The sequence below is a fragment of the Aquimarina mycalae genome, from assembly GCF_029906345.1.
Taxonomy (GTDB): Bacteria; Bacteroidota; Bacteroidia; order Flavobacteriales; family Flavobacteriaceae; genus Aquimarina.
The window spans coordinates 115344-173014 of record NZ_JARYGY010000009.1; the positions used below are offsets into that span (position 1 = coordinate 115344).

A 57671-nucleotide genomic window follows, 5' to 3' on the forward strand; every position below is an offset into this window, starting at 1 on the left:
TCCCATTCGCGTTAAATTCTTTCCATCTACCGCATATGCTCCTTTATCGTGTCCAACATAAATCTTGTCTTCTACCTTTTCGATATTCCATACTTGACCGTTAATTAGCAGTTCGAATTCTTTAGTAGTATCGGATGTAGTATTATCTGTAATATACAACCCTTGATTGGTTCCTAAATATGATACATCCTGCTCTTTTACTACAGCATACGTAGTTCCTAATTCTCCATAATAATCATAGAAATATTTTAGCGGAGAATTCAATTTCACATGATCAACTCCATAATCTAACGCAAGCCAAAGATTATCTTCGTCATCCTGATATATTGAAAGAATTGTATTATTCTGAAGGCCATTTTGCTTATTAATATTCTCGATATCACCTGTAGCAAGATTAAGAATATAAAGTCCATTAGATACAGTACCTAATGCGATTCTATTATCCTTAAGTTTTACAAAGGAAAATATCTGAGCTTTTTTCAATTCGTCTAATACTGGAAATGTAATTGGTATGAGTTGATTATCAATAAACTTATATAATCCTTTTGTATCTGTGATGATGATTAGATCTTCCTGAATCTTAGTAACTCCAATAATATTCTCATTAAGTTTTGGATCACTTATAATTGGGATTAAATTAGTTTCGCTTAACTTAAAAACACCATACTTAAGGTCGTTTACATAAATATGCTCATCGATTTTATAACTCCATTTAAATCGATAAGGTGCTGGTATTTTAGTAATTATATTGTCTTGATTAACATATAGATTCCTGAAGGTTTGAAAAATAATTTCATCATTCACATAATGGGTTCTCCAATACTCTTCTATATCAGCTGCAACGTCTTTTTTATTATTACGCAGTGGTAAGACATTATAGTCTCCATAACCGTTTTTAATTAATAATCCATGATGACCATCCGCGCCAAAATATATAGAATCCTTATTCTTAACAAAAAGACTTCTATTTACCATCTCTGGATTAGTAATCACTGATTCCCATCCAGTTCCATCAAAAGTTAAGACATGACGCCCATTAGCAATATAAATTAAGCCATTTCCGTCTTGTTTGATGTCCCATGATTGTGCATTAAAACCCATATTTTTGGTATCATAATGGGTTATTTTAGGCAATGCCTTATTTTTTATAGACTGCGAAGAAACCGAAAAACACAAAAAATAAATTACGAAAAAAAAACGATACATTGGATGAGTTTTAGCATAAGTAAGCTTATCAAATATACCATTAAAATCTTTACATACTTATCACATCTATAGCTTTAAAAGTATTAATACTTAATTAATATTTTTAAGAGCATTTGTACATATTGAATATTAGTAAATTATTTAAGCTTTATTTTTTTCTTTAGACCACCGACATTAATTTCAAAATCACCAGGTTCGGCTGTAGTCTTTAAATTTTCATTTACAAAAGACAATTCATCTTTAGTAATAGTAAAGTGTACAATCTCAGATTCGGCAGCATCTAATTCTATCTTTTCATACCCCTTTAATGCTCGAACTTCTGGTGTAATACTTGCATACAAATCACTAATAAATAGTAGTACTGACTCTTTACCTTTTCTATTTCCAGTATTGGTAATCTTTACTGAAACTTCTATTGATTCGTCTTCACTCATTTCTATAGCATTTAAAGACAAATCGGAATACTCAAAAGTAGTATATGATAATCCATCGCCAAACTCATATTGTTGATCATAGTCAGATTCATAATAATTCGGAACAACAATATTATCAGAATGTTTATGGTTATAATTTACAAAAGCATGAGGGTGTTTTGGGTAATTTATTGGCAATCGCCCTGATGGATTTTCAACTCCATATACTAAATCTGCTAATGCATCTGCTCCATAGTTTCCAGGTAAATACCCCATAAAAACTGCATCTACCAATGGTTCTATCTCATTAAAAATTATAGGTCTCCCTTCTAGTAAGACCAGTATGATTTTCTTTCCTGTTTCTGACAATGCCTTGGCTAATTCTATCTGATTATCTGGCATTATAATCGAATTGGTATTCCCTGGTGTTTCTGTATAAGAATTTTCTCCCAGACACAATAAAACAACATCGCTTTTTGCAGCTGCCTTTACAGCTGCTTCAATTGTATTACCACCTTCAAAAGTAACACCTTGCACAAAAGTTGTATTTACTTTTTTACTAAAGGCATCGGCAATAGTGTTTTTATCGTCTGCATAATTATCTGCTTCACTACCCTGCCAATTGTAAGACCAACCACCATTAAGAGGTCTCATAGAATTAGCGGTAGGTCCCGTAACTAATATCTTAATACCTTCTGAAAGAGGTAATATGTTATTTTTATTTTTCAATAATGTAAAAGACTCTATTGCTGCTTTTTTACTTAAAGCTGCAAACTTGTCTGATCCGAAATCAGGGTAATTTTTTGGGTCGGTAACAGGGTTTTCAAATAATCCTAATTGCATTTTTACCTTAAGTATTCTAGACACTGCACTATCAATTCTTTCATTAGAAACACTTCCTTCTTTTACAAGTTCTACCAATAATTCAGCGAATTCAAAATCATGAGGTACCATACTCATATCAATCCCAGCATTAACAGACATCTTAATTGCATCTTTAATAGTTTCTGCTACTTTGTGTCTTGTATGTAAATAATTAATATCAGCCCAATCAGTAACTGCAATTCCTTCAAAACCTAGTTCTCCTCTTAGAACATCTGTCAACAAAAACGAACTTGCGTGCACAGGAACTCCATTAATTTCTCCAGAATTGATCATTAATGTAATGGATCCAGCATCCACTGCTTCTTTAAAGGCTGGTAAAAAATATTGTCTTAGTTCTCTTTCTGGAATCCAAGCAGGCGTACGATCTTTACCTGAAAGAGGCACACTATATCCTAGATAATGTTTCATACAAGAAGCAACTGTATTTGGGTCCCCTAATGTTCCTTGATATCCTTCTACCATTGCTACACCCATTGTTTTTCCTAAATACACATCTTCTCCAAAGGTCTCCCACAATCTTGGCCATAAAGGGTTTCTTCCGAGTCCTAAAACTGGAGAAAAATTCCAAGGGATAGATGATGCTCTGGTTTCATATGCAGAAACCTTTGCCACTTCTTTTACAAGGCTTTTATTGAAAGTTGCTGCTAGCCCAATTTGTTGAGGGAATAAGGTAGCTCCAATTGTATAATTGACTCCATGAATTGCATCAATTCCGTAAATAATTGGTATTTGTCTTGGAGTTTTTGCAGCCTCATCCTGAAATATTTTTATCGTTTTATACCAGTCTTCTTTGGATAACGGAACTCCTGGTGTATTTAGAATAGAGCCTACTTTATAAGAATGAATTGCTTTATGAACCAATGCTGAATCTAGACTATACGGTTGTGATGAGCTATACTGGTTGTCACCTTTAGTAACAACATCTAGCGTAATCTGAGTCATTTGCCCAACTTTTTCTTCTAATGTCATTTCAGAAAGTAAGGTTGCTACTTTTTGATCTATTTCTGAATTCATTGTCGATTCTTTTGTTGTTGGACTTTGCTCATTTTTATTAGGTTCTGAGTTACAACTTACAACAATTAGACTCAATAGTATTATATGTAATATACGCATCATTTAATTTTTAAAAGTAAAATCAGTTTGAAGATTAGTAACAGAACTTCCTCCAACAAAGGCTTTAAAATCTCCTGATTCTGCTTCCCATTTTTTATTGGCTGTATAAAATTGAATTGTTTCTTCAGTAATGGTAAAAGTAATTGTCTTACTTTCCTTTGGTTCGAGTTCAACTAACTCAAATCCTTTCAATTCTTTTACTGGGCGTGTTAAGCTTCCTATTAAATCTCTAATATATAATTGAACCACTTCTTTTCCTTTTACTTGACCAGTATTTGTAATTGTTACAGACACGGTTATCGATTCACCAGAAGTAAAAGAAGAAGTATTCGTTTTCAAATCCTTATACTCAAAACTAGTATAACTTAATCCATGTCCAAAAGGATACAATGCATCATTACTTTCGTCTGTATAATGAGACCAAAAGACCATGCCATCTGGATTAGAGGGTCTTCCTGTATTCTTTACATTATAATACAATGGTAATTGTCCCACATGTTTAGGAAAAGAAACAGGTAACTTTCCTGAAGGATTATAATCTCCAAATATAACATCTGCAATTGCATTTCCAGACTGTGAACCTAAATGCCAAGCCTCTATGATAGCTGGAGCTTTTTCTGCAATATTCTTAATTGCCATAGGACGACCATTCATTAAAACCACTACAATATTCTTATTAACCGCATATATTTCTTCAAAAAGTTTTTGTTGTGGTTTGGTAAGATCAATACTTACCTGGCTTCTCGCTTCTCCTGATTGAAATGCTTCTTCTCCTATAGTTAATACTACTACTTCTGCTCCTTTTGCGACATTAACCGCTTCTTGAATACCTGTAAAACTTTCTCTGTTTACTTTTAAATCTCGAACAAAATTTCGCTCTCCTATACCGAGCTCTACTCCTTTAGCATAGGATATTTTTACATCCTTGTCTACTACCATCTTAATTCCTTCTAAAAGTGAAACAGCAGAATTGGGAGTTGCTTTCCCTCTCCAACTTCCAATTGGAGTATCCTTATCATCAGCCAGAGGACCAATTACCGCTATGCTACTGATTTTCTTTTTAAGAGGTAAAATATTTTTTTCATTTTTCAATAAAACAATAGACTTTCTAGCTACATCTCTAGAAGCGTTAAGATGCTCTTTAGTATATACATCTTTTTTCTCTCTTTCTTCATCGCAATATTTAAACGGATCATCAAATAACCCTAATTTAAACTTTACCCGAAGTACTCGTTTCACTGCCTGCTCAATTAATTTTTCATCTACTTTTCCTGCTTTTACTAATTCTTCCAAGCCTGTCTCATAGGCTCTCCCCTCCATATCCATATCATTACCAGCAATAATAGCAAGCTCTGCCGCATGCTTCTTATCTTTTGCATATCCATGAAATATCATTTCTGCAATGGAAGCCCAATCTGAAACTATAAAACCATCCCAATTCCATTTCTTTTTTAATACTTCTCGCTGTAACTCCTTATGAGCTGTAGCAGGAATCCCGTCAATCTCGTTAAAAGAACTCATCATAGAAGCAACCCCAGCATCCACAGCTGCTTTAAATGGTGGCAATACAGTATTATGTAGTTCGAATTCTCCAATACTAACGGTATTATAATCTCTACCACCTTCTGCAAAACCATAGGCTGCAAAGTGTTTAGCACAAGCTGCTAAGGTTGTGTTTTTAGACAAATCATCTCCTTGAAAGCCTTCAATTCTGGCTACAGCTATTTTTGAGGCTAAAAACGGATCCTCTCCAGCACCTTCCATAATTCTACCCCAACGTGCATCTCTAGAAATATCCACCATAGGTCCAAAAGCCCAATTCACTCCAGAAGCTGTTGCTTCTTTAGCCGCAATAGCCGATGATTCTCTAATTGCTTTTAAATCCCAACTGGCACTTTCAGCAAGTGGAATTGGAAAAATTGTTTTAAAACCATGAATTACATCATACCCAAAAAGCAAGGGTATTTTTAATCTTGAATTCTCGATCACTGTTCGTTGTAATTCCTTAGTACCTGCCACAGTAGTTGCATTAAGCATAGCACCTACTTCTCCATTTTTTAGCTTCGTATATTTCTCTTTATTACCAACATCAGAAGGTGGTCCTGTTACATCCCAACTACCATTATACAACACCAATTGTCCTACCTTTTCTTTTAAAGTCATTAAAGAAAGTATAGAATCAATTCTTTTTTCAATATTTGATGCGGGTTTTTTTTCTTCTAGGTTTTGAGAAAAACTAAACGAAGGCATCATTAAAAAAACACCCAGAACTGTTATCAAAACAGTCCTTTCAATAGTAAATTTTTTATTTCTTTTCACAGAGCCTTTTTTTAATATGTTCGTAATAAATTAGTTATATAAAATTAATGATCCAGTTTTAAATTTTATTAACTTCAGTATTATATATATAGTTAATAAATATTTCTACAACCTTAACACTTATACTGATAAAATTACAACATTACAGTCTCAAATCTACTAACACGTTAATCTTAACATTGTATTTACAAATATTACAAAAAGAGTTATAATTAAAATAAATATCATTATAAACAACTGATAACAAGTCTTTTAAAAAAAATGTAGAATTGTATTTTATATCGGAACGGCCAAGTGATGTTTCAATTAGTATAGATTAAATAAATATACACCTGTGTGAAGTTTTCTTCCTTAGCATATAAAAGTTAAGCAGCTATTAGGTTTAGCAAAAAGGTATTATCTCTTAACATTAGCATAAAAGCTTAACAATAGTTTCACTCCAACAATCTATATCATCAAAATACAAGTAATGTGGGTTTAAAAACAATTTGAGGTGAAAATCACTTAATTATTTAACATTCCCTTTTATTTTACGGTCATAATTCTGACTTTAGTCCTTAATAAATAAAAATAAATTTGTTGTAAGTTTTTATCTTTATGAAACGACTAACAATAAATGCTTGTAATTAAAACCCGATACAGCATGTCTAAAACATATTATGATCCAGCGGATCTTAGAAAATTTGGAAAAATTACCGAATGGAGTGAAGAACTCGGCACTAAATTCTTTGATTACTACGGAAAAGTTTTTGAAGAAGGTGCATTAAGTGCTCGCGAGAAATCTTTAATTGCGCTCGCTGTTTCTCATGTAGTAAAATGTCCTTATTGCATTGATGCTTATACTAAGGATGGCCTTCAAAAAGGGATTACAAAAGAAGAGATGATGGAAGCTGTTCACGCTGGAGCGGCTATAGAAAGTGGTGCAACATTAGTGCACGGAGTACAGATGATGAATAAATATGAAAAACTCTCTATGTGATTAGATCATTTGTTTTGATTATGTAGTACTATTCAAAAAAAACAGAAAAATAATTTATGGCTACCAAGTCACTAAAAAATAGAAATAACGAATTAGCTGATTCTCATAGACAATTAGAAATCCTTAATAACGGGATTTTTGCAAATGGTGAGTTGCCAAAATTCGCAGATAAAATTGCTGAAATAGGTCATCATCCCCTGCGTCCTAACAAATTGGAAATATTACAAATCAATGTTGGGTATATGTGCAATCAGGTATGTGAACATTGTCATGTAGATGCAGGTCCTGATCGCAAGGAGATTATGACAAAAGAGACTATGCAACAATGTCTAGAAGTGATTAAGAAAACTGGAGCTCATACATTAGATCTTACTGGTGGTGCACCAGAAATGAATCCTAATTTTAGATGGTTTGTAGAAGAAGCTAGTAAAGCAGGAATCAAAGATTTTATTGTACGAAGCAATCTTACGATCATTAGAGCCAATAAAAAGTATTACGATCTTCCTGACTTTTTTAAAGAACATAATGTTCATGTAGTTTCTTCAATGCCACATTGGACTAGAGGTAAAACTGATAAACAACGTGGTGATGGGGTTTTTGATAAATCTATAAAAGCACTACAAGAATTAAATGAAAGAGGATATGGGATGCCAGACAGTGGTCTTAGATTAGATCTGGTTTACAATCCATCTGGAGCGTTTTTACCAGGAGATCAGGCATCCATGGAAAAAGATTTTAAAAAAGCTTTATTAGAAGATTTTGGAATTAATTTTCATAATTTGTTTGCAATTACTAATTTACCAATCAGTAGATTCCTGGATTACCTGATTGCTTCAGAGAATTATGAAGATTATATGTATGCATTGGTAGAAGCTTATAATCCATCTGCGGTAGCCAATGTAATGTGTACTAACACAATTTCAATAAGCTGGGATGGCTGGTTATACGATTGCGATTTTAATCAAATGCTAGATCTTAAAGTTGCGAGTAAAGTAAAGCATATTAGTGAATATAACGAAGAACTATTACAAAACAGAAATATTATTATATCTCAGCATTGTTATGGTTGTACAGCTGGTGCAGGAAGTAGTTGTCAAGGTACAACAGCATAAAATATAAGTATATGAATTTAAAAACCGCCATTTTAGTTTTTGCTAACTCTGCCCAAGAAGAGTTACAGCATAAACCTATTTTAGGTGGTGAAAAGCTGTTCGATGAACTTAACAAAAGAACACTTGCAATTGTAGAAAGTTCTAAACTTCCGTTCTATATATTCACAGAGAAAAATCAATTTGGAACTACTTTTGGAGAACGTTTTGTAAACGCAATACAAACCATATACGACCTTGGTTTTGATAATGTAATTACAATTGGAAATGATACTCCACATTTAAAAAAACATCATTTACTCGAAAGTGCAAGACAATTACAGAATAAAAAATTTGTCTTAGGTCCATCTACAGATGGAGGGTTTTATTTGATGGGATTACATAAATCTCAGTTTAATCCAAGTATATTTCTAAAACTTCCTTGGCAATCAGGACATATTGCTAAACGCATTTCTCTATTAATAAAAACTGCTAAAATTGAGGTAACAAAACTTCAGGTTTTGTTCGATATTGACACCTTCGAAGATCTTAAAACTGTATCACGGTTTGGTTTTAATCTTTCAGGTGTTCTTCAAAAAATTATTTATAAAATAATACAATATCCTGTCACTATATGGCAACATATTGTAATTATTAAAAACAACACCCTTCTTCGATCTTTATACAATAAAGGATCCCCTGTTTCACTCTCCTTTTAATAGCAAAATAACATTCAGGATTCTATAGATTTCAATAGAATGATCCTTAGATATCATATGATTGTACTATTCATACTATAGATCAATGATACTGTAATGAATAAAATATGCTACATAACGACTAATGGTACGTCATACAAATGAAGAAAACAACCTTTATATTAAGCTTTTTTTTATTGCCTTTTTTGATGATTGCTCAAGATTCATTAAATGAATTACTTGATCAATATAACAATGAAAGCATTCCATACATCTCTGTAACAGAATTAAGTGTTATTCAGGATAAAGTAATATTATTAGACGCACGAGAAATACAAGAGTATCAGGTGAGTCACCTAAAAGGTGCTATCTATGTTGGATATGAACATTTTGATATCAATATTCCTTCAATCAAAAACTTAAATAAAGAGGCTAAAATTGTAGTGTATTGCAGTTTAGGTGTTAGATCAGAAGATATTTCAGAAAAGCTCAAAAAAGCAGGTTATAAAGATGTTCATAACCTTTACGGAGGGATTTTTGAATGGAAAAACAAAAATTATCAGGTAATCAATACAAAAGGAGAATCTACCGATAATGTACATGCCTTCTCTCCTCAGTGGAGCAAGTGGCTGCTTAATGGAACAAAAGTATATACACAGTGAAAGAAAAAAACCTATTAATAATTTTTACTCGAAACCCAGAACTGGGTAAATGCAAAACTCGTTTGGCAGCAACCATTGGAGATCAGGCTGCTCTAGAAGTTTATGAACTATTGTTACAACACACAGCATCTATTACAGAACATCTTGCCGTTACGAAAGAAGTACATTATTCTACAAGTATTGGAGAAAATGATGTATGGGACTCCTCCAAGTATTATAAAAAACAGCAACAAGGAGAAGATCTTGGAGATCGCATGTATAAAGCATTTGCCAATGGTTTTGAGGCTGGTTATACTAATATTATTATCATTGGAAGTGACATGTATGATCTCAATCAGGAAGATTTAGAACATGCTTTTAGTGCTTTAGCAACGTACGATTATGTTATTGGGCCAGCAGAAGATGGAGGGTATTATTTATTAGGAATGAAAAACTTAAATAAACAAGTTTTTAAAAATAAATCTTGGGGAACAGCCACAGTACTTGAGCATACCTTAAAAGATTTACAACAAACGAATATCAAATTATTAGAAGAACGTAATGATGTAGACTATTATGAAGACATAAAAGACATCTCAGTTTTTCAACATTTATTAAGCTATCAGAATGACTAAACAAATTGAAGAAACAACAGAATATCTAAAAGAAAAAGGATTTCACAATCCTGAAATAGGTATTATTCTAGGAACGGGATTAGGCCAATTATTAGATGAAATAGAAATTATTAAAGAGGTAAGTTATAATCACATCCCTAATTTCCCTACAGCAACGGTAGAATTTCATAAAGGAAAATTGATCTACGGAATATTAGAAGGAAAAAAAGTAGTTGTAATGCAAGGGCGCTTTCATTTGTATGAAGGATACACATTACAGGATGTAACATATCCAGTAAGGATTATGCATCAATTAGGAATCAAAACACTATTGGTTTCTAATGCTTCTGGAGCAATCAATTTAGGCTTTAAAAAAGGAGAATTAATGCTTATTGATGATCACATAAATCTACAAGGAGGTTCTCCTCTGGCGTTTAAGGGAGTCGAAAAACTTGGGACTCGTTTTACAGATATGAGTGCTCCATATGATGCTAAAATTAATGCCAAATTAGAATCTATAGCCAAAGCAAACGATATTAATCTACATAAAGGTGTGTATGCATCCGTAGTTGGTCCACAACTAGAAACTCGTGCTGAATATAAATACCTAAAAATAATTGGAGCCGATGCCGTTGGAATGAGTACCGTTCCTGAAATTATTGTAGCTAATCATCTTGATCTACCTGTTGCAGCCGTATCTGTTCTAACCGATGAATGTGACCCAGAGGATCTAAAACCAGTTGATATCGATGAAATTATTGCAATGGCTGGAAAAGCTGAACCAGAAATGATCCTTTTATTTAAAGAATTAATAAAATCCCTCTAGATATAATAAATTAAGTATTCACAACTTCATAAAAGAATGTAGCATATTATACTGTTATTTCTACATTGAAGAAAACAAAAAAAGATATGAGTTATTTAGAAACCACTCACGACGTATATAAAGAAGCTGCATTAACCCCAGACATTGGTTTATGCTGTACAACAAATCCTATTTGGGAGTTACCTGGATTAAAAATCCCGAAAATAATGCAGGAAATGAATTATGGTTGCGGTAGTACTGTAAATGCACGTGACCTTACTAACAATCCAAAAACTTTATATGTAGGAGTTGGAGGAGGAATGGAATTATTACAATTCTCGTATTTCTCCCGTCAAAAAAATGGAGTAATCGGTATTGATGTAGTACAAGAAATGTTAGATGCTTCTAGGAAAAATTTTAAAGAAGCTGAAGCTCAAAATGATTGGTTTAAAAGCGAGTTTGTAGATCTAAGATATGGAGACGCACTCAATCTTCCTGTAGAAGACAATAGTATTGATGTAGCGGCTCAGAATTGTTTATTCAATATTTTTAAAGCTGACGATTTAAAGAAGGCAATTGAGGAAATGTATCGTGTACTAAAACCGCATGGGAGATTGGTAATGAGTGATCCAACTTGTGAGCAACCCATGAACGATACATTAAGAAATGACGAGCGATTAAGAGCCTTATGTTTAAGCGGTAGTTTACCTATTGCTGCATATGTAAAAGCATTAACTGATGTAGGTTTTGGGACAATAGAAATTAGAGCACGTAAGCCATATCGTATTCTAGATCCTAAAAATTATGATACAGATGAGTTAATATATATCGAATCTATAGAAGTTGCAGCTATTAAAGATCCAATGCCCGAAGATGGACCTTGTATCTTTACAGGTAAGGCGGCTATTTATTATGGTGATGAAGATTACTTTGATGATAAAAAAGGCCACATATTACTACAAAATCAGCCTATCGCCGTTTGTGACAAGACCGCTGGTGATCTTGCTAATCTAGGAAGAGATGACATTTTCATTAGTGAATCTACGTATCACTATGATGGTGGTGGTTGCTGCTAGACAGAATAAATTATTAAAAAAGGATTAGGAGCGTGTGAAAATACGCCCCTAATCCAAACTAGTACGTAAGGTTAAATCTTATTACCCCTATTAATAATAGAAACAACCTCTACTTGTACATCTTCCTGCATAACATTGATTCCCTCCTCCTTGACAACATAGGCCTTGGATTTGAGTACAAGGTTTCCAACCTAAACCTCCCTGAAGCGATTTTTGTTCGGCTTTGTCCAATTCCTGAACCCCTTCGATTTTTAAAATGTTCTTTAACATAATTGTGAGAATTAAAAAGTTAAATAAAATGTGTGCTTGAACATTTATAGACACTCAAGCATTGTGTCTGAGCTTACAAGAATATTTTCCAATCAAAACACTGATTGATTCCGTTTGACTGATTTTTCGAGGTTAGTTATTTCGTTCTAAAAGAAAAAAACCAATACGTTTTAACCGATTAGAAATAGACATCATCAAACGCCTATGCACTATCATTAATTAAAGTAATTGGAATTTTTCTACTATGAATTGAAGATCAAATTGGCTTTCTTTAATATGAAAGATTATAGAATCAATCAATAATGGTTTTATTAGATTGTACATTTTAAAGGATTAGGTTTTAAAAGATTTAAAAAGAGTTTATTAAAAAAACTAAAAGGGGATAATCTTATAAATCGCACATAAGGAATAACCCCTTTTTAGTAAATACATAAACTCATAACTTATGCCATATCTAATTCAAAAATCTAATAATCAGATAAATGCCGAATAGTTACAGGACAAATTTTAGAACAATAAAATTGCATTTCAACTGCGAGTTTATATTTGGTCTTTTACAATTCATAATTAGCAGTTTATTAAAGAAATCAGGAAAAAAATGGTAGGTTTAGATGCAGAAAACCTGTAAGTTATTAGAATAAATTAATTAGTATTGTAGGAACTAAACCTAAATAAAATGTTAAAAGCCATCATAATTGACGACGAACAATTAGCAATTAACACCTTAAAATGGGAAATAGAAACTAATTGTAAAGAGGTAGATGTGGTATTTTCTTCTAATAACCCAGTAGAGGCAATACAAGCAATAAATGAGGTCAAACCAGATGTGTTATTTTTAGATATAGAAATGCCAGAACTTGATGGTTTTCAGCTTTTAAACCAATTAGAATTCAAGAGTTTTGATCTTATATTTACTACAGCATACGACAACTACGCGATCAAAGCTTTTAAACTGAACGCTATTGATTATTTGTTAAAACCTATAGAGAAACAAGAATTGGTGCAGGCAGTTAATAAAGTGGTCGTAAATAAACAAAACGAAACACTTGGAGATAACCTAAAGTCATATATAAAACACAACTTAGAATTACTAGACACAAATAATGCTAAAATTGCATTACCAATGGAAAAGAAAATAGTTCTGGTTGATCAAAAAGAAATTTTGTATTGTGAATCTGATGGCAGTTATACCCAAGTATTTCTTGACAGCGGAATTAAGCATGTAATCTCTAAAAACTTAAAACAATTATCCCATCAATTAGACGATAATTACTTTATAAGGATCCATCAATCCTTTATCGTAAATATAAATTCGATTAAAGAATACTACAGAGGTGATGGAGGTGAAGTTATTCTTCTGAATGGTAAAAATATACCAGTGTCTAGAAGTAAGAAAAATGAATTACTTAAACATATTCTTAAATAAATTATTTTTTGAAAGACTACGCATACTTATCACAGATTCTATTTTTTGGATGGACATTAGGAGCAATCTTTTTACTCTCCACTATTAATTTTCTTATATACTTAAAAGTAAAGGAAAAAAGTTTTCTGTATTATTCGTTATATGCAATATTTTTAAATATCTATATAGCTTTTCAGGCTATGCCTCTAATTCATGAGTCTCGTATTATTTATGGAATACCGCTTACCACGCTTATTAATTGGCCTGTGCAATTTGTTTATTATTTACTTTATACGCAGTTCATTAGAACATTCTTCAATTTTAAAAAGAACAACCCTAAACTGGATAAAATAATACTACGGTTTATCTGGTCAATGGGTATCATTTGTTTAGGATACACTCTTCTTAATTATTTCGTATTGCATACTCCAACAAGAAGTATCTCGTACAATTTTGAAAAATTTATACTCTTTTTCTATATCCCTGTTTTTGTTCCTTTTGCTGCATATGTACTATATAAAATATTTAAATCCAATGATCCAGCCAAGCATTTTATTATCATTGGATCGACTATTTATATCTTATCTGCCTTGATATCTATGTATTTTTCGGTCACTAAAAAAGTAGATTTTCCTCTAGTATTTTTTATGATCGGTGTTCTCATCGAGTTTATCTTTTTTGCAGTTGCATTAGGAATCAAAGTATATCAGATATTTGAACAAAAAAACGAATATCAAATAAAACTTATTGATCAATTAGAAACCAATAAAAAGTTGGTAGAATATAACAATCGTATTCTTAAAGATAAAGTTGAAGATTTTACTAAAAAAGAAATAGAATTAGAGTTCAAAAATAGTATTAACAGTCTAAAATCTAAAGTATTTAGAAGTCAAGTAAATTCTCATTTTATCTTTAACATATTAAACTCTATAAAAGCGAGTATCATTAGTAATAATAAAGAAAATTCTATAGATTACTTAAACAAGTTCTCTAAACTGATACGAAATATCCTTAATCATTCTTTAGAAGAATATGTGTCACTTGAAAAAGAAATAGAAATCACTAAACTATACGTACTCTTAGAGAATCTTAGATTCGAAAATCAGATTGATTTTACCATGAAAATCGATGCCAACATTGTATCTACTAATAATATCAAAATTCCTCCTTTTATATTACAACCTTTTGTAGAAAATTCAATTTGGCATGGGTTAGCCAATAAGAAAGGAAAAAAAACAATTAAAATCCATATTGCTAAGTATCAACAAAAACTTAAAATAACTATTCAGGATAATGGAATCGGAATGCTTAAGTCGCTGGAAATACAAAAAAACAAAAGTATTAAACATAAATCCTTAGGAATTGATATTACCAAAGAACGTTTAATTCTTTTTGCTCAGAACAGCATTGAGGATTATAATTTGGTTTTTGAAAATGTTGGTCCTGAAAATAACTCTAAAGGAACCAAAGTTATTATTGAATTACCGCTTAAAAATACAGCGCCTCTTAAAAACCATTCTTAGGATAATTTCTTAGCCATTGCTTTTCTAAATTCATAAAGCACCAAAAACATAGAACACCACAAAGGATTCATGTTGGTTTTTAACCCTTTTCCTTTAGAAAAACGTATCAACTGTCTAGCATAGAAGCCACCTTCTGCAGCATCTTCAAATTGTTTTAATCCTGTACGCAAAACAAGATTATTTAAATGTGATAATTCTCCTTTTAAAAACGAAGAAATATCTTCTCTATTGGTAATAAACGGGCGTGCCATACCGATAAGATCAACCTCTCCGTTTGATAATACTTCATTACAAAAATCATATGACCTAAAACCACCAGTAATCATCAAGGGCAATTTACTTACTGCTCTTATTTTCTTTGCAAAATCAATAAAATATGCCTCCCTTTGTTTAGTACTTTCTTTAAGTTCAGAGCCTTCCTCATTCATCAAGAAGAAAGCTAACTTTTCATAAGTTCCTCCCGATATTTCTAATAAATCAATTTTTTCTTGATCTAACATTTTTACAACTTCAAGCGAGTCTTCTTCAGAAAATCCACCTCTCTGAAAATCCGCAGAATTTAGTTTTACCGAAATAGGAAAATCTGCAACAACAATTTTTCTTACTTCTCTAATAATAGTAATTAATAGGCGACTACGATTTTCGAGACTTCCTCCCCAATGATCAGTTCTAAAATTAGTATTAGGTGATAAAAACTGACTTAATAGATATCCATGTGCAGCGTGAATTTGTACTCCAGTAAACCCTGCTTCTTTTGCTAATTTTGCTGCTTTGGTAAAACCTTTAATCACATTCTGAATATCTTGCTCAGTCATTGCTTTGGGTTTACCGAAGAGTCCCAATTTTTTCAATTGCACTTCTGAAGGAGCTAAAGGTCTAGCAGTGCCAAATCTATTTGTTTGCCTTCCTGAGTGCGAAATCTGAACCCAAATATGATTGCCTAACTTTTTGCCCGATGCCGCCCAACTTTTTAATTTAGGTAACATCTTATCATCATCAAAACACACATTTCCTGCAGATTCAAGATGCGTACGATCTATTACAACATTGCCAGTAATTAAGAGACCTGCTCCAGTAAGAGCCCAATCTTCATATAACTGTTGGTGGCCTTTAGTAGGTTCATATTTCCTATTACTAATGCGTTCTGTCATAGCCGATTTCACCAGCCTATTATTCAAGGTTACTCCACAGGGAAGTGTTAAAACTGTACTAATCATATAAAAATAGTTCGATTACAATGATACGGAATAGGATGCTAATTCACAATACTTGAAAAATAAAACCTTACCAAAATTAGAACCTAATCACAAAACTTATGTAAGGTATGGCACAAACTTTGGACTAAAGCCAGGTGTTTATGAATATTTATTAAAAGATTCCGTTATAAAGGAAGATAAAAAATTAAATTGAAATTTAACAACCTTATAAATTAACCAAAAGATTAGATGAACCTGGAGATATCTCCAAAAAAAATTAAAAATGAAGACCCCTAAAATAATTATATCCTTAGTACTACTTTTAATTTCATTTCAAATAAAAGCGCAGGAAAATTTAGATCATGCTGTGTGGGACCAAATTTTATTAATTAATGTTTCTGAAGATGGTAAAGTTGACTATAAAGGATTCATGAGAGACAGTGCAAAACTTTATGAATATTTTACATACCTTTCTGATAATCCACCTGCAACCAGTTGGAGTAAAGAAGAAACATTAGCTTATTGGATTAACGCATATAATGCCTATACTATCAAACTAATAATAGACAATTACCCTTTAAAAAGTATCAAAGAGATTAAAAACCCTTGGGATAGAAAGTTTTTTAAAATCAATGGAGTATTACATAGTTTAAATGAACTAGAACATAAAATTCTCAGAAAATTAGGTGACCCAAGAATTCATTTTGCTATTAATTGTGCTTCCTTTTCTTGTCCTATTGTATGGAACAGAGCCTTTACTGCAAGAAACGTAGATAATGCGCTTGATACCCTTACAGGAAACTTTATCAACGACCCTCTAAGAAACACTATTACAGAAGACGTTGTAGAAGTGTCTAAAATTTTTAGTTGGTTTAAAAAAGATTTTAAGGTAGATGGAGAAGATGCTAAGGCATTTATTAATAAGTATTCTAAGGTAAAAATAGATAAGCAACCTAAGAAAGGGTATAAAAAGTATAATTGGAGTCTAAATGAGTAGTGTTATATTCGCATAAAACCCTAGCTTTTGAAAATATCAATAATCATCCCTATATTAAACGAGGCAGCTACTATTAGTAAGCTGCTTTCGCATTTGATACATGCTGCTAGTTCAAAAGACACTATTAAAGAAATTATTGTCGTAGATGGTGGAAGTACAGATGAGTCCAAAGAAGTCATTCAGGGATTTGCTAAAGAACAAGAAACAACAATTAAATTGGTTTTTTCTGAAAAAGGTCGTGCTAAACAAATGAACAAAGGATCAGCAGAAGCATCTGCAGACATTCTATACTTCTTACATGCCGACTCTTTTCCTCCTAAAAACTATGATCAACATATTATACAAGAAATCAATAAGGGCAATGAAGCGGGATGTTTTAGAATGAAATTTGACTCCAATCATTGGTGGCTCCGTTTTCTTGGATGGCTTACACAGTTCGAAAGTAAAAGATGTAGAGGAGGAGATCAAAGTCAGTTTATTACAACATCTCTATTCGAAGAAATTAATGGCTATGACGAGTCTTATGTTGTCTACGAAGATAATGATCTGGTAGATCGACTTTTTGCTATTGATAAATTCGTTATTATACCTGAGTATGTTATTACTTCTGCCAGACGTTACAGAGAAATTGGGGTATGGCGATTACAGTACCATTTTCTAAATATACATATGAGAAGATGGTTAGGAGCTTCATCAGAAGATTTATATCGTTATTATAAGGAAAAAGTTGTTTCTTAAATCTTCTTCTTTATCTTTAAGGAAGTGGAAACTATAGAAATACTCTTAATTATATTACTTTGTATTGGTGCCATTCAAGGAATTATCTTTGGTGTTATTTTATGGCAAAAACAAGGTGTCCATTATATCGCCAATAGATTTCTTGCTTCTATATTATTCTTTTTCTCTTATCGCCTTATCGTAGAAACCTTAAATATTTTTGGACTAGGTCGATATGATTTATGGTATCATATATTATTAGAATACAATTGGATTTATGGTACACTAATCTATTTTTTTGTAAAAAGCTATGTGAACCCCGCATTTAAACTTTTAAGAAAAGATTGGATTCATTTCCTTCCTGTACTTATAGAATTTGTCTGGAGCTTTTTTATAAAAACACAAAATTTTTATTGGGATGGTACCCGAGAAAGTCTTTCGTGGCTAGGATATTGGGGCTATGTTGTTTGGATGCATTATCCTACAATGTTTATCGTTTCTGGAGCATTAATCATCTTTTATAGTATTAAAGCCGAAAAAATACTTGTTAATATTTCTGAGGTAGAAGGATTTAAAATTATTAAAGAGAAGCTTAACTGGATAAAGAGAGTCATCTTAGTAATGAAAATATTCTCCATCATATATGTGTTCGGAATATTAATTGACTTTTTCTTCTTTAATTTTGCCAGTAATTTTTTCTATGGACATCCTGTATTCATAGGAATGGCAATTATCACCTATTGGTTAGGTCTGGAAGGTTTTGCCAGAAGAAAAGAAAGTGCATTCAAACAAGTTCCTACAATCACTGCTAAAGAGAAAAAACAGCTAAAAGATATAGGTAAAACCTTAGAGATTAAAATGAAGAAAGAACAACTCTATAAGGATCCTGAGCTTACACTGGCTTCTCTCTCGAAACAACTCGCTGTAAAACCTTATTTGGTAACTAAATGTTTAAATACTATTTATCAGAAAAAGTTTAATGATTATATAAATGAACTTCGTTTTGAAGAAGTAAAAAAATTACTTAGTAATCCCAAAAATGATAATTTTACCCTTCTTGCATTAGCCTATGAAGCAGGTTTTAATTCTAAAGCTTCTTTTAACAGAACTGTAAAGAAAATTACTGGAAATCCCCCAAGCTATCTAAAATCTCAAACGTAAAGGTTTCAATTAAAAAATTGAAACCCTGACTTCACCCAAAATTAGTCTCATTTAGCAAATTGAAACGATTTTTTTCTGTTTTTGATCAATATTTGTTTCATACAAATTCTAAAATCAAAAAAAATGAAACAGACTACGTCTTTAAAACAATTCTCTTTTATCATTCTTTTTCTTTTTTCATTCTCAAACATTGCTCAAGAAAATGATAAGGATATACAGCTATTAATTGGTGAATGGCAATTAGATATGAGTCCTCAAGATAAAACAGACACCAATTATGCTATGATGCGTATAAATAAAGTGAATTCTAATTCAGTTCATGGAACATTTTATAGAGAAGGAGTTAAAATAAAAGAAGGAAAGATTAATACACAATCAGATGTTATTTATGTTGCTTTAATCTCTGGAGACAATAGTGGTACCTATAATACAAGTTTTTACTATAAAGATGGTAAACTATATGGTTCTACGCATGCTGTGGATAGAGGCTTTTTGGCAGTTTGGATTGCAGAAAAAATAAAGTAATTATGAAAAAAGCAATTCTATTTTTAGCGATTTTTTGTTCCCTATCCATGTATGCACAAAGGAATTATGGAACACCAATACAAGACGAATTACCTGAGAAATTAAAAATATTACGTAAAGCAATTGAGGTAAACAACTTTCCTAAAACCATTGATCCAATTAAGATTGACAATCAATATTATTGGAAGCACAATACAGCTATTTTATGTAAAGAAAGTGAGATAACAATTATCGAATTTGGTGCATATCTATTTTATAACAATACGTGGAATTTAAGAAAATCATACCCGTTGAAGGAGTTAAACAAAAACTTCGGTACTAAAAAAGAAGTAATGAAACAATCCCAACCATACACTTGGGCGAATAATTGGCGTATTGATCGTTCAGTTTTTGGAGGATGGGCAATGTGGTATTTCATAGGTGTTACCAAAAAAGGTGAAAAAGTCTGTGGGTATGAAAAAATCGAAACAACAAATTCACTCTTAAACTAAAAACATCTAAAATGAAAACATTGAAGACAATCATTATCGCCATTTGCTTCACTATTGGAATACAAAAAATCCATAGCCAAAATTATAAATTAGATAAAAAAAACTCTACACTATTCTGGACAGGAAAAGCAGCATTTAGTTCCTACTCTTTAAAAGGATCAATAACACTTCAACAAGGAACTATTTCTATTACAAAAAGTACAATCTCATCTTTACATTTGATCATCGATATGAAAAGTATAGATCATGAAAATAATGATCTAAAAAATCATCTGAAGAATGAGGATTTTTTTGAAGTAGAGACCTATCCTGAAGCAGCGTTTTCTACAAAAAATGCTACACAAATAAACAATACCAATGCTATTCTTAATGGAGTGCTTACCATTAAAGGAAAAACGAACTCAGAAAACATTCCTGTAACCCTTGAACAAACTGAATCTGGGCTTATTCTAAAATTCAATTATACCATTAACAGAACTAAATACAGTGTTAACCATAATTCACCAAGTATTTTTAAGCGTATGAAAGAAAATGCCATTGCAGATGAGTTTATACTGCAAGGGACAATTGTATTTACACAATAGATTTTTGACCGAAAACTAGCAGATCAAATTTCTAAAACTAAACAATTCATCAGATAAAAATTTATAAGTAAGGATAGGAAAGTCTCCATTTGAGGTTTAAAAATGCTTTTCCAATACACTTTATTTTTTGTTACGCATTATTTATTTTTCAAGTTTCGACCAAATGATTAAAGTCGTTCCAATAATATATACAATTATCGAGGCATATCTTGAGAGTTTTGCTCTCTTCTTCAATTTAGAGAGCTTTTTTGAAGCTTCATTGTTCCTAATATTGGATAATTCAATAATCTTCGGGTAAAACTCAGGAACCTGTGGAAGAATATCCCTTTTATATGTTGCGATATAATCTGGAATTGCTTTGAAGTCACTTAGGGTCGTGAAATCATTGGAAACATTCAATTCTCTTTCGGCTGCTCTTTCAAGTTTTCGATAACGTTCGACTAAATCTCCAACACCTCTCATTGTATATTGAATTTCCTTATGTGTATCGTTTTCATCATCTAAGGCTATTGATAAAGCGTTTACCTCAGCCGTAAAATCCATTAGTTCATTGACCTGCTGAGCGTTCAGCCGTGTCATTGAAAAATCGTTTCTGATAAGTTCAATATCCTTATTAGCATGTTTCCCCGCTCTAAATTGAGAAGCATCCTTATCATTTGGATTTCTTTGTATTACTTCTGCTGCTACAGAGTTTACCATCGACCTTACTTCGTGTAACGTATTATACAGCCTAAACGTACCATTTGCAGAATTTAAAGATTGTTTTAAATCCTTAAAGTTTTGATGAATGGTATTTGTCAATACCCAACTTAAAAAAATTATAATTCCACCTATTGCTTCCATAATTTAATGATGTCTAACAATTGAAATAGTTACCCTGTTAACTATATTTCTATTTTATGGTTATTAATAACCATTTACAAACGTATAATAAACGTTTATTTCTGCGGTTATTTTGGGTTTTGATTCTAAAAATAGCGTAAAATCCCCCAAATAAAAAACTCGCAAGGGCTATTTGTTAGTACTATGAATTTGAAATATAGAAAACACTCAATCCGATAAATTTGACCGAAAATCACTACTTTTAACAAATACCGTGATTTGGGTTTCCAGATTCTTTAGATTTTTGTGTGTTATGAAAGTAGTACCTCAAGCATTTTATCAGCATCCTAAAATTGAAAAAGTATTGATGGATGGTCTGTCTTGCGTAATTTTAAAGAATGTACAACAAGTTGACCTACAGAATCAACGTTATCTGGCGTCTCATGCATTAACTCTAGTTTTAAATGGCGGATTACGTATAGAAACGCCCGAAGGAGATTTAACCATTGTACATAAAAATCAGCTCATTCTTTTACCCAAAGGATTATACTTAATCTCTGATATTATACCCGAAAGTGGGTCCTTTGAAGCTGTAGTCTTCTTTTTTGACGAAGGAATTACAAGTGAATTTTTGACCAATTTTGAAAGCTGTATTCTTGAAAATTCATCAAAGATGTTAGTATTGGATTATAACCAAAACTTAAGACTGTTTACAGACACCTTGATTATGTTGTATAGAAACAAAAATCAACACCAATTTACCAAACCTAAACTATTAGAATTACTCCATCTAATAAGTATCTCAACAAGAGGAAACGAATTTATTGCCATATTACAACAGCTTAAAAAAAGAGCCAAAAAAAATATAAAAACCTTTATGTCTGAGAACTTTGACAAACCATTAGATGTTGAAGACTACGCATACTTAACTGGAAGAAGCATCTCAACCTTCAGAAGAGATTTTAAATCTAAATTTGGAGTGTCCCCAAAAAAATGGTTGATACAAAGACGACTGGAGAAAGCAGCAATTTTACTACAAAAAACCAATAGTTCTGTTACTAATATTGCTTTAGAAACAGGGTACGAAAATACATCACATTTTATTAAAGTTTTTCAAAGTAAATTCGGGATTTCTCCCAAAAAATTTCAGATTAAGTATAGAAAATATATTCTAATCTAACTTTTTGACCGAAAAACACAACTTTTAGTTTTTTTGAAAATTTACCCCTTTAATTTTCAATGACATTTGTATAAAACTAAATATATACAAATGAAAAAAATAGGATTTATAGGCCTTGGTATCATGGGTTGTAATATGGCAACTAATCTTCAAAAAAAAGGGTATCGGTTAACGATTTATAATCGAACTAAAGAAAAGGCAACAGAACTCATACGCCATGGAGCCATTTGGGCCAACACCCCAAAAGAAGTTGCTAAAAATTCAGAAATACTAATTACAATGCTTTCTACTCCAGAAGTAGTTCAAGAAGTTGCACTTGGAACCAATGGGTTTCTAAAAAACATGAATAAAGGTTCTATTTGGATAAACTCTAGTACTGTTAATCCTTCTTTTACTGTAAAAATGGGAGTTATTGCTCAAAAAAACCACATTCGCTATTTGGATGCTCCCGTTGCTGGAACCAGAGGTCCTGCTGAAAAAGGTGAACTCTTATTTCTAGTAGGTGGTAAAACAGAGGATATTCAAGAAGCTTCTCCGCTATTTGACATCATGGGAAAAAAAACTTTAAGTCTTGGCAAGATTGGAAATGGAGCATCTATAAAAATGCTTATCAATCAACTATTGGGTCAATCTATGGTAGCATTTACTGAAGCATTGATTATGGGTGAGGCTATGGGAATACCCAAAGAAACATTGTTTAATGTCTTGTTAAACACACCAGTCGTTGCACCAGTCATTACGGCTATTCGTCCGAAACTGGAAACTAATAATTATGAGGCTAATTTTCCATTAAAATGGATACATAAAGACCTTCATTTATCAAGTATTTCGGCATATGAACAAGAAATCACCGCTCCTAACTTAAACATTACTAAAGAAATATTTGCCCAAGCTAAACAACAAGGTTATGGCGAATTAGATTTTACATCAATATATCAATACTTACACACTAAAAAATAAAATTATCATGAAACTTTTAAGAATAGATGCTAGTTCAAGAACTGAAGGATCAGATAGCCGTATGGTTGCCGACCAATTTCAACAACAGTGGTTACGATCTAACCCAAATGGAGAAGTAATCATTCGAGATTTGATAAAAACTCCAATCCCACATATTAACCAACAAACAATTGAAGGTTTTTATACACCACCAGAAAATTTCACAGAAGAATTAGCAGATGCAACGAGTCTATCAGATCAATTAATCTCTGAATTAAAGAACACTAATATATTGTTGATAAGCACACCAATGTACAACTTCGGAGTTCCATCTGCTCTTAAAGCATGGATCGACCATATTGTGAGAATTAACGTTACGTTTGGTGTTACTGAAGAAAATGCTTTTTTTGGTAAAATCCAAGATACGAAAGCTTACATAATTACTACTGCGGGAGCAGTATATACTTCTGAAGAAATGAAGGCTTTAGATTTTCTACAACCCTATTTACAAACTGTATTAGGTCTAATAGGGATCACTGATGTAACTTTCTTATCTCTACAAGGTACAACGATGGACACAAATTTCTTTGAAAAAAGTAAAGCAAAAGCTGTTTCTATTATCCGTACGATTTAGCCAGTTAAAATCAATAAAGAAATATAGCTGTCTGAGCTTGTCGAAGACGATTTTGAAAATTCAGAGGTTAAAAACTTCTACAAGCTCATTTTAACAACATTTGTATGCTTTTCTGACAGCTTTATTTGATCACTGCAATCTCTAAGATCTTAGGATTATTTTATACCATTCTTTTTTAAGAATTTTAGAATATAATTTGCTATTTCATCTCCCTTCTCTTCCAATGCAAAATGTCCCGTATCTAATAAATGAAATTCAATGTTTTTTAAATCTTTTTTATATGGATATGCTCCAGAAGCAGGAAAAATCTGATCATTTTGACCCCAAACGACTAGTGTAGGTGGTTGATATTCTCTTAGGTATTTTTGCCATTTAGGATACAATGAAATATTAGTTCGATAGTCATAAAACATAGCTAATTGAATTTCATTATTTTCTTTTCTTGAAATGTGTCTTAAATCTATCTCCCAATTGTCTGGACTAATTTTAGTTACGTCTTTTACTCCATGGGTATATTGCCATTTTAAACCATCTATATGATGAAAACCTTCAAGAGGTTTTCCATTTTCTAAAGAAGGATCTGCCCAATATTTCTTAAGTGGATTCCAAAAATCTGTAATTCCTTCTATATATGCATTACCATTCTGTACAATTAATGATGTCACTCTATTGGGATATTTTGTAGCAATTCTATATCCTACTGGCGCACCATAATCCATAAGGTACACACTAAATTTTTTAACCTCTAATTTCTCTAAAAAACCTTCAATAATTAATGCCATATTATCAAATGTATAATCAAACTCGGATAATAGAGGTTGTTCTGACCTTCCATATCCAGGATAATCAGGTGCTAATACATGGTAATCATTAGATAAATCAACGATCAAATTACGAAACATATGGGATGATGTTGGGTATCCGTGTAATAAAAGAATTGTTGGTTTATTTTTAGAACCTGCTTCTCTATAAAATATTTCTATCCCTTGTACCTCAACGGTTTTGTATGATGTAGATTTAGAAGGATATTCTGCTGTTATACTTGCTTGCAATGCCTCATTTGTAAATGAATATAATGTTACTGAGCTAATTATTGCTATCGCAATTACTAATTTAATTTTTAATGTTCTCATAATATAAAGTTTTGTAATTGTTAATTTACCGAACGTTCGGTAATAAATTTTGGTAAAAAATATTTAATTGTTATATAATTCTTTTATGTTATCCAAAGCATCTATAAACAAAGTATTATCAGACATAGCATTAGCTACAACTAAACTCCCTTGTATATTAATAAGTCCTTGTCTGGCGATTTTTGATGCCTTCTCTTTAGAAAATCCAAAGTCCAACCCTAAAGCTGCAAAACTTGCAATCCAACGAGTCATTTCGTTTTTTATTTCTTCTCCAAAAATTTGCATTCCCGTTTCCATAGAGAGCGCTCTAAGTACACAAGTCTCATTACCATAATCATACAATTCACTGATCTTTACTACTACCAATTCTAATCTTGACTTTGGGGATATACTTTGATCGGCTAGTATACTGTATAAATTTTTCTGTAACCAATCCGAAGAATATGACAATACCGCTAATCCTATTTCTTTTTTCCCTTCAGGAAATCTATGGTACAAGCTTGCTTTTTTTAATCCTGCGCCTTCGGCTAGTTCATTCAGACTTGCGCCTTCATAACCTTTGGTCCGAAACACTTGATTAAGGCCTTCTATTAATTGCTTATCTTCTACTTTTACGGGTCTCATAATGGTACAAATATAAAGGTTTATGGTTTTTTACCAAACGTTCGGTAATTAATTAACTCATTTTTAACACACTCATATATTTTATACTAAATTAATTAAAAGTATTGTCCAATACCAAATACAAATCCATTAGTTGAATCTTCAGTAACGCCATACCCATAATCTATTCTAAAAATAGCATTAAAAATACGTTTGTGCATAAAACGCAATCCTACACCAGGATACACTCTAAAATTTTGAGTATCGCCAAAATCCCCAAAATCACCTCCTGGATTTCGCCAACTACCACCATCTACAAAAACATTACTTTGTAATACAAACCAATCTTTATCATATAAAGTATGTCTATATTCTGTATTGAGTACGATTACTCCAGTTCCTCTATCTATAGTATTCCCGACACCTCGAATATTTAAATTATTATCCACAGCAAAGGGAGCAAACGGAGAATCATCATTGGTTGCTAATCCTAATCGTAGTCTAGATGCCCAGTTTCCTTTTTCTCCTATTCTATGGTAATACAAAAAGTCGTTCCACCCAATTAAAAAATCTGGTAGTACATTTTCGGTACTAATTACATATTGAAAATTAGCAATACTTCTAAACCCCGAAACATACTGAAAATCATAATCTAGATTGTTATACTCATATATTAGTTTATACAATAATTTATTTACATCAAAATCCAAAGGAACATCAGGACCCGTTGCTCCTCTTTTATATCTATAATCTTCATTAAAGTAATTTACTCCAAGCTCAATACGATGATGAAAATTGAATTCGTATAGCCCTAATAATTCATAAGATGTATTATTATATTTATAATCTGCTGTCCCCGTTTCTAAAAACACAGGCTCCTGAGTAGTTAGGTTTTGATAATTAAAGGCTAGACCTAATTTACTACTAAACAAATACGGTGCTCTAAGATTGGCTCCATAAGAGCTATAGATATCATTTTGATAAAAGCCTCCAAATGTGATATTCTGCCCAAAAAGGTTAAACTCATACAGGCCAACTCTAAACGCAAATTCATCGTCGTTAGTAGTATATACATTGGCACTAGGAATAATTGTAAAGTTTTCCTCGATACTATAGAATACGTTATACTCACCTTCATTTTGAGCCTTAAATACCTGATAATATGCATGAGCTACAGAAGGTAATCTTTTAATTCGTTTAATATCATTTTCTATGGCCAGAGAGTCTAGCACTGTACCTGCTTTAACTTTTGCTATCTTTTTGATAAACGATGCTCTTGTTTTTTTGTTTCCTTGTACTTTAAGATCTGTAACTATATTTTGTTGCGCAAATCCACAAAAAAACATCACTAATAAGTAAGCGGTAATGGATAGTTTTTTTCGTATTGAGTGTTTTATCATGTTTTCTAAAAAATCAAAAAATAAAGTTCATTATTATTTACAATTAAAAATATTGACCAATCCCGAAAACAATTCCATTACTGGAATCATTTCCTATTCCATATCCATAATCTAATCTAAACACAGCATTAAAAATACGTTTGTGTATAAAACGGATTCCCAATCCAGGATAAAAACGTAACGTACTACCATCAACCAAGCCCGATAAGTCTCCTCCTGGATTTCTCCAAGTTCCAGCATCTATAAAGGCATTACTTTGAATAACAAACCAGCCTTTTTCATATAATGTATGTCTATATTCAGTATTTAAAACCATAGAAGCTGTTCCTCTATCTATGGTGTTTCCTGTTCCACGAATATTAAGTTGATTATCTACTGCAAAGGGAGCAAAAGGCGACTCATCATTAGACGCAAAACCTAATCTAAGTCTATTTGCCCAATTTCCTTTTTCTCCTATTCTCTTAAAATATTCGAAATCATTTCTTCCTATAAAGGAGTTTTTTAAAAATTCATCACCTCCTGTAACAAATCTAACATCCAACAAGCTCCTAAATCCAGACACATACTGATAATCTATGTTTATATTATTATACTCGTACTCTCCTCGATATGCAATTTTCTCGGCGGACAAACTAATGGGTATTCCTGTTGGTAAATTGCCATCTAAAAAATCATATTCTTCTTTCGAAATATTAACTCCGATTTCGGCTCTGTTATGAAAATCAAACTCATATAGTAGATTTACTTCCAGTGCTTTACTATCGAATTTATAATTTACTGTATTATTTTCAAAAAAAACTGGTTCCTGAGAAACTAAGTTTTTATAATTGATCCCAAAACCGAACTTATTGGTAAACAGATATGGAGCTTCCCAATATCCACCATAAGAATCAAAAACATCACGTTGATAAAAACCTCCTAATATTTGATTTCTTCCCAATAAATTAAATTCAAATAATGATACTCTAAAAGCAAACTCACCATTAGTAGCGGTAGCTATATTAAAGCCAGGAATAATCGTAAAGTTTTCTTCTATCTCATAGGTAATTGTATAATTCTGATTTTGATCCTTTTTAATATTATATGTTGCATTTGCTATTCCTGGTAATCTTTTTAAACGTGCTATATCTGTTTCAATTCTTAACGAGTCGTATACTGAACCAGGCTTTATCTTGGCCAATCTTCTAATAAAAAATTCTTTAGTTCTTTTCAATCCGTTAATTTCTAATTCTGATATGGTGGGTTGTTGTCCCCAAATATTACTGCATACCAAAAAAACGATCATCATTAAGATCTTATTTTTCATATTTTCTTTTTCAAAAACCTTCTTATAAAAAAGGTGCGCATATTAGAAAAAGGTAGTACATCCCTTAAATGGTCTATATAAATCTTTTTCAACAAATATAATTCTCTCAATTACTCACTTACATCCATTAGAGAGAAACTCTATATGGATCTATTGGAGTTGATTGAAGAAGTATTTTACGTAATATTAAATACTATATTATCCAGTTTAAAATCCTGAAAGTTTTTTTGAAAAGCCTTGGCTACTGAAAGTATACCATATTGTCATCTGAAATACATTTTGATGTATCAGCAATCATATTATATATTTCATCAGTCGTTTTTATTAATGAAACTAAAGATCTATCCAATTATATAGTATTTTCATTTTCGTTATAATCATAAAAAATGTAACAGAAACTAAATACTATAACATGATCTTAGTCACCTTTATACAATGTTTGTATTACCTTTTCTGATGGTTTATTTTGTATCGTAAATCTATTATTATCTTCTCCTCCAACTTCATCATGATTATGATACCATTTCCAAAGAAACCCTCCAGCAAACCAAGGTTCTTTCCAGAACTCATCATATAATGCAGACAATGCATTACTCTGTGCTACTAAGTTTACATCTCCACTGGTTCTGTTAGAATCCCAAGGTTCTTTTCCTGTATAATGCATACTTCTGTATCCATATTCTGTAAATAAAACAGGTTTTTTAATAGCCTTTTGCAATACTTCTATCTTCGTTTTATGTTGCTGCCAACCTTGTTTCATTTCATCAATAGTAGGCGTTTTACTCTCAGAAACAGGAAAATAGGCATCTATTCCTATATAATCGAGTTTATCCCAAAAGGGAGCATTTGCAAACTGATCCCAGTTCTCTGCATATGTTAGTTTTCCTTTATATACAGCTTTTATTTTCTGTATCAATTGATCCCAGTATTTAGGTCTCTTTTGAACGAAGGTGTGTAATTCTGTTCCGATACATAAAAGAGGTACTTTCATTTCCTGAGCCAACTTAGCGTACAGCATGATAAAATCTTCATATGATCTTTCAAAAGTGTTCCAATCTTCCTCAGAATCCATTGAAATATTACCAGTAAACTCACCTCTCCAAACCCATATCTGGGGTTTCATCATTACCTTGATTCCTCTTTGATTTAATAACTCAATGGTACGCTTTGCTCCATCTCTTCTTTCTCCCCACCATTGTCTTTCTATATTAAATGTTACCGATGGTTCTTTTAAATTTTTTACAAAACCAAAAGGCATTACGGCTGCCCAATTCGCATTTACACGTACTACTGGGTCAATATTAGTTTCATTAATTTCTCTAGGAGAGCCTACAAAACTAATTCCATTAATTTTAGGCTCTTGACCAGAACAACTACAGCAAATTAAGCTAATCAGCAGTATAAAAAATCGTTTCATATATAACTTTTATACCGCTGAAAATACAATATTATATTAAAAAACTGCTCGTAGTCCTAAATTAAATGTCTGACCAAGACCAGTATCTGTACCTCTTACAAATTTGGTATATAAAGTCTCAATATTAAGCTCTTTTGTTAATTGATATTTTGCTCCACCTCCTACAGCTGTAAAATCTTGCTCAAAGTCATTTCCTAAATCGATTAATTGAGAATGTTGTGCTAATACTAAAACCGTAAACTTAGAGCTTGGGAAATAACTAAAGAATACTCCAGGTGTTAAACGTAAGCTGTTGTTCGCAAAACTGTCCTCTTCTTTTCCAAAGTTATACTCAGAATTCAATTCTCCAAATAGTTGAAATTTGTTTCCTGGGAATGTATAATCGTAAAAGAATCTATTCTGCCAAGTAAATCCATTTTGATCAAAAAAGACACCATCTTCAGTTTCATTATCAACTAAAGGAATAAACAATGAACTTTGAACAGAGAAGTTATTCAAACTAGAAAACGGTACAAACTTTACAGAAGGTGCAATAGATGTTAAACCAGATCTAGCAGTTCCTCGTTCACCATCAAACTGAAAAACTTCTAGAGCACCTCTATCCGCTACAACATTAGATCTAAATTCTAAAATTGCTCCTACATTCCATCGTTTGTTATTACCTATTCCTGTATATCCTTCTAGTGTAGATGTAAAAAATGTAGCTCTTGGCTCATTTCTATTCACATCTCCACTACCATTAGCAGATTTTGTTTGGGTATATAAATTATTAAACCATTTGATATCAAATTGTCCTTTTCCTATTAATTTAGACGGTGTAAGTGTTTGGATCACTGACCCTTGATCATCATCATCCTGTGCAAATCCAAAAGTAATTGCAAAGCATATAAAAAGTGTAGTTATAATTTTTTTAGTTGATTTCATGATATGAATATGTTATATGATTAAAACATGTAAGGAAGTAATTACCCTACTTTAGTGAATTTGATTTTTATTTATTTAACTGCATTTAAACTCCAGTTATATGGGTAATAAGAAACTTTTGCGTTTGTAGGGATTTTTTCTTTTCTGAATTTGTTGACATATTCTATTTCAGAACCGTTTTGTGTAAAATCACCATTATACCATTCAAAAATTTGAGATAGTTGTACCTTTTTTCCTTTTACCTTTATAAAATTGGGATTGTTTAATGCAATCGATGTTTGACGTTGCAATTGTTTATCTAAAGTAGCAGGTTTATATGCCTCTGGAATTATTGGAGGACATCCTAATCCCGCACAAACTAATGCAAAATGAAAGCGAGCTTCAGACGGAAAATTTTTACGCAATATTTTATTTTCTAAATCATTTAATGTGGTAGATTTTCCACCTAGTTTATATGTTTTTTTATCAAAAAAACCTTTTACATCTAATGGAGATTTTATAGGATACTTGCTTACCACTCCCTTAATCACAGAAAGATTATATGCATTAATATAAAATGCTTGATAGGTTTTAGTTTTACTCTTAGAAACAGTAACATTCGCTGCAATATCCAATAATTGATCTAATGCTGCAGGATCATTTTTTATCGATTTATAATCCACTCTTCCATTAGATACATATTTTTTAAAAAAAGCATCTGACTTCGTGAAAAACTCTGTTGCGCTTTGTGAAAAACCAACCGCAGTAATAAAAAAAGCTATGATAAGTGCGTATTTTTTCATGATTTAATATTTTATCAACTCCTTTAATCGGAGTCTTTTGTTTACGATTTTAGCTATTGTATTTTACCTTGGTAACGGGCATTGAGTCGAAGGCTGTTTCAGCTACTTACAAAATAATTTTAATTTCTTTGGAAGCATCTGTTACCTCTTTTTAGAATAAAAGACTAAAATCATAACACTTATAAAACCTTACACAAGCCACATTTTTTAGATTGATTCTAAATTATTCATACTCTTTAAGTTCTTATATTTATAAACGACTTACGGACAGAAGCTTCTTTTTTAAGACTAAAACTGAAATCAACTAACACTCATCTTTATGGAACATATTGTAATTATTGGCAATGGTATTTCTGGTGTATCGGCTGCCAGGCATATCAGAAAAATGTCTGATAAAAAGATTACTATTATCTCTGCTGAAACAGAATACTTCTTTTCTCGTACTGCCCTTATGTATGTCTACATGGGACATATGAAATTTGAACATACACAACCGTATGAAAACTGGTTTTGGGATAAAAACCGAATAGAGTTAAAAAAAGGATTTGTTTCAACTGTGGATCATCAGAAAAGTCAGCTAATTTTTGATAATGGAGAAACCCTACAATATGATAAACTTATTATTGCTGTAGGTTCTAAGCCTAATAAATTTGGATGGCCAGGACAAGATCTTGATGGTGTGATGGGTATGTATCATAAACAAGATTTGGAAAACCTTGAAAAGTATGCGCCAAATAATCAAGTTTGTAAAAGAGCTGTAATTGTTGGAGGTGGTTTAATAGGAATAGAATTAGCCGAAATGCTTCGTTCTAGAAATATTCCTGTTACTTTTTTGGTTAGAGAAAATAGTTTCTGGAATGGTGTTTTACCAGCAGGAGAATCTGCTATGATCAATAGACATATTAAGAATCATCATATAGATCTTAGGTTAGGAATGAATCTTAAAGAAATAATTGCCGATGAAAATGGCAAGGTGAAAGCAGTGGTTATTCCAGAAACGGGTGAAGTTATTGAGTGTGATGTCGTTGGGTTAACTCCTGGAGTATCTCCTAATGTGGCATTCCTAAAAGATTCAGGAATTGAAATAGGAAGAGGAGTAAAAGTAAATAGATATCTTGAAACCAATATCCCTAACATTTATGCTATAGGTGATTGTGCAGAACAACACGAAGCCATTGGAAATAGAAGACCTATTGAGGCTGTATGGTATACTGGTAGAATGATGGGTGAAACTGTAGCTCAAACCATTTGCGGAAATAAAATAGAATATAAACCAGGACATTGGTTTAATAGTGCCAAATTTTTGGATATTGAATATCAAACTTATGGTTGGGTATTTGGGCAACCTAAAGAATATGAACAACAATTTCATTGGATTCATGAAGATGACACCAAATGTATTACAGTTTCGTATCATAAGGAAACTAGGGAGTTTCTTGGCATCAACACCTTCGGAATACGAATGCGCCATGAAGTTTTTGACAAATGGCTTACCGATAAAAAAGATGTAGACTATGTAATGAAACATCTGGCTGAAGCTAATTTTGACCCAGAGTTTTTCAAACATTTCGAAAAAGATATTTTAAACGCTTTTGAAAAGCAACAACTAATAAACGCATAAACAATGGCAGTAGAAAGAAATATGGCATTAACAGGACAACCTCCTAAAAGCCTTAATACAATTCAAAAAATCGGTATTCTTATAGGAATGTCGGGATTATTAGTTTTATTACTAGCAACTTTTAATATTAACCTACCTAATAAGACCATATGGCTGACTTTATCTTTGGCAGCTTTAACAATTGGTGTTATCATATTTTCTAAAGGAGCTTATGATAAAAAATTAGAAGGAATTAAAAATGATGGTGTCTGGTTTAAATCCATGTCTTCAAAAGGAGTATTAGCCTGGATAGCAGGGATTGCACTTACAGGCTTTTATATTGTTTTATACTTCTTTGCAGAATTACTAGGATTAGGACAAGGAGTGGATGGCACGAATACAGGCTTAGTCGGATTGTTTGATCCTTTAAGTCGTTTTCTAAGTGGTAATGCCGCAAGTCAATGGTTTGTATACGGTACATTGTATACAGTTGCCATTATCGCTTTTGGAATAAAATTTTTAATGAAATACAAGCATAATCGCTATGAACAATTGCGCACAATGAGTGTTATGTTTTTTCAGACTGCTTTTGCTTTTGTAATTCCAGAGTTAATGGCTCGCTTAAATTCTGACACTTTTTCGTTACCGTATAATGACTTAAAAAACATGTGGCCTTTGAACTATTATGCATTTGAACAATGGAGAGTAGATCAATTTATCAATGCACAGACAATAGGGTTATTCTTTTTAATCCTAGCAGTATTAATGGTATTCGTAATTTCCCCTTTTCTTACGTATAAGTATGGAAAAAGATGGTATTGTTCTTGGGTATGTGGTTGCGGAGGTTTGGCAGAAACTGCAGGAGACTCGTTCCGTCAGTTATCTGATAAAGGCATGAAAGCATGGAAATTAGAACGATGGATGATTAATGCTGTATTAGTATTTTCTGTAATAATGACGGTAGCCACTATTTCTACTTTCTTAGGGTATGATGCCACGAAGTATTGGTTTACTAAAAATGTATTTTTAATTAGTGTAGGTGCATTCTTAACGTTACTGTTTGCAGGTATTCTTTATTATAAAAGAAACCAACTTAATAAAAGTGCCGTTAAAGGGGCAATTGGGTTCTTTATCCTAACTATTGCGTTTCTTATTTTAATTAGTTTCATAGACCTGAGTCAAATACAAATTCAAGCAAAATATTTTTCTTTTGGTTTAAATGAAAAAACTTATGCAGCTGATAGCGCCTTAAGAGCTTTTTATGGTTTTGGTATAGGTTCTATATTTTCTGGAGTTATTGGTACTGGTTTTTATCCGATTCTTGGAAACCGTGTTTGGTGTCGTATGGGATGTCCAATGGCAGGAATATTAGGAATCCAACAACGATTATTCTCTAAATTTAGAATTACCACCAATGGAGGACAATGTATTTCTTGCGGTAATTGCTCTACATATTGTGAAATGGGTATTGATGTACGTTCCTATGCGCAAAAAGGTGAAAATATCGTACGATCTAGTTGTGTAGGTTGCGGAATATGTTCTGCAGTATGCCCAAGAGGTGTATTAAAATTAGAAAATGACAGCTTAGATGGAAGAATCAACTCTAATGAAATCTTATTAGGAAATGATGTAGATTTAATGGATTATGTAAATAAAAATTAATCTAAAAATATTATCTATATATAAAAAGAACCACCAAGATCTTGGTGGTTCTTTTTATATATATCAACATAACTTAAAGTTATTAAGCACTCATATTAAAAGGAAAATATAAATTAATAGTGGTTCCTTTATTATGTTCACTTTCTATTTCTAAAATCCCGTTTTGTTTTTCTACAAGTTTCTTAGCTATGCTCAGACCAAAACCAGTTCCTTTTTCGTTTTCAGTACCAGATGTGGAAGCATTTTTTTCTTTTTCAAAAAGATTATAAAGGCTATCATTACACATTCCTATTCCTTTATCTTCTATAGCAATCCTTACTTGTCCTCCTATTTTTTCTGATTTCACAATAATATCAGAACCTCGATGAGAAAACTTTATCGCATTTGCAATTAAATTCCTCATTACTGTCTCCATCATTGCAGGGTTGATCGTAACTTTAAGGTCTCTAGGTAGTTTATTGATGAGACTAATTTCTTTATTTTTTCTTTTTAGATCAGAGAATGCAAAAACTTTATCTACAATGACAGAAATTTCTTTTGTTTCCAATAACACTTGTGATTGTTTCTTATAGATATTCCCCCACGCTAATAAATCTTCTAATAAATTATTTCCCTTATCAGCAGCTTCTTTTATCATACTTTTTATATCATCTCTTTCTTGATCATTATCTACTTCATCGACCATATCAATAAGCGATCTTAATTGATAAAAAGGTGTTCTAAGATCATGCCCTATAATTCTAAATAAATCGTCCTTTGATTGATTCATTTCTTTAAGTTCCTCATTCTTGATACTAATCAATCTATTTGCTTCTTTTACTTTTCGAGATAATTGTACTAACATTCGTTGACAAAAATATGCCATTAAACCTCCACCACTTACAATTACTCCGTAGAACCCAAATTTTTCAATAGGAAATTTTGGATAGAAAAACATACATAATCCTATAAAAACAAAATTAACTGCCAGTAAAAAAATAATATGTCTAAAATGGACTAACATTCCTACAGCAAAGAATAATAAGGAAACTATTACCTCTACTTTAAGAAAAAATGGTTCGAATTGAAAATTAGGATCCTGAACTCCGTAAAATATGGTAGACATCATACCTAAAACAATGGCATATACCGAAAGCGTAAGCAGTCTAGATTTTCTAATCATAGAACTTTTTTGGAATAATAAACCAGTTGTAACTATTATAAAGGTAAGTGCAGCTCTATTAAAATAAAAACCAAACCCTCCTTCATTGTATTCAACAATGCCATCAAGAATGATTCCTGGTAACACAATAAACATTACCGTAAATAGAACTTTATCAAATCGAAAAAGTTTAGATGATTTATGAGGTTTTTTACTTACTTCCATATTAAAATCAGTTTAAGTAGCCCCGCAATAATCGATGTGAAGAAAAAATAAAATCTTCAATTATATCGTTAAAGTTAATAAAAATATCGATAAAAAACACAAAGAATGCATTTTTTATTTATTTCGTAAGAAAAATACAGATATAAACACCTGCTTTTGATGTATTTAAAAAAAATGATATTCAGTGTTGGTATTAAAGATTCTTTTCGTCTAAGCCGATACACAGATATATTATTATGATGCATAAACTTATCATATTGATCATTGGTTCTTCTTTTCTTTTCAATCAAACCATTGATCAAAAAGAGTATTATCGCGAGTTCTATGACAATGGTTCAATTAAAACAGAGGGCTGGAAAATGAATAATCAAAAGGTAGATTATTGGTTTACGTATTTCCCAAATGGTAAGATTTCAGCGCAAGGTCATTTTATAAATAATAAGAAAGCTGGGTATTGGTATTTTTATTCTACCAATAACAAACTCATTAAAGAAGGACATTTTATCAATGATAAAGCCGAAAAATGGTGGATTATTTACGATATTGCCGATAATAACAAGAAAAATCAAATTATAAGAAAGTATCAATATCGTAATAATCAAAAAAACGGATATTGTCTTTGGTATAAAAATGATAAACTTTTTAAAGCCGAAAAATACATTAATGATAAAAAAACAGGGGAATGGACAGATGCATTTAGCTTTAAAAAAGACAATCCCAATGTTTCTCTATAAATGAATCCCATAATCAAAGTAATAATACCTGCCTTTAACGAGGAAGATTCTATCGCACACGTAATTAAAGAAATTCCTGATATAGTTACGGAAACAATTGTCGTAAGTAATAATTCTACAGACACTACTGAATTGGTGGCGCAACAAGCTGGTGCTACGGTACTCAGAGAAGAAAGAATGGGATATGGGTATGCGTGTCTTAAGGGTCTGGATTATGTAGCTACTCAAGAAAAATCTCCTGAAATCATAGTATTTCTTGATGGAGATTATAGTGATTACCCTGCTGAGTTAACTAATATTATAGCTCCTATTATTAACCAAAATATTGATTTGGTAATTGGTTCGCGAGATAAAAAATTAAGAGAATCAGGTTCTATGACTATTCCTCAAATATTTGGTAACTGGCTAGCAACAAGATTAATGAGGTTGTTGTTTGGTGCAAAATTCACAGATCTTGGACCATTTAGAGCCATTAAATATCATAAACTTCTAGAATTAGATATGCAAGATAAAACATATGGTTGGACTGTAGAGATGCAACTAAAAGCTGTAAAAAAACGTTTTACCTATAAAGAAGTGCCAGTTCATTATAAAAAGAGAATAGGTGTCTCAAAAGTTTCAGGAACCATAAAAGGTGCTATCTTTGCAGGCGTTAAGATTTTAAGTTGGATTTTTAAATATAGCTTTGCGTAATGGATATTGCTATCATTATTATTTATACAGTAGCCTTACTAATAATTTTCTTGTACAGTTTAGCACAGTTGAATTTACTTTTCAACTATCTTAAATCAAGAAAACTAGACGACACATCTCCTACTTTTGACCTTTCTAAAGAAGAAGAAACTCCGTACGTCACTGTGCAGTTACCAGTCTATAATGAACTCTATGTGATGGAGCGTTTACTAGATAATATTGCACTGTTAGAATACCCAAAAGATAAATTAGAGATTCAGGTATTAGATGATTCTACCGATGAATCTGTACATACTACAGCTGCTCAGATTAATACACTGCGAGAAGCAGGATTAGACATACAACATATTCGTCGTGAGGATAGAACAGGGTTTAAAGCAGGAGCATTAAAAGAAGGATTAAAAATTGCTAAAGGCGAATTTATTGCAATTTTTGATGCAGATTTTCTTCCTGGTAAAAACTGGTTACTACAGACGATTCCATATTTTAAAAATAAAGATATTGGAGTAGTTCAAACGCGATGGGGCCATATTAATCGAGATTATTCTATGTTGACAAAAATTCAGGCATTTGCTTTGGATTTTCATTTTACTATGGAACAAGTAGGACGTAATTATAAAGATCACTTTATTAATTTTAACGGAACCGCTGGTGTATGGAGAAAGAAGTGTATTGAGGATGCTGGAAACTGGCAAGGTGATACATTGACCGAAGACTTAGATTTAAGCTATAGAGCTCAACTTAAAAAATGGAAATTTAAATACCTTGAAGAAGTAGAGACTCCTGCAGAATTACCTGTTGTTATCAGCGCAGCACGTTCTCAACAGTTTAGATGGAATAAAGGAGCTGCAGAGAATTTCCAAAAGTTATATTGGAAAATGCTTAAAGATAAAAGCGTTCCGTTTAAAACTAAATTTCATAGCTTCTTCCATTTATTGAATAGTAGTATGTTTTTATTAGTGCTACTGGTTGCAGTATTAAGTGTTCCAGTAATGTACATTAAGAATAGTAATCCTATGTTTAGTTGGTACTTTAATGTTATTGCATTTTTTGCTTTAAGTACCGTAATATTTTTCTTCTGTTACTGGCATACCTTTAAGAAAATACATAGTGGAGGGTTTTGGAATTTCATAGAATATATAAAAATGTTCTTCACTTTCTTTTCGATAGCTATGGGATTCTCTGTTCATAATTCTATGGCAGTTTTAGAAGGTCATTTTGGTAAGAAAAGTGAATTTGTAAGAACTCCGAAATTTAATATCAATACACTTAAAGATTCTTGGAAAGGGAACAAATATGTTAACAAAAACATCTCTGGGAATACTATTATAGAAGCATTGTTGATGTGCTATTTTGCATTTGCATTATATAGCGCATTTAAACTTCAGGATTTTGGATTGTTTTTATTTCATATTATGTTGTTTCTTGGTTTCGGTTTCGTATTCTTTAAATCCATTACTTCTAAATTATAATGGACAAATTATGGAAATACAATAGGGTTTCCATAATCTTAACTATTATCTGTGCCTTATTTTATTGGTGTTTTGCATATCAATTAGAACGTACTGATTTTCTAAGAATGTTTGGATTATGGGCAGCATTATTTTTTCTGTCTTATAAAATCATTCAGTTAAACACAACTAATACTAAATTTTTAGCTGGTATTGCATTAGGGTTTCGCGTTATATTTCTACTAGCTATACCTAATCTTTCTCAGGATTTCTATCGATTTGTATGGGATGGCAGGATGTTATTAGAAGGTATTAACCCTTATTTATCATTACCAGAAACCTGGATTGCAGAAGGCCAAATACCAATTGCACAAGCACAGGAATTATACGAAGGAATGGGTGAACTTAATGGTAGTCATTACACCAATTATCCTCCTATCAGCCAATTTTGCTACTTAATTGCAGGGGTTTTTTCCAGTAACAGTATTGTAGGTTTTGTGATCGTACTAAGGTTATTAATAATTATAGCGGATATAGGTACTTTTTTCTTCGGAAAGAAATTATTACGATTGCTCAATCTTCCAGAGCATAATATATTTTGGTACATTCTTAATCCATTTATAATTATTGAATTAACAGGAAACCTTCATTTTGAAGCAGTAATGATATTTTTTATCATTTGGTCACTATATCTTTTACATAAAGGGTATTGGTATTGGGCAGCTATTGTACTGGCACTTTCAGTTTCTGTAAAACTGATCCCATTATTATTTTTACCACTGTTCTTCCAGAAATTTGTTTCAGGAAAATCCACAAGTATTGTAAGCAACATTGTTAAACTTATCGGATTTTATAGTATTATAATTACAACTACAATTGTTCTTTTTGCTCCTTTCTTGTCTTCGGCATTTATTTCTAATTTTTCTAGAACTATTGGTCTTTGGTTTCAGAATTTTGAATTTAATGCAAGTATCTACTATATTATTCGCTGGATTGGATATCAAACCATTGGCTGGAATATTATTGGTACGGTTGGTAAAATTTTACCCTTAGTTGTTATCGGTATTCTTTTGTTAGTCACTTTTTTTAGAAAAAACAAAAGCACTACTCAACTAATTACAGTCATGGTTATTGGAATCTGTAGTTATTACTTTTTATCAACCACAGTTCATCCTTGGTATTTAGCCGTTCCTTTGGCTCTTTCTATATTTACGAAATATAAATTTACTATTTGGTGGTCTTTCATCATTATACTGAGTTATACTGCATATATCCATCCCGATTTTAAAGAAAATTTATGGTTTGTTGCCTTAGAATATATTACTGTATTTGGTATTTTTATTTTTGAAGTATTTAGAAATACTAAAATAGTTCCGTTAAAATCCATTTATATTGAAAATTAATTTCAGAAAAATAGCTCGACGATTATTAAGGATTATTGCTTTTATTGCAATTTTGATTCTTTGTGGATATATCTTTTTATATGTAAAACAAGAACGTTTCTTTTTTAACCCTAAAGTTTTAGACAAAGATTACACCTATTCTTTTGATCAACCTTTTGAAGAAATCAATATTACAGTAGAAGACGAAGTAAATTTGAATGCTTTATTATTCAAAACAGATTCTGTTAGTAAAGGTCTCATTTTATATTTTCACGGAAATGCTGGAGCAATTCACGAATGGGGTGAACGAGCCTATTTATATACAGAAAACAACTTTGATGTTTTATTTGTAGATTATAGAGGGTACGGAAAAAGTGATAGTTTTTACGAAGAAGAATCGGAACTTTATAATGACGCCCAAAAAATATATGATTATGCCCTAACTCGTTATGATGAGAAAAACATAATCGTGTTGGGGTTCTCTTTAGGCACTGGGTTTGCCTCATATACTGCAGCAAAAAACAATCCTAAACTCCTTATTCTGGAAGCTCCTTATTATGCCTGGAACGAGCTTATCGGAAGCATGGCGCCAGTACCCCAATCGTTAATTAATTATGAAATTCCGTCGTATAAATTCTTGGGAGAAGTAAGCTGCCCAATTCGAGTATTTCATGGTTCCAGAGATTTCTTAATCAAACCAGAAGAACATTCAAAACGATTAAAAGATCTTTATCCTAATAAAATCGAACGTACCCTTATCAAAGGTGCTGGACACAGTGTACATTTAACAAAGCAATATTATGATGAATTGAAGGAGCTATTAGCGAGGTATTAAAAAAGTACGTTTTATAAAAAGCAATTGCCCATATCGATCAATATGGGCAATTGCTTTTTATATATTATTCTTTACTGAAATCACATCATCCTTAAGTTAATGACTTCTTGTTCTGTAAGTATTCTCCAATGACCTCTAGGAAGGTCTTTTTTGGTTAAACCAGCAAAGATAACTCTGTCTAATTTAACTACTCCATAATTAAGATGCTCAAAAAGTTTTGTAACAATCCCATTTTTTGAAGACATTAATTGGATACCTATTTCATTCTTTGATGCTCCTTCTATGTATGAAATTTCATCAACTTGAATAAAGCCTTCTTCAAGTTTGATCCCTTTTTCTATTTTCTGAAAATCTTCGAACTTAAGGTTACGATCTAATTCTACATGAAATATTTTACGGACTCCTGTTTTGTGATGGGTTAATTTCTTTTCTAAATCCACATCATTCGTAAACAATAATAATCCTGTTGTGTTACGTTCTAATCTCCCCACAGGTTTTAGTCTCGCTTTTGACGCATTTGCTACTAAATCCATTACGGTTCTAGTTTTCTCAGGACTTGTAGAAGTTACAAACCCTTTAGGCTTATTAAGAAGAACGTATTCTTTTTTCTCTGGAGTAATTAGTCTACCATCAAATTTCACCTCATCGGTTAACTTTACTTTATACCCCATTTCAGTTATAGGCTTTCCATTTACCCATACACTACCAGTTTGAATATATAAATCCGCATCTCTTCTAGAACAAACTCCAGAATTAGCAACAAATTTATTTAGTCTGATTTCATCAGAGTTAGAAATCTTCTTAGGTGTGTTATTTTTATTTTTTACTGAAGCATTACCTTTAGTATATGATTTCCTATTAGGTTTCCCTCCTTGTCTTCCACTTCCTTTTCCTCTATTGGAATTGTCTCCACGACTCATATCTTACATTTTTTGCAAAGATAGTTGTTTCGTTCTTAGTAATAACAACTATTCTTCACCAAACCAAACTGTACTTTGACGCTCACGATTAACACTTAATTGAGTCACATCGGGTCTGGAATAATGCCCAACTGGATCAAAGTTTTGGCGTTCTTGTAAAACACGATTAAAATCCAGAGTTTCTATTAATAATCCTTCTTTATGAAGTACTGGCTCCAAAATCCATTCACCATCAGGTCCAGCAATGCAAGAACCTCCATTACCTAAAACATCTGGTGCTTTTTTTAGAATTTTATCCAGATGTGGTGTAGTTATTGGAAAATCTTCTTTGCGCATTAAACTAGAAACGGATAACACATAGGATCTTGATTCTCTGGCAATAAATCGAGTAATATCTTTGGTATTATAATCGCTGCCTGGCCATACTGCAACATGCAGATTCTCTCCTTGTCCATACAATGCAGTTCTAGGCAGAGGCATCCAATTCTCCCAACAATTTAAACCTCCTACTGTAAATGCTTTTAATGGATGTACTCTAAGGCCATTACCATCACCTGGCGCCCAAGTTAACCTTTCCTCATAGGTAGGTTGTAACTTTCTGTGTACAGATTTAATTTCTCCTTGCTGATTTATATATACTAATGAGGCATACAAACTATGTCCACCACGATCTAATGGCCGCTCAATAACACCTACGTAAATAGCAATTTTATGTTCTTTGGCGAGATTACAAATTCCATCTAAATCTCCATGTTCAATCACCACTGCATTCTGTGCATAATGTGCATGAATTTCTTTTTGAACAGCATTATCAAACTGAGCACCATCTGTAAGTGAAACCCAAAAAGGATATCCTGGTAACAAGGTTTCTCCAAAAACAATAAGTTCAGCTTTTTTAGAAGCTGCTTCGGATATTGAGTTTTTTATTTTCTCAATGGTTGCATTTTTATCCAACCAAATTGGTGATATCTGTGCTAATGCAACAGTAAGTAATTGATTTCCCATAAAGGATCTTGTATTTTGTCATTTTAACTATTCAGGATATACTCTTTAATCAATAAAACCTCATATTGTTGTTAACGAATAATTAACATTCAAAAAATTGAATTTCAATCACTTAAATGTAAAAATCGGTTTTACGGTGAAACCGCAACATAACGTTTAGGTAACATTAAAGTACCTTCAAAAAATCAATTATTCGCATGTTACGACCTTATGATTTTAAGAATTTCACATCAAAAGAAATCATCCAGCTTAATACCTGAAAAGTAAACTTATAAAAAGTATATATTATTCAAAGTTCAATTTATGTTAAAACATATTCTTTTTTACATAATGGTAAACTTATTAATACATTCTAATAAAATTCAAACTCAAAAAAATCTATGAATCACGTCTACATTTGTCTTGTAAAATTAAAACAAACAAATTTTAACAACTCAAATCAAAACACGTAGAAAAATGAAAAAGTTAGCCGTATTATTAGTAGTAGCAATTTTAGCATCAACTCAAGTTTTTGCAAATGAAAAAAACACGAAAAAAACTTCGGAAGAAAAATTAAGAAATGAGATCGTTCTTTTATTAGACAAGCCACAAATCGAATTAGACCGTAACGAAATCAAAGCGAATATCGAGTTTATCTTAAATGCTAAAGGTGAGATCGTAATATTAACTGTTGATTCGGAAAAAGAAGAAGTAGAGGACTACGTAAAAACAAGATTAAACTACAAAAAAGTTGATTCTGAAATCATCAAATCAGGGAATAAGGTATTTAAGTTAAAACTAAAGGTATTAAAACCTAGAAACTAACATAGTACTTGACATTAAAGCCGTTTCATTTTCTAATGAAACGGCTTTTTTATGTTTTTTACCAAAGTATCCTATCTAAGATCATATTCACATCAATTAGTACAATACTAAACACCCCAGATACTATAATTAACTTCAGTATATTATGTAACCAAACATAATGTGTTCTTCCTTTCGAACTCCATAAGGCAATTAAAAACGAAAGTAATAATGCCAAACAAATATAAAAATAGAGGTACATAAATCCGATTTCGTACTTGGTTAATAATAGATAAATAGGAATACAAGAAAACAGTACCAGCAAGCTGATCATTTTTTTGGAAACTGATTCACCATACATTATAGGTATCGTTTTATAGTTCTGTGCTACATCACCTCTAAGGTTTCCTAAATCTTTTACCATTTCTCTCATCACCAACATTAAGAACAGAAATGTAGCATGCACAAAAATAACTTCATCAAAATTCTTATAGTAAATAAACACGGCAAAAAAAGGTGTTATGGATAATGTAGAAGCTACAAAATTACCTAAAAAAGGCATTTTCTTTAGTTTATGAGAGTAGAACCAAATACCAAAAACATAAAAAGAGAAAAATAACACTGCTCTAAACGACACATAACTGGCGCATATTACAGAAAGAAAGTTTAACACAAAATAGCCTGTTAACTTAGTACGTTGGCTTACCAAACGATCTAACATGGTTTTTTGTGGTCTATTTATTAAATCTTTTTCTCGATCATAAAAGTTATTGATAATATATCCTGCCGCAATTACTCCTGCAGAAGCTAAAACAATAACGAACAAATTAGGGTCAAAAAGTACTCTTCTTAATTTAATATGAGGAGCTAGAATAAAGATGGAAGTAAGATATTGTGCTAAAACAATTATAAGAATATTATAACCACGAACAATAGAAAATAGACTCAGTAACTTGAGAAGAACGAGTTTATTTTTCCTAGAAAGCATGTTGATGCTTATTAAAAATTATACACTACTTCTAATTTATAATCCTTAAGTGCAGATTGGGCTTTATTAAAATCCTGAGTAAATCCTAAAATATAACCTCCGCCACCAGAGCCACATAACTTAAGATAATAATCATTAGTTTCAATACCATTTTTCCACAGCGCATGGAATTGCTTAGGAATCATTGGTTTAAAATTATCCAAAACTACATTGGACAATTGTTTGATATTCGAGAATAATGATTTTATATCACCTTTAAGAAAATCATCAACACAGGCATCTGTATGTTTAACAAATTGGTTCTTAAGCATCGTACGGAAACCTTCTTGTTTCATATTTTCCATAAAAATACTAACCATAGGAGCGGTTTCTCCAACGATTCCACTATCCAATAAGAATACAGCACCTTTTTTATTATCAACGCTCTGAGAAGGAATTCCTGCAGGCTCTATATTATCTTTAGAATTAATAAGGATTGGTAAACTTAGATAACTGTTTAAAGGATCTAATCCAGAGCTACTACCGTGAAAAAAAGACTCCATCAATCCAAAAATCTCCTTCAGTTTTAGCAATTTATCTCTAGTAAGGTTCTCTAATACTGTAATCTTATCTTCAGCATATTTATCATAAATAGCAGCTACTAATGCACCACTACTTCCCACACCATATCCTTGAGGAATACTACTATCAAAATACATTCCAGCAGCTACATCTTCTTTTAATCTAGGTAGGTCAAATCTCACCACATCTTTATCTTGAATATCTTCAAGATATGTCACAAAACTACTTAGGTTTTTATTGGATTTAATAGCCTGTTCATCTGGAGTATCAGAGACTTTTAAAGCCCCTTTAAAAAAGTTATAAGGTATCGAAAGACCCTTAGAATCTTTAATAATACCGTACTCTCCAAACAAAAGTATTTTAGAATAAAATAGTGGTCCCTTCATTAGTTTGTTTTCCTTATATACTATTTGTATAACTAATTAGGATAAAGTTACAACAATTTGGCACCTAATCCTATTTTGTCGCAAATATACTGTCCTTTCTGGCAATATGCAACTAACTCTCTAGTAATGAAATCTTTTACTTGATCCTTTTCATTATTAGGGTATAGCAAATGTACATTTGCCCCAGCATCTAGTGTAAAACAAAGTTTGGATCCAGTTTCTTTTCTATACTCCCAAACTTTATTGATTACAGATAATGTATTAGGTTTCATTAATATAAAATATGGTAATGAAGTCATCATCATTGCATGGAGTGTTAAAGCTTCACTTTCTACAACTTCTATAAACCCATCTAAATCTCCTGATATTAAAATCCCCTTAAGTTTATCGATATTCTCATTAGCCTGTTCAAATCGTTTTGATGAAAAAGGATGTCCATGCATTAAATCATGACCCACTGAGCTGCTGACTTGTTTTTCACCTTTGTCTACCAATAGAATTGTATCTTGATAATCCGTAAAGCACTCATGTACCTCATATGGGAATTTAATTGCATATGCGTCACTACTCCCTTCAACATTCTTATGTGATCCCCAAACTGTTATTGGCCCTTCGATGCTTCTACTTGCACTTCCAGAACCTAATCTGGATAAAAAAGAGGTTTTCAAAAGACACTCTTTATCCGTCATTTCTGGGTTTATTTCTTTTTCTAACTGCATAAGGCAATATGCTAACGCACTCATCCCACTTGCAGAAGAAGCGATTCCACTACTATGAGGAAACGTATTACTTGTTTCTATAGTGAATTTATAATGTTTCAAAAAAGGAACATAGGTAGCAATTCTTTGAAAGAAGTTTTCAATTTTTGGTTTGAAATCTGGTTTTGATTCGCCTTCAAAAAACAATTCAAATTTAAAATTCTCAGAAATATTTTCCAGTCTTTTGTAATGTAAGGTTGTCTTTGTATTACAAACATCTAATGTAAAACTTATCGAAGGGTTCTCTGGTAATTGCACAGGTCTTTTTCCCCAATATTTTACTAAAGCAATATTACTAGGAGATGCACAAGAAATAAATCCTTCTTCTGGGATTGCAGAAGACATTTTAGTGATAAACTGACTATAATCACCCATATTATAAAATAATTTGGGCAAAGATAAGTGGTTATCTGGGTTTAAAAGTAACCTAGTAAAAATAAATTGCTATTTTAGTATTTCACTAACTAATCCTTATGAAAAAAAAGTTACTGCGTATAAGTATCGCTGTATTTTTATGCTTGCTAATTGGTTTTTTAAGTAGCATTGCAACACAATCATCAATTAGTACTTGGTATGTAACTTTAGAAAAACCTTTTTTTACACCTCCCAACTGGCTTTTTGCTCCTGTGTGGTTTATTCTCTATATTATGATAGGAATTGCTGCAGGAATTGTTTGGAGTAAAGGTTTTTATCATAAATGGGTAAAAACTGCGTTATATCATTTTGGGTTTCAACTTTTACTCAATGCTGCGTGGTCCATTTTTTTCTTTGGAATGCGCAACCCCTTGATTGCTCTAGTGGATATACTAGCCCTGTTTATCCTCTTATTATTCACATTCAAGTGGTTTAAAGTTGTGAACGCTACAGCCGCTTACCTACTTATCCCTTATGTAATATGGGTTGCTTTTGCAACTGCATTGAACTTTAGTATATGGCAACTTAACTAAACCAAGAATAAGGAATAAAACATTTTATGAACAAGAAGTCAATAGTCTTACAGACTACTTTAGAATTAATTACAAAACAAGGAATCAGGGCAACTTCTCTTTCACAAATCATTAAAGAATCTGGTGTTGCAAACGGAACTGTATACCATCATTTTAAAAACAAAGAAGAGATTATTACAGAACTTTACTTGATGCTTACTCAAGATTTTGGAACTGTGGTTATGCGTAACATACCCGAGGATGATATTAAAAAGCAATTCTCTATTATGTGGCTTAATTTATTTCATTATTTTGTAAACAATCCATTAGCATTTGTATTTTCTGAACAAATAGCAAGATCTCCCGAAATCCCTCAGTCATTAAAGGACAAAGCGAGACAATATTATGGTGAAATAGAAAATTTCTTTAAAACAGGTATTCGTAAAAAGATTTTTAAGTCGTATAACTCAATGGTAATGGAAGAGTTATTTTTTGGAAATGTAGTATCTCTTGTAAAAATTCATGAAAATGAAAAAGTAAAATTATTAGATAAGCATATTAATCAAGCAATAGAGATTTCATGGAAAGGGTTCTTAAGAGATTAAGAACAAAGCTATATCCTTATTACTATCATAAAGAACAGGATAAACATAAAACTATAAATTAAAACCCCACAAGATAAACTAACTAATATCTTGTGGGGTTTTAAATACTATATTTCAATATACATTCTTACTAATTAAATATAATGTTAGCACAAGAATCTTTATATAGTTTTGTAACAGCAGCTTCTATTGCTTTTTTAGAATCTTTTGTTTTGCCAATAGATTTACCTTTATAATACAAAGTTCCATTACCTTTCCAAGAAAATTCATCACTGTGGGATTTTATCAATCGTATTCCATCTTTTCTTGTTATCTGAAAAGATTCTAATTTCTGATCATATTCTAATCCCGCTGGAAAATAAACCTCTGTAACAAATTTAGTATCTCCATTTCCATACATATAGCACACACATTCACCGATATCTTTTGCTTCAGAAACTCTAACCATATTGTTTTGTACAATACTCCATCTATTATTGACATTTATACCAACCAGATCCATTAACATAGTTCCTTTTTCTGCCAATTTTTTATCAATAAATGATTCAAAACTAATCACTGCAGAAATAATCCCTGCACTTTCTTTTTGATTCTGAAAAACTACCTTATCCAAGGTTAATCTAAAACTATAATTGTCATCATTTATAATATCATCCAATTGCGAAGAAATATCTTTTTTACTATAATCTTTCCTCACTAAAGCTCCTGATAAATTAACATAAACAGTATTACCTCTATATTTCTCATCGAAAAGATACAGTACATCATTTTTTTTAGCCCCTTTTTCTAATGCATTAACCTTATTGATATAATCCATCAATAACTTTTTTATTGGTTCTTTGTCGTTTGCAAATGCACTATATGTGCTATTACAAATGCATATAATAATAAATATTAGTGTAATTTTTTTCATAGTCAATGAATTAATGGTTATACCCTAATAAGATACAAAATTTTACACAGAATTCCAGAAGGATATTGATTAACTTGAATTATCAAAAAACTTACTTCCAACAACTTAACTTCTATTCTATGGTTTCAGGTAGTAGCTTAATGGGCTCGTTTTTCAAAACAAAGTCTCAGATCACTCAGGTTAATTCTATAAGTTGAAGGTTCAAAATAAACTGTTTTATTTCTCTTATGTAAGGAACACACTTATACACATATTGAGCATATCATAGTCTAGTTAGTAATAGTATTCACAAAAGAATGTTGTCAGACTTCATAAATCATGATGTTATCGCTTTTGCAGCAATATAAGCACCTGTCCAAGCATTCTGAAAATTAAAACCTCCAGTAATAGCATCAATATTTAGTATTTCACCAGCAAAATATAGATTACTTTGCTTTTTGCTTTCAAACGTTTTAAAATTTATCTCTTTAAGATCTATTCCACCTGCTGTAACAAATTCTTCTTTGAATGTACTTTTTCCATTCACCTTATACACTCCTTTGGTTAACTCTTCTGAAAGCTTCAAAAACTGAGCCTTATTAGTATCCGCCCATCGTGTAGTATTTTCTATTCCTGATTCCAGCACTAAACGTTGCCAAAGCCGTTTTGGTAATTCAAATTGAGCATATTTAAAGACTTGTTGCTTTGGATTTTTGTTTTTCAAAGTTTTAAGTTCTTCTATGGCTTCCTCTTGAGAATAGTACTGTAACCAATTAACAATCACTTCAAAATTATATTGACATGAGTTTAGTTCTATTGCTCCCCAAGCCGAAAGTTTAAGAATAGCTGGACCGCTCATTCCCCAATGCGTTATAAGCAAAGGACCTTCACTAGATAATTTAGAATGTTTTACTTGTACTGAAGCGTTTGCTACAACACCAGGTAATCCTTTTATTCTAGAATCTTTTATATTGAATGTAAATAAAGACGGAACTGCATTAATTGTATGATGATCCAACGTTTTCAATTTTGACCAAATTTTAGGATTGCTTCCCGTTGCAATCATAAGTTTAGTAGTTTCAAAGCTTCCTTGACTTGATATTACTTTCCAAATATTATTTTCTTGATAAAAGTCTTTTACTGAATGATTCACCAACACCTGAATTCCTAATCGTTTTGTTTCTGACAAAAAACAATCAATAATTGTTTGTGATGAATCTGAAACAGGAAAAATTCGTCCATCATCTTCTATTTTTAATGCAACACCTCTGCGATCGAACCACTCCATTGTATCGCCAGTCATAAATGTATGAAAAGGACCGATGAGTTCTTTTTCTCCTCTAGGATAATTTTTGCTTAACACATTAGGAATAAACTCGGCATGCGTGACATTACAACGTCCTCCTCCAGAAATTCTCACTTTAGAAAGTACTTCTTTTCCTCTTTCTAAAATTGCTATTTTAAGATTAGGATCATTTTCGGCAACATTAATCGCAGTAAAAAAACCTGCTGCTCCACCACCAATTATAATAAGATCATATTGCATTAGGCAAAATTAGGGAAATCTGTTATGATTCCTTCCACATTCCAAGTTTTTGATGTTTCTATAAACGATTGATCGTTTACTGTCCAAACATACACTTTATAACCTTGTTCTTTTGCCAATAGCACTTCTTCTTTTGTCACTTTGTTAATAGATGGGTGTATAGAAAATGCTCTCAAATTTTCAGAAACTTTCAAGACTTTAGAGATGTTTCCTTCTGTTAGCACTCCTAATTTAAAATCTAAAGTCACTGCTTTTATTTGAAATAATTGCGAATGATCAAAACTTGATAAAATGAAATCATCATAATTCCAATTTGAGTTCAGGATTTGCCGTTCTAGCAATTCTACAGTAGGCAATGCTGTTCCTATTCCTTTTAGTTCTATATTCAAAATACATCTTCCATCTATAAGGTCCAATACCTGTATCAAAGTAGGGATGCTATAACCTTCTTGAGTTCTTAATTTTTCTAATTCCTGCCAAGTGAATTCTGATACTTTTCCATATCCATTGGTAGTTCTTGATAAAGTTTCATCATGAATTACTACCAATTCTCCTGTTTTGCATCGATGTACATCGATCTCTATTCCATCTACATTATGAGCCAAAGCTTCTGATATAGATTCTAATGTATTTTCTGCCACCAATCCTGCAGCACCGCGATGTCCAAATATTTTCATACGATGTGGATTATTGAGTTAATTGTATTCTATAAAGACGTTCTGGATGTTCCAGAACGTCTTTATTTATTTTTCTTCTATTATTTAAATGCTGGAATTCCAGTAATATCCATTCCTGTAATCAGAAGATGAATATCATGTGTTCCTTCATAAGTAATTACACTTTCCAGATTCATCATGTGTCTCATGATACTATATTCTCCTGTGATACCCATTCCACCCAAAATCTGCCTTGCTTCTCTAGCAATTTTTATTGCCATATCTACATTATTACGTTTTGCCATAGATATTTGAGCAGAAGTAGCTTTTCCTTCTTCTCTTAAAACTCCTAATCGCCATGCAAGCAACTGCGCTTTTGTTATCTCAGTGATCATTTCTGCAAGCTTCTTTTGTTGTAGCTGTGTTCCTCCAATTGGTTTATCAAACTGAATTCTTTCTTTAGAATAACGTAAAGCAGTATCATAACAATCCATTGCAGCTCCAATCGCTCCCCAAGCAATACCAAAACGAGCTGAATCCAAACAACCTAAAGGTGCTCCTAATCCACTTTTTCCTGGTAATAGATTTTCTTTAGGAACTTTTACATTATCAAAAATTAGTTCGCCTGTTGCAGATGCACGAAGAGACCATTTATTATGTGTTTCTGGAGTAGAAAAACCTTCCATACCTCTTTCTACAACTAAACCGTGAATTCTTCCTTCTTCATTTTTTGCCCAAACCACCGCAATATCTGCAAACGGAGCATTAGAAATCCAAAGTTTAGCTCCATTAAGCAAAAAGTGATCTCCTTTATCTTTAAAATTAGTGGTCATTCCACCAGGATTAGAACCATGATCAGGCTCCGTAAGACCGAAACATCCCATAAATTCTCCAGAAGCCAACTTAGGTAAGTATTTATTCCTTTGTGCTTCACTTCCATATTTCCAGATAGGATACATAACTAAAGAAGACTGTACCGAAGCAGTGGATCTAACTCCAGAATCTCCTCTTTCTATCTCCTGCATTATCAAGCCATAACTAATCTGATCTAGTCCAGCACCTCCATATTGTTCTGGGATATATGGGCCAAACGCCCCTATTTCTGCTAATCCTTTAATGATTTGATTAGGAAACTCTGCACGTTGTGCATATTCTTCTATTATAGGAGACACTTCTCTTTTTACCCAACTACGAGCTGCATCACGAACCAATTTATGTTCGTCTGTTAAAAGGTCATCTATATTATAATAATCTGGTGCTTCAAAAAGATCAGGCTTCATTAGATTTCGTATTTATTTTTTAAACTATTTTCAAAATTATCATCGTTAAACTACAAACAAATGTAATTAATGAAAAAAGAGCAACCAATTTTTTTTGACTTCTTAAAATATATTCTAAATCATTGAGGATATTCTATACCATAATTCGAAAAATAGAAGGTAATTATTTGTTGACTTTGGTGATTTAATATGCAACAAGATTTGTGGATAATTTCCGCATTTCAGCACCGACTTCCACACATTTTAGAGAACCTTAACAATATTAATATTTTATTTAAAACACTGTTTTACAGCGCTTTAATAGTCATGTAGCTGTGTAAAATTTGATGGCACAATTATTCCTTCTACTTAAGTAAATTAAAGAATAATTAAAACCTAAAAACGAAATGAGAAAATTATTTGTATTGCCAGTATTAGCGTTTGGACTTTTATTAGGAACGCAAAGCATGAATGCACAAGAAACATCTTCTGATGAAACTGTAGAAGTTACTACTCAGGAAAAATATATCGAATTAGCAGTTGAAAACTTACCTCAACCAGTACTTGATGCTGTAGCCAGAGATTTTAAAGGTGCTACAATCAGTAAAGCTGCTGCCAAAGAAGATGCTTCTGAGTTTAAGTTAGAACTTACTAAAGAAGATGGAGAAACTGTAGAGGTTTTCTGTGATGCCGAAGGAAATTGGGTCACTAAAGACTAATTACAGTAAACATCTTAAGATCGTTAATTTATAGTCTTATAAATTAAACTTCGTAGAGTGATTAAATTTGGAAAAAGAGAGGATTATATAATTCTCTCTTTTTTATTTCATTACATCTTTAGATAAAACTCCTTAGTAAGTTTGATATAATCCTCTGTATAAAGATGTCTTTGATTTTCTATAATCAATTCATCAATTGCTGGATCAATTTGATCAAAACCGAATATCAACATACTCCTTTTTATTTCTGAAGAAGGATTTCCTTTTACTCTTGTAATTTTTTGAACAAACAATCCAGTTTTCTTTGCGATCTCTATTACGTTATCCTCTTCTTTATAAGGAAGTATGATTGCAAATCTACCTTTCTCTGAAAGTAAGTGAGCTGCTCCTATAAAAAGATGTTCAAAAGGTAACGCATCTTCAAATCTTGCAGTATCACGACTTGCATTAGATGTTTTATAATCATCTGTATAAAATGGAGGGTTACTAATTAATAAATCATACGTATCATCAATCTCCTGAAAAAACTCCTGAAAAGAAGCGTGATAGCAAAACAGTCGATCTCCCCAATCCGAGGACTCAAAATTTTCAACAGCCTGTTCATAAGCATTGTCATCTATCTCAATAGCATCTATAGTCTCTGCATAAGAACGCTGAGCCATCATTAAGGCAATCACACCTGTTCCAGTTCCTATATCTAATATAGAATTCACTTCATCAGATAAGGGAGTCCAGGCACCTAGCAAAACTCCATCTGTACCAATTTTCATTGCACAACGATCCTGATGTATTGTAAACTGTTTAAATTCGAATGGGTTAGACATGTGTTTTTAGAGATAAAGATCGATCAAGCCTTCTGGAGTATTTACATAAACCGTATTAGTTTCTCTATCCACTTTATCTATAAATTCATCATTCATTGGTATCAATATTTCAATCCCATTGCGATCAATTTCGAAAAGCGCTTGAGCTGTACTGTCGTTAATATGCTTAATTACACCAACTTCTCCATAAGAATGATCAACGATTTTAAAACCAATTACTTCATGAAAATAAAATTTATCTCCTTCAAGTTTCGGCAATAGATCTAACGGAAGGTATATTTCCGCTTTCATCATATCGTCTGCATCTTCTTCTGAATCCACATCTTCAAATTTTACTCTAAGCAAATCACTTTTATGCAGTGAACTTCTTTCAATAAAAAATGGAACCAGATTTTTGTTATAATTAACAAAAACCGATTCCATTTTCGCATAACTTTCGGGCTCATCAGTGTCAAGTTTAATCAACACTTCACCCTTAAAACTAAATTTGCTTACGATTTTGCCTAGATAGAAGCAATCTTCTTTCTTCATCGTCAGTAATGCAACTATTCTTCCTCGTTGCTAGCTTCTTCAGTTACTTCTTCTTCTGTAGCTTCTGCTGCCACTTCTTCTGCTTTTGCAGCTGCTTCTGCAGCATCAGCTTCACGCTTAGCATTTACTTCTTTTTCTGCAGCTAGTGCTTTTGCTTTTGCATCAGCTTCTGCTTTTGCTAAAGAATCTTTCTTAGCATTAACAGTACCTGATTTTTCTTCTAACCAAGCATTGAACTTTTCTTCTGCTTGCTCTTCAGTTAAAGCTCCTTTTCTAACTCCACCTGCAAGGTGATTTTTAAGCATTGCACCTTTATAAGATAAAATAGCTCTAGCAGTATCCGTAGGCTGCGCTCCATTTTGTAACCATTTTACAGCTCCATCAACATTTAAGTCAATCGTTGCTGGGTTAGTGTTTGGATTGTACGTACCGATTTTTTCTAAAAATCTACCATCTCTTTTTGATCTAGCATCTGCAGCTACGATCCAGTAAAAAGGTTTTCCTTTTTTACCGTGTCTCTGTAATCTAATTTTAACAGACATATTAATTAATTTTTGGGTACTCGACCCCGTTTATAATTTAAGTGCGCAAATGTAATCATTTTTAGCAAATTAGCATCAAAATCCTTTCCCTTTAATTGCATATAATAAATTAGACCATAATACAGTCATCAAATTCATTCATTTTTGAAGTTTAAATAAACGGTAAAAACTTACTTTTAATACTTATAAATATCAATTTTGTGTATTTCATCGATGTTTTTTTGACATTAATCGTCAAAAAAAGTGATTTTTATTGCAAAAAAGTTGTTTTCTTAAAATTTTCCTTATATGTTTGTACCTGAATATGTTATTATGGTTTTGCCGTAATGATGTTTTTTAAAGCCCCAAACGTATGATTAAAAAAATTACCCCACTATTGGCAGTAATCTGCCTAATTCTAAATTCCTGTACTACAGATATTGAGGTAAACACTCCAGCGCTACAGGCAACCATAGACGGAAAATTATTCAAACCTGATATCAAAAAAGCAATTATACATGATGATGGTACATTAGTAATTATAGGAAATACTGATACAGAATCTATAAGTTTTACCACTTCTTCAACAAATGTCGGAACTTACAAAATAGGACAACAAGCTATAAATGAAGTAAGTTTTAAGAATGATAACTCAAAATTCATTTCTGAAAACGGTATTAGTAATGGTGAAATTGTAATTACAGAAATTCATAATAACCTGGTTTCTGGTAATTTTTATTTTCAAGATTTGAAAAGTTCGAATGGAAAATCCATGAGTTTTCAAAATGGATGGTTTTATAGGTTACCTATAGAAAACTTTGTCCCTGAAATTGAAGAACCAGAACAAGAAGAAGTAGTTATAACAGTTGATGATGAAGAAGAGGAAGAAATCAACCCTTGTTTACTAAACGCATCTCTTACTGCTTCCATCAATGGAGTAGAAATGATCACAGATGATCATGATGCCATTCCATTTGGAGTGAATACTCCTTCTATTTTAATTAAAGCAAGTAATGAGACTGAAGAAATAACACTAGTCTTCCCAATAGTTGTTACAGTTGGAGAGCATTCTTTAACTGGATCTGGAGCATATAGTGCTTCTTATAGCTATAATAATGATAAAGCATCTGCAATATCAGGAAAACTTACAATTGCTTCGCACGACACAGAAAGCAAATGTATTAGCGGGAGTTTTGAGTTTACCACAACAAGTGGTGTAACTGTTACTAAAGGACTTTTTGATTACGGATATTAATCACAACTCAACTATAATTAGCGAAAGCGTTCGTCTTTAATATAAAGATGAACGCTTTTTTTTATTTTTTCAGAAACTAAAACTTTGCTACCACTCTAACTAATGTGCAAGAATTATTCCTTTTAAGTCTTTAATTACATAAGCATGTCTGCTCATAAATGTTAGCTAGCTAACATTTATGAGCTGTAATACTCCTTCCGATAATGTTATTGTTTCGTTAATTAATTATAAATAATTCTATAATACTGGTTGTTTTTATAACAAAAACAATTCTACCGTTTCGCAGGTTAACTCCTTTTAAAACAGCACTTTTTTTCATCTATCAGATTGTTCTTGTAGATAGATTTTATCTATTTAACAGTTTTTTTGCTTTGTAAGTACAAAATAATACCAGCGTCTCAATTTATATCAAACAAAACTCACGTTTTTGATTCACAAAACAATTGGCCAACTGTTTTCTTTTTAGGATATAAACATTTAAAAACACAAAAAATGAAAAATTTAAAAACAATATTTTTAAGCTTGTTAGTCGCCTCATTACTGGCAGCTTGTAATGATGATGATGATTCAATAATCATAATAGACCAACCAGACACCCCATCTGAAGCTAGTTTATTATTAGAAAGTATTAGGCAAGATGGAGGAGTTCCGTATGACGTAAATAATCCAGCCCTCACATTTACTGCAGAACAAAACGTTTTCTTACCAAGTATATTAGGTATTGATTATCGAACAGATAGATCGCTAGTTCCAGCTGGACCTACAGCGAGATTCCCTATGTTTAGGGGCTGGGAAACTACCTCAAATGGTCCTAGACAATGCTATTATGTAATCACAGAATCATCTGATAGAGAAATGGCAAGTGCATTGGGTGTTATTTTTGCTCCAAGAATGGCAGATGCTATAGGTTCTGGAGGTGAACAAAACGCAACTTGGACAGATGACGGAAGGCTGGTTTTTGAAGGGT

Annotated in this window: 57 protein-coding genes (2 of these 57 cut by a window edge); 31 read left to right on the top strand and 26 right to left on the bottom strand. The window is 32.0% G+C overall.

Features of this window, described 5'->3' with window-relative positions:
* The 3 genes from QBK95_RS20080 to bglX all read right to left on the bottom strand — a co-directional run.
* On the bottom strand, positions 1 to 1134 hold the start of the coding sequence (locus QBK95_RS20080) for a helix-turn-helix and ligand-binding sensor domain-containing protein (RefSeq protein ID WP_280936345.1). 1581 nt of this gene lie to the left of the window's left edge; only the first 1134 of its 2715 coding nucleotides appear in the window; the start codon lies at positions 1132 to 1134; the stop codon falls past the left edge of the window.
* Positions 1135 to 1343: 209 nt separating this feature from the next.
* Complete coding sequence (locus QBK95_RS20085) at positions 1344 to 3620, bottom strand: glycoside hydrolase family 3 N-terminal domain-containing protein (protein ID WP_280936346.1); 2277 nt, start codon at positions 3618 to 3620, stop codon at positions 1344 to 1346.
* Positions 3621 to 5936 (bottom strand): beta-glucosidase BglX, encoded by a 2316-nt coding sequence (gene bglX / locus QBK95_RS20090; RefSeq protein WP_348637350.1) that lies wholly within the window; start codon positions 5934 to 5936, stop codon positions 3621 to 3623. It lies immediately after the preceding gene.
* A 643-nt stretch (positions 5937 to 6579) separates the two neighbouring features.
* Between bglX and QBK95_RS20095 the strand changes: the two genes are divergently transcribed.
* The 7 genes from QBK95_RS20095 to arsM all read left to right on the top strand — a co-directional run bounded on the left by QBK95_RS20095 (position 6580) and on the right by arsM (position 11837).
* Positions 6580 to 6915 carry an arsenosugar biosynthesis-associated peroxidase-like protein gene (locus tag QBK95_RS20095; protein ID WP_066313279.1) on the top strand — a complete coding sequence of 112 codons (336 nt, stop codon included), beginning with the start codon at positions 6580 to 6582 and terminating at the stop codon, positions 6913 to 6915.
* 56 nt (positions 6916 to 6971) lie between these two features.
* Positions 6972 to 8027, top strand: a complete 1056-nt coding sequence (gene arsS / locus QBK95_RS20100; RefSeq protein ID WP_280936347.1) for an arsenosugar biosynthesis radical SAM (seleno)protein ArsS — start codon at positions 6972 to 6974, stop codon at positions 8025 to 8027.
* An 11-nt stretch (positions 8028 to 8038) separates the two neighbouring features.
* Complete coding sequence (locus QBK95_RS20105; protein ID WP_280936348.1) at positions 8039 to 8722, top strand: TIGR04282 family arsenosugar biosynthesis glycosyltransferase; 684 nt, start codon at positions 8039 to 8041, stop codon at positions 8720 to 8722.
* Between the two features lie 140 nt (positions 8723 to 8862).
* Positions 8863 to 9363 carry a rhodanese-like domain-containing protein gene (locus QBK95_RS20110; protein WP_280936349.1) on the top strand — a complete coding sequence of 167 codons (501 nt, stop codon included), beginning with the start codon at positions 8863 to 8865 and terminating at the stop codon, positions 9361 to 9363.
* Positions 9351 to 9977 carry a TIGR04282 family arsenosugar biosynthesis glycosyltransferase gene (locus QBK95_RS20115; protein ID WP_280936434.1) on the top strand — a complete coding sequence of 209 codons (627 nt, stop codon included), beginning with the start codon at positions 9351 to 9353 and terminating at the stop codon, positions 9975 to 9977. Before QBK95_RS20110 ends, QBK95_RS20115 begins: the two co-directional genes overlap by 13 nt.
* On the top strand, positions 9970 to 10782 hold the full coding sequence (locus QBK95_RS20120; RefSeq protein WP_280936350.1) for a purine-nucleoside phosphorylase: 813 nt from the start codon (positions 9970 to 9972) through the stop codon (positions 10780 to 10782). Before QBK95_RS20115 ends, QBK95_RS20120 begins: the two co-directional genes overlap by 8 nt.
* An 86-nt stretch (positions 10783 to 10868) precedes the next feature.
* The gene (arsM, locus tag QBK95_RS20125) at positions 10869 to 11837 is read left to right on the top strand and encodes an arsenosugar biosynthesis arsenite methyltransferase ArsM (RefSeq protein WP_280936351.1); all 969 of its coding nucleotides are present in this window, start codon (positions 10869 to 10871) and stop codon (positions 11835 to 11837) included.
* Between the two features lie 90 nt (positions 11838 to 11927).
* Here arsM and QBK95_RS20130 read toward each other — a convergent pair whose 3' ends face one another.
* Positions 11928 to 12107, bottom strand: coding sequence for a hypothetical protein (locus QBK95_RS20130; protein ID WP_280936352.1), 180 nt, complete (start codon positions 12105 to 12107; stop codon positions 11928 to 11930).
* A gap of 676 nt (positions 12108 to 12783) precedes the next feature.
* Here QBK95_RS20130 and QBK95_RS20135 point away from each other — a divergent pair.
* Both QBK95_RS20135 and QBK95_RS20140 read left to right on the top strand, forming a co-directional pair.
* A complete protein-coding gene (locus QBK95_RS20135; RefSeq protein WP_280936353.1) occupies positions 12784 to 13533 on the top strand; it encodes a LytR/AlgR family response regulator transcription factor in 750 nt (249 codons plus the stop codon).
* Positions 13534 to 13541: 8 nt separating this feature from the next.
* Entirely contained in the window at positions 13542 to 15035 is a 1494-nt protein-coding gene (locus tag QBK95_RS20140; protein WP_280936354.1) for a sensor histidine kinase, read from the top strand.
* Here the strand turns inward: QBK95_RS20140 and QBK95_RS20145 are convergent.
* On the bottom strand, positions 15032 to 16252 hold the full coding sequence (locus tag QBK95_RS20145; protein WP_280936355.1) for an NADH:flavin oxidoreductase/NADH oxidase family protein: 1221 nt from the start codon (positions 16250 to 16252) through the stop codon (positions 15032 to 15034). The genes QBK95_RS20140 and QBK95_RS20145 overlap by 4 nt on opposite strands.
* 262 nt (positions 16253 to 16514) lie before the next feature.
* Here QBK95_RS20145 and QBK95_RS20150 point away from each other — a divergent pair, with 262 nt between their 5' ends.
* From QBK95_RS20150 to QBK95_RS20175, 6 genes are all read left to right on the top strand, one after another.
* Positions 16515 to 17228, top strand: coding sequence for a DUF547 domain-containing protein (locus QBK95_RS20150; protein WP_280936356.1), 714 nt, complete (start codon positions 16515 to 16517; stop codon positions 17226 to 17228).
* A gap of 27 nt (positions 17229 to 17255) precedes the next feature.
* The gene (locus QBK95_RS20155) at positions 17256 to 17966 is read left to right on the top strand and encodes a TIGR04283 family arsenosugar biosynthesis glycosyltransferase (RefSeq protein WP_280936357.1); all 711 of its coding nucleotides are present in this window, start codon (positions 17256 to 17258) and stop codon (positions 17964 to 17966) included.
* A gap of 24 nt (positions 17967 to 17990) precedes the next feature.
* Complete coding sequence (locus tag QBK95_RS20160) at positions 17991 to 19106, top strand: helix-turn-helix domain-containing protein (RefSeq protein WP_280936358.1); 1116 nt, start codon at positions 17991 to 17993, stop codon at positions 19104 to 19106.
* A gap of 123 nt (positions 19107 to 19229) precedes the next feature.
* Positions 19230 to 19631 (top strand): hypothetical protein, encoded by a 402-nt coding sequence (locus tag QBK95_RS20165; RefSeq protein ID WP_280936359.1) that lies wholly within the window; start codon positions 19230 to 19232, stop codon positions 19629 to 19631.
* 2 nt (positions 19632 to 19633) lie between these two features.
* Positions 19634 to 20122 (top strand): hypothetical protein, encoded by a 489-nt coding sequence (locus QBK95_RS20170; protein ID WP_280936360.1) that lies wholly within the window; start codon positions 19634 to 19636, stop codon positions 20120 to 20122.
* 11 nt (positions 20123 to 20133) lie between these two features.
* Positions 20134 to 20706 (top strand): YceI family protein, encoded by a 573-nt coding sequence (locus tag QBK95_RS20175; RefSeq protein ID WP_280936361.1) that lies wholly within the window; start codon positions 20134 to 20136, stop codon positions 20704 to 20706.
* A 141-nt stretch (positions 20707 to 20847) separates the two neighbouring features.
* Here QBK95_RS20175 and QBK95_RS20180 read toward each other — a convergent pair whose 3' ends face one another.
* The gene (locus tag QBK95_RS20180) at positions 20848 to 21549 is read right to left on the bottom strand and encodes a hypothetical protein (protein ID WP_280936362.1); all 702 of its coding nucleotides are present in this window, start codon (positions 21547 to 21549) and stop codon (positions 20848 to 20850) included.
* 292 nt (positions 21550 to 21841) lie between these two features.
* Here QBK95_RS20180 and QBK95_RS20185 point away from each other — a divergent pair, with 292 nt between their 5' ends.
* The 3 genes from QBK95_RS20185 to QBK95_RS20195 all read left to right on the top strand — a co-directional run bounded on the left by QBK95_RS20185 (position 21842) and on the right by QBK95_RS20195 (position 24281).
* Positions 21842 to 22708, top strand: a complete 867-nt coding sequence (locus tag QBK95_RS20185; RefSeq protein WP_280936363.1) for a helix-turn-helix transcriptional regulator — start codon at positions 21842 to 21844, stop codon at positions 22706 to 22708.
* Positions 22709 to 22774: 66 nt separating this feature from the next.
* Entirely contained in the window at positions 22775 to 23668 is an 894-nt protein-coding gene (locus QBK95_RS20190) for an NAD(P)-dependent oxidoreductase (RefSeq protein WP_348637351.1), read from the top strand.
* A 7-nt stretch (positions 23669 to 23675) separates the two neighbouring features.
* Complete coding sequence (locus tag QBK95_RS20195; protein ID WP_280936365.1) at positions 23676 to 24281, top strand: FMN-dependent NADH-azoreductase; 606 nt, start codon at positions 23676 to 23678, stop codon at positions 24279 to 24281.
* 155 nt (positions 24282 to 24436) lie between these two features.
* Here QBK95_RS20195 and QBK95_RS20200 read toward each other — a convergent pair whose 3' ends face one another.
* The 7 genes from QBK95_RS20200 to QBK95_RS20230 all read right to left on the bottom strand — a co-directional run bounded on the left by QBK95_RS20200 (position 24437) and on the right by QBK95_RS20230 (position 31846).
* The gene (locus QBK95_RS20200) at positions 24437 to 25414 is read right to left on the bottom strand and encodes an alpha/beta fold hydrolase (RefSeq protein WP_280936366.1); all 978 of its coding nucleotides are present in this window, start codon (positions 25412 to 25414) and stop codon (positions 24437 to 24439) included.
* Positions 25415 to 25477: 63 nt separating this feature from the next.
* Positions 25478 to 26038 (bottom strand): TetR/AcrR family transcriptional regulator, encoded by a 561-nt coding sequence (locus QBK95_RS20205; protein ID WP_280936367.1) that lies wholly within the window; start codon positions 26036 to 26038, stop codon positions 25478 to 25480.
* 95 nt (positions 26039 to 26133) lie between these two features.
* Complete coding sequence (locus QBK95_RS20210; RefSeq protein ID WP_445012641.1) at positions 26134 to 27417, bottom strand: BamA/TamA family outer membrane protein; 1284 nt, start codon at positions 27415 to 27417, stop codon at positions 26134 to 26136.
* A gap of 43 nt (positions 27418 to 27460) precedes the next feature.
* The gene (locus QBK95_RS20215; RefSeq protein ID WP_280936368.1) at positions 27461 to 28723 is read right to left on the bottom strand and encodes a POTRA domain-containing protein; all 1263 of its coding nucleotides are present in this window, start codon (positions 28721 to 28723) and stop codon (positions 27461 to 27463) included.
* Between the two features lie 418 nt (positions 28724 to 29141).
* Positions 29142 to 30140 (bottom strand): glycoside hydrolase family 113, encoded by a 999-nt coding sequence (locus QBK95_RS20220; protein ID WP_280936369.1) that lies wholly within the window; start codon positions 30138 to 30140, stop codon positions 29142 to 29144.
* 36 nt (positions 30141 to 30176) lie between these two features.
* Positions 30177 to 31064, bottom strand: a complete 888-nt coding sequence (locus tag QBK95_RS20225; protein ID WP_280936370.1) for a hypothetical protein — start codon at positions 31062 to 31064, stop codon at positions 30177 to 30179.
* Between the two features lie 71 nt (positions 31065 to 31135).
* Positions 31136 to 31846, bottom strand: coding sequence for a DUF547 domain-containing protein (locus QBK95_RS20230; RefSeq protein WP_280936371.1), 711 nt, complete (start codon positions 31844 to 31846; stop codon positions 31136 to 31138).
* A gap of 319 nt (positions 31847 to 32165) precedes the next feature.
* Here QBK95_RS20230 and QBK95_RS20235 point away from each other — a divergent pair, with 319 nt between their 5' ends.
* Complete coding sequence (locus tag QBK95_RS20235) at positions 32166 to 33467, top strand: NAD(P)/FAD-dependent oxidoreductase (RefSeq protein ID WP_280936372.1); 1302 nt, start codon at positions 32166 to 32168, stop codon at positions 33465 to 33467.
* Between the two features lie 3 nt (positions 33468 to 33470).
* On the top strand, positions 33471 to 35108 hold the full coding sequence (locus QBK95_RS20240) for a 4Fe-4S binding protein (protein ID WP_280936373.1): 1638 nt from the start codon (positions 33471 to 33473) through the stop codon (positions 35106 to 35108).
* Between the two features lie 82 nt (positions 35109 to 35190).
* On the opposite strand, the gene QBK95_RS20245 is transcribed toward QBK95_RS20240, so the two are convergent.
* Entirely contained in the window at positions 35191 to 36474 is a 1284-nt protein-coding gene (locus QBK95_RS20245) for a sensor histidine kinase (RefSeq protein ID WP_280936374.1), read from the bottom strand.
* A 236-nt stretch (positions 36475 to 36710) separates the two neighbouring features.
* Between QBK95_RS20245 and QBK95_RS20250 the strand changes: the two genes are divergently transcribed.
* From QBK95_RS20250 to QBK95_RS20270, 5 genes are read left to right on the top strand one after another with little or no spacing between them, the layout of a single operon-like run.
* A complete protein-coding gene (locus QBK95_RS20250; RefSeq protein WP_280936375.1) occupies positions 36711 to 37208 on the top strand; it encodes a toxin-antitoxin system YwqK family antitoxin in 498 nt (165 codons plus the stop codon).
* Entirely contained in the window at positions 37209 to 37901 is a 693-nt protein-coding gene (locus tag QBK95_RS20255; RefSeq protein ID WP_280936376.1) for a glycosyltransferase family 2 protein, read from the top strand.
* Positions 37901 to 39373 carry a cellulose synthase family protein gene (locus tag QBK95_RS20260; protein ID WP_280936377.1) on the top strand — a complete coding sequence of 491 codons (1473 nt, stop codon included), beginning with the start codon at positions 37901 to 37903 and terminating at the stop codon, positions 39371 to 39373. Before QBK95_RS20255 ends, QBK95_RS20260 begins: the two co-directional genes overlap by 1 nt.
* Entirely contained in the window at positions 39373 to 40755 is a 1383-nt protein-coding gene (locus tag QBK95_RS20265; RefSeq protein WP_280936378.1) for an MptA/MptB family glycosyltransferase, read from the top strand. Before QBK95_RS20260 ends, QBK95_RS20265 begins: the two co-directional genes overlap by 1 nt.
* Positions 40745 to 41569, top strand: a complete 825-nt coding sequence (locus tag QBK95_RS20270) for an alpha/beta hydrolase (protein ID WP_280936379.1) — start codon at positions 40745 to 40747, stop codon at positions 41567 to 41569. Before QBK95_RS20265 ends, QBK95_RS20270 begins: the two co-directional genes overlap by 11 nt.
* 80 nt (positions 41570 to 41649) lie before the next feature.
* Here the strand turns inward: QBK95_RS20270 and QBK95_RS20275 are convergent, their stop codons facing one another.
* Positions 41650 to 42489, bottom strand: a complete 840-nt coding sequence (locus QBK95_RS20275) for a pseudouridine synthase (protein ID WP_280936380.1) — start codon at positions 42487 to 42489, stop codon at positions 41650 to 41652.
* A 48-nt stretch (positions 42490 to 42537) separates the two neighbouring features.
* Positions 42538 to 43494 carry a carbon-nitrogen hydrolase family protein gene (locus tag QBK95_RS20280; RefSeq protein ID WP_280936381.1) on the bottom strand — a complete coding sequence of 319 codons (957 nt, stop codon included), beginning with the start codon at positions 43492 to 43494 and terminating at the stop codon, positions 42538 to 42540.
* Between the two features lie 456 nt (positions 43495 to 43950).
* Here QBK95_RS20280 and QBK95_RS20285 point away from each other — a divergent pair, with 456 nt between their 5' ends.
* Entirely contained in the window at positions 43951 to 44298 is a 348-nt protein-coding gene (locus QBK95_RS20285; protein WP_280936382.1) for a hypothetical protein, read from the top strand.
* Between the two features lie 58 nt (positions 44299 to 44356).
* On the opposite strand, the gene QBK95_RS20290 is transcribed toward QBK95_RS20285, so the two are convergent.
* From QBK95_RS20290 to QBK95_RS20300, 3 genes are read right to left on the bottom strand one after another with little or no spacing between them, the layout of a single operon-like run.
* The gene (locus tag QBK95_RS20290; protein ID WP_280936383.1) at positions 44357 to 45265 is read right to left on the bottom strand and encodes a geranylgeranylglycerol-phosphate geranylgeranyltransferase; all 909 of its coding nucleotides are present in this window, start codon (positions 45263 to 45265) and stop codon (positions 44357 to 44359) included.
* A gap of 11 nt (positions 45266 to 45276) precedes the next feature.
* Positions 45277 to 46212, bottom strand: a complete 936-nt coding sequence (locus QBK95_RS20295; protein ID WP_280936384.1) for a mevalonate kinase family protein — start codon at positions 46210 to 46212, stop codon at positions 45277 to 45279.
* Between the two features lie 47 nt (positions 46213 to 46259).
* A complete protein-coding gene (locus tag QBK95_RS20300; RefSeq protein ID WP_445012642.1) occupies positions 46260 to 47345 on the bottom strand; it encodes a diphosphomevalonate decarboxylase in 1086 nt (361 codons plus the stop codon).
* A 98-nt stretch (positions 47346 to 47443) separates the two neighbouring features.
* On the opposite strand from QBK95_RS20300, the gene QBK95_RS20305 reads away from it, so the two are divergent.
* Positions 47444 to 47917: a TspO/MBR family protein gene (locus tag QBK95_RS20305; RefSeq protein ID WP_280936385.1), complete on the top strand. Its 474-nt coding sequence runs from the start codon at positions 47444 to 47446 to the stop codon at positions 47915 to 47917.
* Between the two features lie 26 nt (positions 47918 to 47943).
* A complete protein-coding gene (locus QBK95_RS20310; RefSeq protein WP_280936386.1) occupies positions 47944 to 48501 on the top strand; it encodes a TetR/AcrR family transcriptional regulator in 558 nt (185 codons plus the stop codon).
* Positions 48502 to 48631: 130 nt separating this feature from the next.
* On the opposite strand, the gene QBK95_RS20315 is transcribed toward QBK95_RS20310, so the two are convergent.
* From QBK95_RS20315 to QBK95_RS20330, 4 genes are all read right to left on the bottom strand, one after another.
* On the bottom strand, positions 48632 to 49414 hold the full coding sequence (locus QBK95_RS20315; protein ID WP_280936387.1) for a hypothetical protein: 783 nt from the start codon (positions 49412 to 49414) through the stop codon (positions 48632 to 48634).
* Between the two features lie 316 nt (positions 49415 to 49730).
* On the bottom strand, positions 49731 to 50939 hold the full coding sequence (locus tag QBK95_RS20320) for a BaiN/RdsA family NAD(P)/FAD-dependent oxidoreductase (RefSeq protein WP_280936388.1): 1209 nt from the start codon (positions 50937 to 50939) through the stop codon (positions 49731 to 49733).
* Positions 50939 to 51616 carry a glycerophosphodiester phosphodiesterase gene (locus QBK95_RS20325; RefSeq protein WP_280936389.1) on the bottom strand — a complete coding sequence of 226 codons (678 nt, stop codon included), beginning with the start codon at positions 51614 to 51616 and terminating at the stop codon, positions 50939 to 50941. The genes QBK95_RS20320 and QBK95_RS20325 overlap by 1 nt, the downstream gene beginning before the upstream one ends.
* An 80-nt stretch (positions 51617 to 51696) precedes the next feature.
* Positions 51697 to 52875: an acyl-CoA dehydrogenase family protein gene (locus tag QBK95_RS20330; protein ID WP_280936390.1), complete on the bottom strand. Its 1179-nt coding sequence runs from the start codon at positions 52873 to 52875 to the stop codon at positions 51697 to 51699.
* Between the two features lie 386 nt (positions 52876 to 53261).
* On the opposite strand from QBK95_RS20330, the gene QBK95_RS20335 reads away from it, so the two are divergent.
* Positions 53262 to 53573: a hypothetical protein gene (locus tag QBK95_RS20335; protein WP_280936391.1), complete on the top strand. Its 312-nt coding sequence runs from the start codon at positions 53262 to 53264 to the stop codon at positions 53571 to 53573.
* A 110-nt stretch (positions 53574 to 53683) separates the two neighbouring features.
* On the opposite strand, the gene QBK95_RS20340 is transcribed toward QBK95_RS20335, so the two are convergent.
* Genes QBK95_RS20340 through QBK95_RS20350 form a run of 3 tightly spaced genes read right to left on the bottom strand, consistent with a single transcriptional unit; the run spans position 53684 to position 55470 of the window.
* Entirely contained in the window at positions 53684 to 54397 is a 714-nt protein-coding gene (locus QBK95_RS20340) for a tRNA1(Val) (adenine(37)-N6)-methyltransferase (RefSeq protein WP_280936392.1), read from the bottom strand.
* Positions 54398 to 54403: 6 nt separating this feature from the next.
* Positions 54404 to 54928 carry a ribosome maturation factor RimM gene (gene rimM / locus QBK95_RS20345; RefSeq protein ID WP_280936393.1) on the bottom strand — a complete coding sequence of 175 codons (525 nt, stop codon included), beginning with the start codon at positions 54926 to 54928 and terminating at the stop codon, positions 54404 to 54406.
* A gap of 14 nt (positions 54929 to 54942) precedes the next feature.
* A complete protein-coding gene (locus tag QBK95_RS20350; protein ID WP_280936394.1) occupies positions 54943 to 55470 on the bottom strand; it encodes a 30S ribosomal protein S16 in 528 nt (175 codons plus the stop codon).
* Positions 55471 to 55822: 352 nt separating this feature from the next.
* On the opposite strand from QBK95_RS20350, the gene QBK95_RS20355 reads away from it, so the two are divergent.
* Both QBK95_RS20355 and QBK95_RS20360 read left to right on the top strand, forming a co-directional pair.
* Positions 55823 to 56704 carry a DUF6252 domain-containing protein gene (locus QBK95_RS20355; protein ID WP_280936395.1) on the top strand — a complete coding sequence of 294 codons (882 nt, stop codon included), beginning with the start codon at positions 55823 to 55825 and terminating at the stop codon, positions 56702 to 56704.
* A gap of 492 nt (positions 56705 to 57196) precedes the next feature.
* On the top strand, positions 57197 to 57671 hold the start of the coding sequence (locus tag QBK95_RS20360) for a hypothetical protein (RefSeq protein WP_280936396.1). 836 nt of this gene lie beyond the right edge of the window; only the first 475 of its 1311 coding nucleotides appear in the window; it begins with the start codon at positions 57197 to 57199; its stop codon lies beyond the right edge, outside the window.

Bases quoted from the DNA above. Each gene is read 5' to 3' on its own strand.
- QBK95_RS20085 (WP_280936346.1), bottom strand. From the start codon at position 3,620: ATGATGCGTATATTACATATAATACTATTGAGTCTAATTGTTGTAAGT.
- QBK95_RS20095 (WP_066313279.1), top strand. From the start codon at position 6,580: ATGTCTAAAACATATTATGATCCAGCGGATCTTAGAAAATTTGGAAAA.
- arsS (WP_280936347.1), top strand. From the start codon at position 6,972: ATGGCTACCAAGTCACTAAAAAATAGAAATAACGAATTAGCTGATTCT.
- QBK95_RS20105 (WP_280936348.1), top strand. From the start codon at position 8,039: ATGAATTTAAAAACCGCCATTTTAGTTTTTGCTAACTCTGCCCAAGAA.
- QBK95_RS20110 (WP_280936349.1), top strand. From the start codon at position 8,863: ATGAAGAAAACAACCTTTATATTAAGCTTTTTTTTATTGCCTTTTTTG.
- QBK95_RS20120 (WP_280936350.1), top strand. From the start codon at position 9,970: ATGACTAAACAAATTGAAGAAACAACAGAATATCTAAAAGAAAAAGGA.
- arsM (WP_280936351.1), top strand. From the start codon at position 10,869: ATGAGTTATTTAGAAACCACTCACGACGTATATAAAGAAGCTGCATTA.
- QBK95_RS20130 (WP_280936352.1), bottom strand. From the start codon at position 12,107: ATGTTAAAGAACATTTTAAAAATCGAAGGGGTTCAGGAATTGGACAAA.
- QBK95_RS20135 (WP_280936353.1), top strand. From the start codon at position 12,784: ATGTTAAAAGCCATCATAATTGACGACGAACAATTAGCAATTAACACC.
- QBK95_RS20145 (WP_280936355.1), bottom strand. From the start codon at position 16,252: ATGATTAGTACAGTTTTAACACTTCCCTGTGGAGTAACCTTGAATAAT.
- QBK95_RS20150 (WP_280936356.1), top strand. From the start codon at position 16,515: ATGAAGACCCCTAAAATAATTATATCCTTAGTACTACTTTTAATTTCA.
- QBK95_RS20165 (WP_280936359.1), top strand. From the start codon at position 19,230: ATGAAACAGACTACGTCTTTAAAACAATTCTCTTTTATCATTCTTTTT.
- QBK95_RS20170 (WP_280936360.1), top strand. From the start codon at position 19,634: ATGAAAAAAGCAATTCTATTTTTAGCGATTTTTTGTTCCCTATCCATG.
- QBK95_RS20175 (WP_280936361.1), top strand. From the start codon at position 20,134: ATGAAAACATTGAAGACAATCATTATCGCCATTTGCTTCACTATTGGA.
- QBK95_RS20180 (WP_280936362.1), bottom strand. From the start codon at position 21,549: ATGGAAGCAATAGGTGGAATTATAATTTTTTTAAGTTGGGTATTGACA.
- QBK95_RS20185 (WP_280936363.1), top strand. From the start codon at position 21,842: ATGAAAGTAGTACCTCAAGCATTTTATCAGCATCCTAAAATTGAAAAA.
- QBK95_RS20195 (WP_280936365.1), top strand. From the start codon at position 23,676: ATGAAACTTTTAAGAATAGATGCTAGTTCAAGAACTGAAGGATCAGAT.
- QBK95_RS20200 (WP_280936366.1), bottom strand. From the start codon at position 25,414: ATGAGAACATTAAAAATTAAATTAGTAATTGCGATAGCAATAATTAGC.
- QBK95_RS20205 (WP_280936367.1), bottom strand. From the start codon at position 26,038: ATGAGACCCGTAAAAGTAGAAGATAAGCAATTAATAGAAGGCCTTAAT.
- QBK95_RS20210 (WP_445012641.1), bottom strand. From the start codon at position 27,417: ATGATAAAACACTCAATACGAAAAAAACTATCCATTACCGCTTACTTA.
- QBK95_RS20215 (WP_280936368.1), bottom strand. From the start codon at position 28,723: ATGAAAAATAAGATCTTAATGATGATCGTTTTTTTGGTATGCAGTAAT.
- QBK95_RS20220 (WP_280936369.1), bottom strand. From the start codon at position 30,140: ATGAAACGATTTTTTATACTGCTGATTAGCTTAATTTGCTGTAGTTGT.
- QBK95_RS20225 (WP_280936370.1), bottom strand. From the start codon at position 31,064: ATGAAATCAACTAAAAAAATTATAACTACACTTTTTATATGCTTTGCA.
- QBK95_RS20230 (WP_280936371.1), bottom strand. From the start codon at position 31,846: ATGAAAAAATACGCACTTATCATAGCTTTTTTTATTACTGCGGTTGGT.
- QBK95_RS20235 (WP_280936372.1), top strand. From the start codon at position 32,166: ATGGAACATATTGTAATTATTGGCAATGGTATTTCTGGTGTATCGGCT.
- QBK95_RS20240 (WP_280936373.1), top strand. From the start codon at position 33,471: ATGGCAGTAGAAAGAAATATGGCATTAACAGGACAACCTCCTAAAAGC.
- QBK95_RS20245 (WP_280936374.1), bottom strand. From the start codon at position 36,474: ATGGAAGTAAGTAAAAAACCTCATAAATCATCTAAACTTTTTCGATTT.
- QBK95_RS20250 (WP_280936375.1), top strand. From the start codon at position 36,711: ATGATGCATAAACTTATCATATTGATCATTGGTTCTTCTTTTCTTTTC.
- QBK95_RS20255 (WP_280936376.1), top strand. From the start codon at position 37,209: ATGAATCCCATAATCAAAGTAATAATACCTGCCTTTAACGAGGAAGAT.
- QBK95_RS20260 (WP_280936377.1), top strand. From the start codon at position 37,901: ATGGATATTGCTATCATTATTATTTATACAGTAGCCTTACTAATAATT.
- QBK95_RS20265 (WP_280936378.1), top strand. From the start codon at position 39,373: ATGGACAAATTATGGAAATACAATAGGGTTTCCATAATCTTAACTATT.
- QBK95_RS20275 (WP_280936380.1), bottom strand. From the start codon at position 42,489: ATGAGTCGTGGAGACAATTCCAATAGAGGAAAAGGAAGTGGAAGACAA.
- QBK95_RS20280 (WP_280936381.1), bottom strand. From the start codon at position 43,494: ATGGGAAATCAATTACTTACTGTTGCATTAGCACAGATATCACCAATT.
- QBK95_RS20285 (WP_280936382.1), top strand. From the start codon at position 43,951: ATGAAAAAGTTAGCCGTATTATTAGTAGTAGCAATTTTAGCATCAACT.
- QBK95_RS20290 (WP_280936383.1), bottom strand. From the start codon at position 45,265: ATGCTTTCTAGGAAAAATAAACTCGTTCTTCTCAAGTTACTGAGTCTA.
- QBK95_RS20295 (WP_280936384.1), bottom strand. From the start codon at position 46,212: ATGAAGGGACCACTATTTTATTCTAAAATACTTTTGTTTGGAGAGTAC.
- QBK95_RS20300 (WP_445012642.1), bottom strand. From the start codon at position 47,345: ATGGGTGATTATAGTCAGTTTATCACTAAAATGTCTTCTGCAATCCCA.
- QBK95_RS20305 (WP_280936385.1), top strand. From the start codon at position 47,444: ATGAAAAAAAAGTTACTGCGTATAAGTATCGCTGTATTTTTATGCTTG.
- QBK95_RS20310 (WP_280936386.1), top strand. From the start codon at position 47,944: ATGAACAAGAAGTCAATAGTCTTACAGACTACTTTAGAATTAATTACA.
- QBK95_RS20315 (WP_280936387.1), bottom strand. From the start codon at position 49,414: ATGAAAAAAATTACACTAATATTTATTATTATATGCATTTGTAATAGC.
- QBK95_RS20320 (WP_280936388.1), bottom strand. From the start codon at position 50,939: ATGCAATATGATCTTATTATAATTGGTGGTGGAGCAGCAGGTTTTTTT.
- QBK95_RS20325 (WP_280936389.1), bottom strand. From the start codon at position 51,616: ATGAAAATATTTGGACATCGCGGTGCTGCAGGATTGGTGGCAGAAAAT.
- QBK95_RS20330 (WP_280936390.1), bottom strand. From the start codon at position 52,875: ATGAAGCCTGATCTTTTTGAAGCACCAGATTATTATAATATAGATGAC.
- QBK95_RS20335 (WP_280936391.1), top strand. From the start codon at position 53,262: ATGAGAAAATTATTTGTATTGCCAGTATTAGCGTTTGGACTTTTATTA.
- QBK95_RS20340 (WP_280936392.1), bottom strand. From the start codon at position 54,397: ATGTCTAACCCATTCGAATTTAAACAGTTTACAATACATCAGGATCGT.
- rimM (WP_280936393.1), bottom strand. From the start codon at position 54,928: ATGAAGAAAGAAGATTGCTTCTATCTAGGCAAAATCGTAAGCAAATTT.
- QBK95_RS20350 (WP_280936394.1), bottom strand. From the start codon at position 55,470: ATGTCTGTTAAAATTAGATTACAGAGACACGGTAAAAAAGGAAAACCT.
- QBK95_RS20355 (WP_280936395.1), top strand. From the start codon at position 55,823: ATGATTAAAAAAATTACCCCACTATTGGCAGTAATCTGCCTAATTCTA.